This is a genomic window from Variovorax sp. J31P207 (genome assembly GCF_030316965.1).
Taxonomy (GTDB): Bacteria; Pseudomonadota; Gammaproteobacteria; order Burkholderiales; family Burkholderiaceae_C; genus Variovorax; species Variovorax ginsengisoli_B.
On sequence record NZ_JASZYN010000014.1, the window covers coordinates 111,367 to 166,964 of the forward strand.

General features: G+C 69.5%; 51 protein-coding genes (2 of these 51 only partly in view). 16 read left to right on the forward strand and 35 right to left on the reverse strand.

What is annotated here, in order from left to right:
• The 9 genes from epsC to QTI68_RS32825 form a co-directional block, all read right to left on the reverse strand.
• Positions 1–910, reverse strand: partial view of a serine O-acetyltransferase EpsC gene (gene epsC, locus QTI68_RS32785; RefSeq protein ID WP_286527704.1) — the 5' portion only. It extends 5 nt beyond the left edge of the window; 910 of the gene's 915 nt are visible here — the first part of the coding sequence; its start codon is at positions 908–910; the stop codon falls past the left edge of the window.
• 74 nt (positions 911–984) lie between these two features.
• Positions 985–1,200, reverse strand: coding sequence for a TOBE domain-containing protein (locus QTI68_RS32790; protein WP_028250350.1), 216 nt, complete (start codon positions 1,198–1,200; stop codon positions 985–987).
• Positions 1,201–1,239: 39 nt separating this feature from the next.
• On the reverse strand, positions 1,240–2,067 hold the full coding sequence (locus QTI68_RS32795) for an ATP-binding cassette domain-containing protein (protein ID WP_286527706.1): 828 nt from the start codon (positions 2,065–2,067) through the stop codon (positions 1,240–1,242).
• Positions 2,064–2,897, reverse strand: coding sequence for an aliphatic sulfonate ABC transporter permease SsuC (gene ssuC, locus QTI68_RS32800; protein WP_286527708.1), 834 nt, complete (start codon positions 2,895–2,897; stop codon positions 2,064–2,066). The genes QTI68_RS32795 and ssuC overlap by 4 nt, the downstream gene beginning before the upstream one ends.
• A gap of 9 nt (positions 2,898–2,906) precedes the next feature.
• Positions 2,907–4,076, reverse strand: coding sequence for an FMNH2-dependent alkanesulfonate monooxygenase (ssuD, locus tag QTI68_RS32805; RefSeq protein ID WP_286527709.1), 1,170 nt, complete (start codon positions 4,074–4,076; stop codon positions 2,907–2,909).
• Between the two features lie 78 nt (positions 4,077–4,154).
• Positions 4,155–5,105: a sulfonate ABC transporter substrate-binding protein gene (locus tag QTI68_RS32810; protein WP_286527711.1), complete on the reverse strand. Its 951-nt coding sequence runs from the start codon at positions 5,103–5,105 to the stop codon at positions 4,155–4,157.
• Positions 5,106–5,137: 32 nt separating this feature from the next.
• Positions 5,138–5,278 (reverse strand): hypothetical protein, encoded by a 141-nt coding sequence (locus QTI68_RS32815; protein ID WP_286527712.1) that lies wholly within the window; start codon positions 5,276–5,278, stop codon positions 5,138–5,140.
• Positions 5,279–5,369: 91 nt separating this feature from the next.
• On the reverse strand, positions 5,370–5,960 hold the full coding sequence (ssuE, locus tag QTI68_RS32820) for an NADPH-dependent FMN reductase (RefSeq protein ID WP_286527714.1): 591 nt from the start codon (positions 5,958–5,960) through the stop codon (positions 5,370–5,372).
• 7 nt (positions 5,961–5,967) lie between these two features.
• Positions 5,968–6,990, reverse strand: a complete 1,023-nt coding sequence (locus QTI68_RS32825; protein WP_286527716.1) for a sulfate ABC transporter substrate-binding protein — start codon at positions 6,988–6,990, stop codon at positions 5,968–5,970.
• Positions 6,991–7,116: 126 nt separating this feature from the next.
• Here QTI68_RS32825 and QTI68_RS32830 point away from each other — a divergent pair, with 126 nt between their 5' ends.
• Positions 7,117–7,389: an oxidative damage protection protein gene (locus QTI68_RS32830; RefSeq protein WP_286509104.1), complete on the forward strand. Its 273-nt coding sequence runs from the start codon at positions 7,117–7,119 to the stop codon at positions 7,387–7,389.
• A gap of 17 nt (positions 7,390–7,406) precedes the next feature.
• Entirely contained in the window at positions 7,407–9,278 is a 1,872-nt protein-coding gene (gene mnmC, locus QTI68_RS32835) for a bifunctional tRNA (5-methylaminomethyl-2-thiouridine)(34)-methyltransferase MnmC2/FAD-dependent 5-carboxymethylaminomethyl-2-thiouridine(34) oxidoreductase MnmC1 (RefSeq protein ID WP_286527719.1), read from the forward strand.
• 264 nt (positions 9,279–9,542) lie between these two features.
• On the opposite strand, the gene ypfJ is transcribed toward mnmC, so the two are convergent.
• From ypfJ to guaD, 4 genes are all read right to left on the reverse strand, one after another.
• Positions 9,543–10,421, reverse strand: a complete 879-nt coding sequence (ypfJ, locus tag QTI68_RS32840; protein WP_286527721.1) for a KPN_02809 family neutral zinc metallopeptidase — start codon at positions 10,419–10,421, stop codon at positions 9,543–9,545.
• Positions 10,422–10,471: 50 nt separating this feature from the next.
• The gene (locus tag QTI68_RS32845; protein ID WP_286527725.1) at positions 10,472–10,711 is read right to left on the reverse strand and encodes a hypothetical protein; all 240 of its coding nucleotides are present in this window, start codon (positions 10,709–10,711) and stop codon (positions 10,472–10,474) included.
• A 183-nt stretch (positions 10,712–10,894) separates the two neighbouring features.
• On the reverse strand, positions 10,895–11,461 hold the full coding sequence (dcd, locus tag QTI68_RS32850) for a dCTP deaminase (RefSeq protein WP_286371529.1): 567 nt from the start codon (positions 11,459–11,461) through the stop codon (positions 10,895–10,897).
• A gap of 44 nt (positions 11,462–11,505) precedes the next feature.
• A complete protein-coding gene (gene guaD, locus QTI68_RS32855) occupies positions 11,506–12,789 on the reverse strand; it encodes a guanine deaminase (RefSeq protein ID WP_286527727.1) in 1,284 nt (427 codons plus the stop codon).
• A gap of 133 nt (positions 12,790–12,922) precedes the next feature.
• Here guaD and QTI68_RS32860 point away from each other — a divergent pair, with 133 nt between their 5' ends.
• Both QTI68_RS32860 and QTI68_RS32865 read left to right on the forward strand, forming a co-directional pair.
• The gene (locus QTI68_RS32860; RefSeq protein WP_286527729.1) at positions 12,923–14,068 is read left to right on the forward strand and encodes a glycosyltransferase family 4 protein; all 1,146 of its coding nucleotides are present in this window, start codon (positions 12,923–12,925) and stop codon (positions 14,066–14,068) included.
• On the forward strand, positions 14,065–14,727 hold the full coding sequence (locus tag QTI68_RS32865) for an acyltransferase (RefSeq protein ID WP_286527732.1): 663 nt from the start codon (positions 14,065–14,067) through the stop codon (positions 14,725–14,727). The genes QTI68_RS32860 and QTI68_RS32865 overlap by 4 nt, the downstream gene beginning before the upstream one ends.
• A 27-nt stretch (positions 14,728–14,754) precedes the next feature.
• Here the strand turns inward: QTI68_RS32865 and QTI68_RS32870 are convergent, their stop codons facing one another.
• On the reverse strand, positions 14,755–15,852 hold the full coding sequence (locus QTI68_RS32870; protein WP_286527733.1) for a BMP family ABC transporter substrate-binding protein: 1,098 nt from the start codon (positions 15,850–15,852) through the stop codon (positions 14,755–14,757).
• 169 nt (positions 15,853–16,021) lie between these two features.
• On the opposite strand from QTI68_RS32870, the gene QTI68_RS32875 reads away from it, so the two are divergent.
• On the forward strand, positions 16,022–17,356 hold the full coding sequence (locus tag QTI68_RS32875; protein WP_286527734.1) for a threonine/serine exporter family protein: 1,335 nt from the start codon (positions 16,022–16,024) through the stop codon (positions 17,354–17,356).
• Between the two features lie 36 nt (positions 17,357–17,392).
• On the opposite strand, the gene QTI68_RS32880 is transcribed toward QTI68_RS32875, so the two are convergent.
• Positions 17,393–18,322: a LysR substrate-binding domain-containing protein gene (locus QTI68_RS32880; protein WP_286527736.1), complete on the reverse strand. Its 930-nt coding sequence runs from the start codon at positions 18,320–18,322 to the stop codon at positions 17,393–17,395.
• 82 nt (positions 18,323–18,404) lie between these two features.
• On the opposite strand from QTI68_RS32880, the gene QTI68_RS32885 reads away from it, so the two are divergent.
• Entirely contained in the window at positions 18,405–19,700 is a 1,296-nt protein-coding gene (locus QTI68_RS32885; protein ID WP_286527738.1) for an MFS transporter, read from the forward strand.
• Here the strand turns inward: QTI68_RS32885 and QTI68_RS32890 are convergent.
• The 12 genes from QTI68_RS32890 to QTI68_RS32945 form a co-directional block, all read right to left on the reverse strand.
• Positions 19,658–20,713, reverse strand: coding sequence for an adenosine deaminase (locus QTI68_RS32890; protein WP_286527740.1), 1,056 nt, complete (start codon positions 20,711–20,713; stop codon positions 19,658–19,660). The two genes, QTI68_RS32885 and QTI68_RS32890, sit on opposite strands and share 43 nt — an antisense overlap.
• On the reverse strand, positions 20,713–21,705 hold the full coding sequence (locus tag QTI68_RS32895; protein WP_286527742.1) for a Rieske 2Fe-2S domain-containing protein: 993 nt from the start codon (positions 21,703–21,705) through the stop codon (positions 20,713–20,715). Before QTI68_RS32895 ends, QTI68_RS32890 begins: the two co-directional genes overlap by 1 nt.
• Positions 21,706–21,771: 66 nt before the next feature.
• Complete coding sequence (locus tag QTI68_RS32900; protein WP_286527745.1) at positions 21,772–22,941, reverse strand: BMP family ABC transporter substrate-binding protein; 1,170 nt, start codon at positions 22,939–22,941, stop codon at positions 21,772–21,774.
• A 51-nt stretch (positions 22,942–22,992) separates the two neighbouring features.
• The gene (locus tag QTI68_RS32905) at positions 22,993–23,913 is read right to left on the reverse strand and encodes an ABC transporter permease (RefSeq protein WP_286527746.1); all 921 of its coding nucleotides are present in this window, start codon (positions 23,911–23,913) and stop codon (positions 22,993–22,995) included.
• Positions 23,913–25,064 carry an ABC transporter permease gene (locus QTI68_RS32910; protein WP_286527748.1) on the reverse strand — a complete coding sequence of 384 codons (1,152 nt, stop codon included), beginning with the start codon at positions 25,062–25,064 and terminating at the stop codon, positions 23,913–23,915. The genes QTI68_RS32905 and QTI68_RS32910 overlap by 1 nt, the downstream gene beginning before the upstream one ends.
• Entirely contained in the window at positions 25,057–26,598 is a 1,542-nt protein-coding gene (locus tag QTI68_RS32915; RefSeq protein WP_286527751.1) for an ABC transporter ATP-binding protein, read from the reverse strand. Before QTI68_RS32915 ends, QTI68_RS32910 begins: the two co-directional genes overlap by 8 nt.
• A 39-nt stretch (positions 26,599–26,637) precedes the next feature.
• A complete protein-coding gene (locus QTI68_RS32920; RefSeq protein ID WP_286527753.1) occupies positions 26,638–27,996 on the reverse strand; it encodes an NCS2 family permease in 1,359 nt (452 codons plus the stop codon).
• 81 nt (positions 27,997–28,077) lie between these two features.
• A complete protein-coding gene (locus QTI68_RS32925) occupies positions 28,078–29,031 on the reverse strand; it encodes a LysR family transcriptional regulator (RefSeq protein WP_286527754.1) in 954 nt (317 codons plus the stop codon).
• A gap of 65 nt (positions 29,032–29,096) precedes the next feature.
• Complete coding sequence (gene xdhB, locus QTI68_RS32930; RefSeq protein WP_286527757.1) at positions 29,097–31,520, reverse strand: xanthine dehydrogenase molybdopterin binding subunit; 2,424 nt, start codon at positions 31,518–31,520, stop codon at positions 29,097–29,099.
• A 1-nt stretch (position 31,521) separates the two neighbouring features.
• Positions 31,522–33,126 carry a xanthine dehydrogenase small subunit gene (gene xdhA / locus QTI68_RS32935; RefSeq protein ID WP_286527811.1) on the reverse strand — a complete coding sequence of 535 codons (1,605 nt, stop codon included), beginning with the start codon at positions 33,124–33,126 and terminating at the stop codon, positions 31,522–31,524.
• A gap of 166 nt (positions 33,127–33,292) precedes the next feature.
• Positions 33,293–34,069, reverse strand: coding sequence for a methyltransferase, TIGR04325 family (locus tag QTI68_RS32940; protein ID WP_286527758.1), 777 nt, complete (start codon positions 34,067–34,069; stop codon positions 33,293–33,295).
• Positions 34,070–34,204: 135 nt separating this feature from the next.
• Entirely contained in the window at positions 34,205–35,119 is a 915-nt protein-coding gene (locus QTI68_RS32945) for a LysR family transcriptional regulator (protein ID WP_286527760.1), read from the reverse strand.
• A gap of 129 nt (positions 35,120–35,248) precedes the next feature.
• Between QTI68_RS32945 and QTI68_RS32950 the strand changes: the two genes are divergently transcribed.
• The 7 genes from QTI68_RS32950 (at position 35,249) to QTI68_RS32980 (ending at position 44,035) form a co-directional block, all read left to right on the forward strand.
• Positions 35,249–37,402: a thiamine pyrophosphate-dependent enzyme gene (locus QTI68_RS32950; RefSeq protein WP_286527762.1), complete on the forward strand. Its 2,154-nt coding sequence runs from the start codon at positions 35,249–35,251 to the stop codon at positions 37,400–37,402.
• Complete coding sequence (locus QTI68_RS32955; protein WP_286527813.1) at positions 37,402–39,012, forward strand: indolepyruvate oxidoreductase subunit beta family protein; 1,611 nt, start codon at positions 37,402–37,404, stop codon at positions 39,010–39,012. Before QTI68_RS32950 ends, QTI68_RS32955 begins: the two co-directional genes overlap by 1 nt.
• A 59-nt stretch (positions 39,013–39,071) precedes the next feature.
• Positions 39,072–40,067, forward strand: coding sequence for a Bug family tripartite tricarboxylate transporter substrate binding protein (locus QTI68_RS32960; RefSeq protein ID WP_286527764.1), 996 nt, complete (start codon positions 39,072–39,074; stop codon positions 40,065–40,067).
• Positions 40,068–40,211: 144 nt separating this feature from the next.
• The gene (locus QTI68_RS32965; protein ID WP_286527814.1) at positions 40,212–41,195 is read left to right on the forward strand and encodes a TRAP transporter substrate-binding protein; all 984 of its coding nucleotides are present in this window, start codon (positions 40,212–40,214) and stop codon (positions 41,193–41,195) included.
• 16 nt (positions 41,196–41,211) lie between these two features.
• A complete protein-coding gene (locus tag QTI68_RS32970; RefSeq protein ID WP_286527768.1) occupies positions 41,212–41,754 on the forward strand; it encodes a TRAP transporter small permease in 543 nt (180 codons plus the stop codon).
• Entirely contained in the window at positions 41,751–43,052 is a 1,302-nt protein-coding gene (locus QTI68_RS32975; protein ID WP_286527771.1) for a TRAP transporter large permease, read from the forward strand. Before QTI68_RS32970 ends, QTI68_RS32975 begins: the two co-directional genes overlap by 4 nt.
• 32 nt (positions 43,053–43,084) lie before the next feature.
• A complete protein-coding gene (locus QTI68_RS32980) occupies positions 43,085–44,035 on the forward strand; it encodes a nucleoside hydrolase (protein WP_286527774.1) in 951 nt (316 codons plus the stop codon).
• Positions 44,036–44,042: 7 nt separating this feature from the next.
• Here QTI68_RS32980 and QTI68_RS32985 read toward each other — a convergent pair whose 3' ends face one another.
• The 6 genes from QTI68_RS32985 to QTI68_RS33010 are packed head-to-tail and all read right to left on the reverse strand — an operon-like array spanning position 44,043 to position 50,056.
• Positions 44,043–44,738 (reverse strand): phosphoribosyltransferase, encoded by a 696-nt coding sequence (locus QTI68_RS32985; RefSeq protein WP_286527776.1) that lies wholly within the window; start codon positions 44,736–44,738, stop codon positions 44,043–44,045.
• Positions 44,739–44,740: 2 nt separating this feature from the next.
• Positions 44,741–45,577, reverse strand: a complete 837-nt coding sequence (locus QTI68_RS32990) for an ATP-binding cassette domain-containing protein (RefSeq protein ID WP_286527779.1) — start codon at positions 45,575–45,577, stop codon at positions 44,741–44,743.
• Positions 45,574–46,590, reverse strand: coding sequence for an ABC transporter ATP-binding protein (locus QTI68_RS32995; RefSeq protein WP_286527781.1), 1,017 nt, complete (start codon positions 46,588–46,590; stop codon positions 45,574–45,576). The genes QTI68_RS32990 and QTI68_RS32995 overlap by 4 nt, the downstream gene beginning before the upstream one ends.
• Positions 46,587–47,471, reverse strand: a complete 885-nt coding sequence (locus QTI68_RS33000; protein ID WP_286527782.1) for an ABC transporter permease — start codon at positions 47,469–47,471, stop codon at positions 46,587–46,589. Before QTI68_RS33000 ends, QTI68_RS32995 begins: the two co-directional genes overlap by 4 nt.
• Complete coding sequence (locus tag QTI68_RS33005) at positions 47,468–48,445, reverse strand: ABC transporter permease (protein WP_286527784.1); 978 nt, start codon at positions 48,443–48,445, stop codon at positions 47,468–47,470. The genes QTI68_RS33000 and QTI68_RS33005 overlap by 4 nt, the downstream gene beginning before the upstream one ends.
• Positions 48,446–48,451: 6 nt before the next feature.
• Positions 48,452–50,056, reverse strand: a complete 1,605-nt coding sequence (locus QTI68_RS33010; protein ID WP_286527786.1) for an ABC transporter substrate-binding protein — start codon at positions 50,054–50,056, stop codon at positions 48,452–48,454.
• 87 nt (positions 50,057–50,143) lie between these two features.
• Between QTI68_RS33010 and QTI68_RS33015 the strand changes: the two genes are divergently transcribed.
• Together QTI68_RS33015 and QTI68_RS33020 are read left to right on the forward strand one after the other, a co-directional pair.
• Positions 50,144–51,328, forward strand: coding sequence for a M20 aminoacylase family protein (locus QTI68_RS33015; protein ID WP_286527788.1), 1,185 nt, complete (start codon positions 50,144–50,146; stop codon positions 51,326–51,328).
• A gap of 32 nt (positions 51,329–51,360) precedes the next feature.
• Positions 51,361–51,774, forward strand: coding sequence for an acyl-CoA thioesterase (locus tag QTI68_RS33020; RefSeq protein ID WP_286527789.1), 414 nt, complete (start codon positions 51,361–51,363; stop codon positions 51,772–51,774).
• Positions 51,775–51,792: 18 nt separating this feature from the next.
• Here the strand turns inward: QTI68_RS33020 and QTI68_RS33025 are convergent, their stop codons facing one another.
• Together QTI68_RS33025 and QTI68_RS33030 are read right to left on the reverse strand one after the other, a co-directional pair.
• Positions 51,793–52,314 (reverse strand): DUF3016 domain-containing protein, encoded by a 522-nt coding sequence (locus QTI68_RS33025; RefSeq protein WP_286527790.1) that lies wholly within the window; start codon positions 52,312–52,314, stop codon positions 51,793–51,795.
• A 66-nt stretch (positions 52,315–52,380) separates the two neighbouring features.
• Positions 52,381–52,896: a nucleoside deaminase gene (locus QTI68_RS33030; protein ID WP_286527791.1), complete on the reverse strand. Its 516-nt coding sequence runs from the start codon at positions 52,894–52,896 to the stop codon at positions 52,381–52,383.
• A gap of 152 nt (positions 52,897–53,048) precedes the next feature.
• On the opposite strand from QTI68_RS33030, the gene QTI68_RS33035 reads away from it, so the two are divergent.
• On the forward strand, positions 53,049–55,598 hold the 5' portion of the coding sequence (locus QTI68_RS33035; RefSeq protein WP_286527793.1) for a S8 family serine peptidase. It continues 1,008 nt past the right edge of the window; the window shows 2,550 of its 3,558 coding nt (coding positions 1–2,550); it begins with the start codon at positions 53,049–53,051; the stop codon falls past the right edge of the window.

A 55,598-nucleotide genomic window follows, 5' to 3' on the forward strand; every position in this document is an offset into this window, starting at 1 on the left:
CCGGCCGCCGCTGCGGCGCATTCTGCAGGCTGGCCTGCGTCACGCCGGCGCCTGGCGGCACGTCGTCGGTGATCCAGACGTTGCCGCCGATGGTCGCGCCCTTGCCCAGCGTCACGCGGCCCAGGATGGTCGCGCCGGCATAGATCACGACGTCGTCCTCGACCACCGGATGGCGCGGCAGGCCCTTCTGCAGGTTGCCTTCGGCATCGGTCGGAAAGCGCTTGGCGCCCAGCGTGACGGCCTGGTAGATGCGCACCCGCTTGCCGATCACCGCGGTCTCGCCGATCACCACGCCCGTGCCGTGGTCGATGAAGAAACCGGCGTCGATCTGGGCGCCCGGGTGGATGTCGATGCCGGTCTGGCCGTGCGCCAGCTCGGCGGCGATGCGTGCCAGCAGCGGCAGGCCGAGGCGATAGAGCTGGTGCGCGATCCGGTGGTGGATCATGGCCAGGATGCCCGGATAGCACAGCAGCACCTCGTCGACGCTGCGTGCCGCCGGGTCGCCCTGGAAGGCGGCCAGCACGTCGCCGTCGAGCAGGCGGCGGATGCCCGGCAGCGCGGCGGCGAACTCGCGCACCGCGGCGCCGGCCTGGGCGTCGATGTCCTCGGCCGCGCGCGGCTCGTGGCGCGCCGTGTAGCGCAGTTCGAGCCGGGCCTGGTTCAGCAGTGCGTTGAGTGCCGAGTCGAGCGTGTAGCCGACATAGAAATCCTCGCTCTCATGGCGCAGGTCGGGCGGGCCGAGGCGCATCGGGAACAGCGCGCCCTTGAGCGACTCGACGATGTCCGCCAGCGCCTCGCGCGACGGGAACTCGCGGCTGCCGGGCTCGCGCGAGCGCCGCTGCGAATCGCGCCATTCGTCGCGCGCATCGTGCAGCGCACTGACGATGGCGCCGACATCGAACAAAGACATGCGAACTCCTCCAGTCGTGGGGCCCCGACGATGCACCATCGCGCAAGACCCCACGGCGGGCGGGTTTCTCGCGCTCAGAGCTTGGCGATCGACACCTCGGTCGACTTCACCAGCGCGACGACGTCGGAGCCGGGCTTGAGTTGCAGCTCGTCGACCGAGCGGGTGGTGATCACCGAGGTCACGATTCCCCACGCGGTTTCGACGTCGACTTCGGAGACGACATCGCCGCGGATGATCTCGCGGACCTTGCCCTTGAACTGGTTGCGCACATTGATGGCCTGGATGGACATGGAAAACTCCTTCGGGTGGGTGGGTGAAAAAACGGGGGGTCAGACGGCCCAGCGCAGTACGTGCGCGGGTCCGTCGGCCCAACGGGTGTCGTTGGCGGGTTCGGCTTGGCCTTCGTCGGGCTTCTGCAGCACGCGGTCGAGGATGCGTTTCTCGATCGCCGCAAAGGCCGCATCGCCCTGCGAGCGCGGCCTGGCCAGGGCGATGTTCTCGTCCAGCGCGATGCGGCCGTCCTCGATCAGGATCACGCGGTCGGCCAGCGCCACCGCCTCCTGCACGTCGTGCGTGACCAGCAGCGCCGTGAAGCGATGGCGCAGCCACAGCCCCTCGATGAGCCGGTGCATCTCGATGCGGGTCAGCGCGTCGAGCGCGCCCAGCGGCTCGTCGAGCAGCAGCAGCCGCGGCCGGTGCACCAGCGCACGGGCCAGCGCAACCCGCTGCCGCTGGCCGCCCGACAGCCGCGCCGGCCATTCGCCGCGCCGCTCGGCCAGTCCGACCTGCGCCAGCACTTCCTCGCCGCGCGCCCGGCTCTCGGGCGGCAGTCCGAGGGTGACGTTGTCGATGACGCGGCGCCAGGGCAGCAGGCGCGCTTCCTGGAACATGATCCGCGTGTCGTCGTGCAGGCCGTCGATGGCCTTGCCGTCGACCTGCAGCGTGCCTTCGGTGGCCTCCTCCAGGCCGGCCACCAGGCGCAGCAAGGTGCTCTTGCCGCAGCCGCTGCGGCCCACGATGGCGATGAACTGGCCGGGCTCGATATGCAGCTGCGTGTTGCGCAGCACCTCGCGCTCGCCGTAGCGCTTGCGCAGGGAACGGACGTCGAGGCGCACGCCGCCGGCGCCCTCGGGGGTCTGCTGAAGCACTGCACTCATTTCGTCACTCCATAAGCCGGGTGCCAGCGCAGCCACCAGCGTTCAAGTCCGCGCGCGAACAGGTCGGCCAGCTTGCCGAGCAGCGCATACAGCAGGATTCCCACCAGCACGATGTCGGTCTGCAGGAACTCGCGCGCATTCATCGTGAGGTAGCCGATGCCCGACTGCGCCGAGATCGTCTCGGCCACGATCAGGATCACCCACATCAGGCCGAGCGAAAAGCGCAGGCCGACCAGGATCGAGGACATCGCGCCCGGCAGGATCACTTCCCTGTAGAGCTGCCAGCGGGTGAGGCCGTAGGTGCGTCCCATCTCGATCAGCTGCGGATCGACGTTGCGGATGCCGTGGAAGGTGTTGAGGTAGATCGGGAAGAACACCGACACCGCGATCAGGAACAGCTTGGCCGATTCGTCGATGCCGAACCACAGGATCACCAGCGGGATCAGCGCCAGCGCCGGGATGTTGCGCACCATCTGGATGGTCGAGTCGAGCAGCGTCTCGAAGAAGCGCACCGAGCCCGTGAGGAGGCCCAGCGCGAGCCCGAGGCCGCCGCCGATCGCGAGGCCGGCCAGCGCCCGCGCGGCGCTGACCTTCACGTGGGTCCAGAGCTCGCCCGAGGCGGTCAGCCGCCATGCGGCCTTGAGCACGTCGATCGGCGCCGGCAGCACGCGGGTCGACAGCCAGCCCAGCGACGAGGCGATCTGCCAGGCGACGATCAGCCCGACCGGCACCAGCCACGGCACCAGGCGGCGCACCACGCCGGCGGCAAAGGTCCTGGCGCTGTTGAGCGACGGCGCGGCCACCGGCAGGGCCTGTACTTGTTGGTTCATTCGATCTCCTCAGCTCTGCGCGGCGAGGCGCGAAGGCGCATCGAGATTGGCGACGACCTCGCCGAACGGCCCGCTCAGCACCTGGCCCGGCAGGCCCGGCCGCTGCTTGCGCGGCAGCAGCGGGAACACCAGCTCCGCGAAGCGGTAGGACTCCTCCAGATGCGGATAGCCCGAGAGGATGAAGTTGTCGATGCCCAGCGCCGCGTACTCCTCGATGCGCGCCGCCACGGTCTTCGGATCGCCGACCAGCGCGGTGCCCGCGCCGCCGCGCACCAGGCCGACGCCGGCCCAGAGGTTGGGACTGATCTCGAGCTCGGCGCGGCTGCGCCTGGTGCCGCCGGCATGCAGCGCCGCCATCGTGCGCTGGCCTTCGGAATCCATCCGCGCGAAGGCGGCCTGGGCCCGGACCACGGTCTCGTCGTCGACCCGGCTGATCAGCGATTCGGCCGCGCGCCAGGCCTCGTCCTCGGTCTCGCGGACGATGACATGCAGGCGGATGCCGAACTTGACCGCCCTGCCCTTGCTTTCGGCTCGGCGGCGCACATCGGCGATCTTCTTCGCGACTTCGGCCGGCGGCTCGCCCCAGGTGAGGTAGGCATCGACCTGCTCGGCCGCGAGCTCGTGCGCCGGCGCCGACGAGCCGCCGAACCACACCGGCGGATACGGCTTCTGGACCGGCGGGAACAGCAGCTTCGCGCCCTTCACGCTCAGGTGCTTGCCGTCGAAGTCGAAGCCCTGGTTGTCGTGGCTCCTGGCGATGATCTCGCGCCAGATACGGATGAACTCGGCCGATTGTTCGTAGCGCTCGGCATGGCCAAGGGACACTCCATCGCCTTCGAGCTCCGCCTGGTCGCCGCCGGTCACGAGGTTCACCAGTAGCCGCCCGCCGGAGAGCCGATCGAAGGTGGCCGCCATGCGCGCGGCCAGGCTGGGCTGGTGCAGCCCGGGCCGCACCGCGACCAGGAACTTGAGCCGCCGGGTCGTGCCGATCAGGCTCGATGCGATGACCCACGGGTCCTCGCACGAGCGGCCGGTGGGAATCAGCACGCCTTCGTAGCCGAGCGAATCCGCAGCGCCGGCGATCTGCTGCAGGTAGGCCAGGTCGACCGGGCGCGCACCCTCGGTGGTGCCGAGGTAGCGGCTGTCGCCGTGGGTGGGAAGAAACCAAAAAAATTGCATGAGGATTCTCAATCGGTTGAGGACAGAGCAAAAACTGCTACGCAGTTTCTTGATCTGTCCCGCAAGGTTTCAGGAGCCTCAGACCGCGGCGTCGAGCAGGTTGATCTTCTTGGGGATCAGCCCGAGCGCGAGGAAGGTGTCGGCGATCTGCTGCTGCTCGCCGAGGATCGCCTTGGTGATCGGCCCGGTGCCGAACGGGGTGCGCGACACCGACAGGTCGACCACCGGTTGCGGCAGGCCCCAGAGCGCCGCCAGTTCGGCCGCGAAGGCGCTCTTGTTGGCCTGCGCCCACTGGTCGACCTTGTCGAGTTCCTCGATCAGGATCTTGATCACGTCGGCGTTCTTGCCCGCATAGTCGAGCGACGAGAAATAGAAGGCCCGGTTGCCGACCACGCCGGTGGCGTCCGCGAGCAGGCGCGCATCGAGCGTCTTTTGCGCCGCGGCCAGGAACGGGTCCCAGATCACCCAGGCGTCGATCGAACCCTTCTCGAAGGCGGCGCGGGCGTCGGCCGGCGGCAGGAAGACGACGCTGACGTCGCCGTAGGCCAGGCCGTGTTTCTCGAGCAGCTTGACCAGGAAGTAGTGGACGTTGCTGCCCTTGTTGAGCGCCACTTTCTTGCCCTTGAGATCCTTCACCGACTGGATCGCCGACCCCTTCGGCACGATCACCGCCTCGGACTGCGGCCGCGGCTGCGTGGCCGCGACATAGGCCAGCGGCGCGCCGGCGGCCTGGGCGAAGATCGGCGGCGCTTCGCCGACGTCGCCGAAGTCGATCGAGCCGACGTTGAGCGCCTCCAGCTGCACCGGGCCGGCCGTGAACTCGGTCCACTTGACGGCAACCCCGAGCGGCGCGAGCCGCTTTTCCAGCGTGCCGCGGCCCTTCAGCAGGCTCAGGTTGCCCTTCTGGTTGCCGATGCGCAGCGTGCGCGCGGGCGCCTGCGCAAAGGCGCCGAGCGCGGGCAGCGCGACGGCGGCGGCGGCGCCCTGGATCAGTCGGCGGCGGGTGGGCGAATGCGAATGCGAGGTCATGGAAAGTGCTTTCGATGGGTCGGTGTTCGATGTCACAGGGAGGCCGAAGTGGCCGCGAGGAAGCCCGTGATCAGCGCGATCGCGGCCACCACGGCCACGCTGATCGCGAGGTCGGCCAGCCGTGTGCGGATGCTGCGGCGGGGCTGGAAATGGTCGGTCGGAACGGGTGGCATGGGCTTCTTTCAGGCAACAGCGCTCCCTCGCCGCCGTGCGGCGATGAACGCGAATCAAGAGGGTTGGGGTGAGGCGGCGCGGTGCGCGCCGTCAGACGCTACATCGCACCTGCGAGAAGGCGACGGGTTCGAAGCCCCAGCGCGATGGCGATTGCAGCTTGAGTCCTTCGCTGGCCAGCGTGTCGACGGCTTCATCGAGCCGCTGCGCGAGCTCGGCCTGCAGCTGGTAGGCGCCCTCGGGCTGCAGCGTGACCTGGCCGTCGGTCGCATAGACGCCCGGCAGGATCTGCCGAGCCGCCAGCGACTGCAGCACCGGGCGCAGCGCGTAGTCGAGCGCCAACATGTGGTGCGGACTGCCGCCGGTGGCCAGCGGCAGCACCGTCTTGCCCTTCAGCGCCGACTGCGGCAGCAGGTCCAGGAAGACCTTCAGCACGCCGCTGTACGCCGCCTTGTAGACCGGCGTGGCGATCACCACCACGTCGGCCCGCCGCAATTGCTCGACCGCGTGCTGCACCGACGGGTGCGAGGCCTCGCCGAGCAGCAGCGCGTGGGCCGCCAGTTCGCGGATCGCCAGCCGTTCGACCGGCACGCCGCGCTCGGCCAGCCGGGCCGCGACCGCATCGAGCAGCACCGCCGAGCGCGACGGTGCGGAAGGACTGCCGGCAATCAGGAGCACCGTCATCGCGAAATCACTTGCTCAGGTAGATCTGGTCGAACGAGCCGCCGTCGGCGAAGTGCGCCTTGTCGGCTTTGGTCCAGCCGCCGAAGGCATCGTCGATCGTGAACAGCGTGAGCTTCGGGAATTGCGACGCGTACTTGGCCTTGGCCTTCTCGGAGGTCGGGCGGTAATAGTTGCGGCCGGCCACGTCCTGGCCTTCGTCCGAGTACAGGTACTTCAGGTATTCCTCGGCCACGGCGCGCGTGCCCTTCTTGTCGACCACCTTGTCGACCACCGCGACGGTGGGCTCGGCCAGGATGCTGATCGACGGCACCACGATGTCGAACTTCTCCGGACCGAATTCCTTCAGCGCCAGGAAGGCCTCGTTCTCCCAGGCCAGCAGCACGTCGCCGACGCCGCGCTGCACGAAGGTGATGGTCGAGCCGCGGGCGCCGGTGTCGAGCACCGGCACGTTCTTGTAGAGCTTGCCGACGAATTCCTTGGCCTTGTCGTCGCCGCCGTACTTGCGCTTGGCGAACTCCCACGCCGCCAGGTAGTTCCAGCGCGCGCCGCCCGAGGTCTTCGGGTTCGGCGTGATCACCTGCACGCCGGGCTTGACCAGGTCGTCCCAGTCTTTCAGGCCCTTCGGATTGCCCTTCTTGACGAGAAAGACAATGGTCGAGGTGTAGGGTGCCGAGTTGTGCGGCAGCCGCTTCTGCCAGTCGGGCTTGACCAGGCCGCCGTGGGTGACGAGCGCGTCGGTGTCGCCGGCCAGGGCCAGCGTGGCGACATCGGCGTCGATACCGTCGATGATCGAGCGGGCCTGCTTGCCCGAGCCGCCGTGCGACTGCTTGATCGTCACGTCCTGGCCGGTCTTGGCCTTCCAGTACTTGGCGAATACCTGGTTGTAGTCCACGTACAGCTCGCGGGTCGGGTCGTACGAGACGTTGAGCAGGGTCACGCTCTGCGCGAACGACGGCATCGCGGTCAGGGCGAAGCTGGCGGCGGCGGCGGCGCCGAGGGAAAGCTTGATAAAGTCGCGGCGAAGGCTCATGGTCTTGTGCTCGTAGGGCGCATAAAGCTGAAGCCACGTATTCTGATTACGGCATATGGAATAGAGAACGACTGAGTTCTCAGTTCTAAATAGCTAAAACAACTAAGACACCCCAGAGGAATCCAAATGGCTCGCATGGTTCAGTGCATCAAGCTCGGCAAAGAAGCCGAAGGACTCGATTTCCCGCCCTATCCCGGCGAACTGGGCAAGCGTCTGTGGGAGAACGTCAGCAAGGAAGCCTGGGCCGCCTGGCTCAAGCAGCAGACCATGCTGGTCAACGAGAACCGGCTCAACCTGGCCGACGCCCGGGCCCGGCAATACCTGGCCCGCCAGATGGAAAAGCACTTCTTCGGCGACGGCGCCGACGTGGCGCAGGGCTACGTGCCGCCACCGGCCTGAGCGAAAGGCTCCCCGCCTTGGCCGAGCCCGTCGACTGGCGCGCGGACGGCATTCCGCGCAGCGCGCGCTTCGACGACATCTACCACTCTGAAAGCGGTGCGCCCGCGCAGGCCAGGCATGTGTTCCTCGGCGGCTGCGGGCTGCCCGCCGCATGGGCCGAAGCGCCGCAATGGCGGATTCTCGAAACCGGCTTCGGTTTCGGCCTCAATTTCCTGACAACCTGGCAGGCCTGGCGGCGCGACCCGCAGCGGCCTCGGCTGCTGCATTTCGTGTCGATCGAGGCCTTTCCCGTGTCGCGCGACGACCTGCTGCGGGCGGCCCAGGCCTATCCCGACCTGCTGCCGCTGGCGACGCAACTCGCGGCGCAGTGGCACGGCCTGCTGCCGGGCTTCCACCGGCTCTGGTTCGACGCCGGCCAGGTGCTGCTCACGCTGTGCATCGGCGACATCCAGCCGATGCTGCGCGCACAACGCTTCGAGGCCGACAGCCTCTTTCTCGACGGCTTCAGCCCGAAGCGCAACCCCGCCATGTGGTCGGCCGACACGCTCAAGGCGGTCTCGCGCTTCGCCCGCCGCGGCACCCGGGTCGCAACCTGGACCATCGCGCGGGCGGTTTGCGATGCGCTGGCCCAGTGCGGCTTCCAGCTGACCAAGGCGCCCGGCATGCCGCCCAAGCGCGACTGCCTGCAGGGCGTGTTCGAACCGGCCTGGGAAGTGCGCCGGCGCGACCCTGAGGCGGCGCCGCTCGCGGCCGGGCGCTGTGCCGTGGTCGGCGCCGGTCTGGCCGGCGCCGCGGTCGCCGCCAGCCTGGCGCGCCGCGGCTGGCAGGTCGAGGTGCTCGATGCCGCCCAGCGGCCGGCTTCGGGGGCTTCCAGCCTGCCGGCCGGGCTGCTGGCGCCGCATGTCTCTCCCGACGACGCCCTGCTCTCGCGCCTGACCCGCGCCGGGATCCGCGCCACCTGGCAGCAGCTCGAACAATGGCTGGTCGAGGGCTCGGACTGGCGCGCCAGCGGCGTGCTCGAGCGGCGCGCCGACGGCGACGATCGCCTGCCGCCCGGCTGGTCGGCCGCGGGGCCCAACGAAAGCTGGCGGGCGGACCCGGCTCGGCTGCTGGCCGCCGGCCTGCCGGCCGCTTCGGCCGCCCTTTGGCATGCGCGCGCCGGCTGGGTGCGGCCGGCGCGGCTGGTCGACGCCTGGCTGGCGCGGCCCGGGATAACGCTGCGGATGGGTTGCCGCGTGGCGCGGATCGAACCCGGCGGCACCGGCGCGCCGCGCTGGGTGCTGCGCGACGCCGAAGGCCGATCGCTGGCCGAGGCCGACCGGGTGGTCGTCGCCGCCGGTTTCGAAAGCCGCTCGCTGGCGCCCGAATATCCGCTGCAGCCCGTGCGCGGCCAAGTCGAATCGGGCCGCATGACGGATGGCCTGGGCCTGCCCGAAGCGCCCGTCAACGGCGATGGCCACCTGATCGCCGACGTGCCCGGCCCGGAGGGTCCGGGCTGGTTCGTCGGCGCCACTTTCGACCGCGACAGCACCGATGCCGCGCCACGCAGCGCCGACACCGCGTTCAATCGCGAGCGGCTGGCCCGGCTGCTGCCCGCAGCCGCGGCCCGGCTCGACGGGCAGTTCGCGACCGGCGCCACCCGGACCTGGACCGGCGTGCGCTGCGCCTCGGCGGACCGCCGGCCGCTGGTCGGCCCGCTCGGGCCCGGGCCGGCCGACGGCGTCTGGCTCTGCACCGCGCTCGGCTCCCGCGGCCTCAGCTTCGCCGCGCTGTGCGCCGAGCTGCTGGCCGCACAGTGGCATGGCGAGCCCCTGCCGCTGCCGGCCAAGCTCGCGGCCGCCCTGGGCACGCAGCGCGCCTGGCGCGAGAGCGGCCGGCAGGCTTTCTAGGGCCTGTTCACACTACTTCCGGGGTCGCGAAGGTATGCCAGGGCGGGCCAATCAAGGCGTGCGACGCCGCATGTGCGTTGGCACATGCAAGGAGCGCAACGCAGAGTGGCCCGCCCTGGCATACCTTCCCTTCGGGTTGCCGAGCCAAGGGGCCGTCTGCGGCGTTGCCCGCGCTTGCAAGGCGCAAGCCTTGCTGCGCACGGGCGCCTTGCATCCAGCCCCTTGGCTCGGCAACGCGATCCCCGGAAGTAGTGTGAACAGGCCCTAGAGCGATTTGGCTGCGAAAGTGTCGCAATCCTGCATGTTCCCCGACTTGAAACCGGCGCCGAACCAGCGCTGCCGCTGGGCGCTGGTGCCGTGGGTGAAGCTGTCGGGCACCACGGCGCGGCCGGCCGAGCGCTGCAGGGCGTCGTCGCCGATCTTCTGGGCCGCGTTCATGGCCGCCTCGATGTCGCCCGGGTCCAGCCACTGCTTGGACTGCTGCGAATGGTGGGCCCAGACGCCCGCCAGGCAGTCGGCCTGGAGCTCGACCCGCACGCTCAGGGCGTTGGCCTGCGCCGGGCTGACCCGGCCGCGCATCTGGTCGACCTTGGCCGTGATGCCGAGTACGTCCTGCACGTGGTGGCCGATCTCGTGCGCGATCACGTAGGCCTGCGCGAAAACGCCGGGCGCGCCGAGCTGGTTCTTGAGGGTGTCGAAGAAGCCCAGGTCGATGTAGACCTTCTGGTCGCCGGGGCAGTAGAAGGGCCCCATCGCCGACTGGCCGGTGCCGCAGGCGGTGGGCGTGGCGCCGCGGAACAGCACCAGCCGCGAGGGCGTATAGGTACCGCCGTTCTGGCGGAAGATGTCGCTCCAGACCACTTCGGTGTTCTTGAGCACGGTCGAGACGAAGGCCGCCTCGCGGTCATCGGGCGGCGGCTTGTGGGCCGGACCCTGTTGCTGCACCTGTGGCGCCGGCTCGCCGCCGCTCAACAGGCCCAGCACGGTCAGGGGGTTGATGCCAAATATCCAGCCGGCGATCAGCGCCACCGCCACCGTGCCGATGCCGATGCTGCGACCGCCAATGGGAAACCCGCCGCCGCCCCCGCCGCCGTCGCGTCGATCCTCGACGTTGTCCGATTGTTCGTTGCCTTCCCACCGCATGACTCGCTCCTCTGCCGTCCCCGGGACGGCCGTCGCAGGATGGTACGCGCTCAGCGAGCCGCCGCGTAACCGACGTTCATCACCTCGCGGGATGGCTTCTGCCGGGTCGGTGCGGCCGGCGCGGCCGCGGCCGCCGCGGCTGAGGCGGCGTAGTGGGCTTCCGCCTTTCGCACCTGCGACTGCGTGACCACGGCCATGGCGACCACCTGGACCAGCACGACCGCGGCCAGGGTCGCGATCAGCAGCAGGCGGTAGGGATGGGTCTCGCGAAGGCGCTGGAAAATCGGCATGTTCTCGTTCCTCGTGACCCCGCGGACGCCGCGTGGGATGGAAGGAGAGAATGCCGGGGCGGGCCCTCCGGCACAGGCGCCACAGCGCCCGAGACGCTGTAGGACCGCGCCGGAAGCAGACTATTCAGTGGAAGACAGAGCAAAAAACTGCTGCGCAGTTTTCTTGGTCTGTCCCGCCAGGCCTCACGCCTTGGGCAGCGTCACGCCGCGCTGGCCCTGGTACTTGCCGCCGCGGTCCTTGTAGCTGACTTCGCAGACCTCGTCGCTCTCGAAGAACAGCACCTGGGCGCAGCCTTCGCCGGCGTAGATCTTGGCCGGCAGGGGGGTGGTGTTGCTGAACTCCAGCGTCACGTAGCCTTCCCATTCGGGCTCGAAGGGCGTGACGTTGACGATGATCCCGCAGCGCGCGTAGGTGCTCTTGCCCAGGCAGATGGTCAGCACGTTGCGCGGAATGCGGAAGTATTCGACCGTGCGCGCCAGCGCGAAGCTGTTGGGCGGGATGATGCAGCTGTCGCCGTGGAAGTCGACGAAGCTCTTCTCGTCGAAGTTCTTCGGGTCGACCACGGTGCTGTGGATGTTGGTGAAGACCTTGAACTCGGGCGCGCAGCGGATGTCGTAGCCATAGCTCGAGGTGCCGTAGCTGATGATCTTGTGGCCGTCCTGCTCGCGGATCTGGCCCGGCTCGAAGGGCTCGATCATGCCGTTCTTCTCGGCCATGCGCCGGATCCACTTGTCGCTCTTGATGCTCATGTCGGGGTCCTTCCTGGGGCCGCTATTCTAGGCAGCCCGACGCGCTACCCGGCTTGCGAGATCACGGTGCGCTCGATCAGGCGGTCGTCGCCGAGCACGATCAGGGAAAAGAGCAGCTCCTCCAGGTTGTTCGCCAACCCGGTCTTGCGCGCCAGCAGGGGGGTGGCCTTGGGGTCGATCACCAGGAAGTCGGCTTCGCACCCGGGCTGCAGGTTGCCGATGACGCCGTCGAGACCGAGCGCCCGTGCCGCGCCGCCGGTATGGCGCCACCACAGCTGCGACGGCGCGATGCTCACGCCGGGCTTGGTCTGTCCCTCGCGGCCCACGTAGTAGGCCGCCAGCATGGTCGCGAAGGGGCTGAAGCTGGTGCCGCCGCCGACGTCGCTCGCCAGGCCGTAGCGATAGCCGATGCGGTCGGCGCCCTCGAAGTCGAAGAAACCGCTGCCGAGGAACAGGTTGCTGGTCGGGCTGACGGCCGAGGCGGTGCCGGTGTCACGCATCAGGCGGCGGTCGTCGTCGTCGAAATGGATGCAGTGGGCGTACACGGCGCGCTCGCGCATCAGGCCGAAGCCGGCGTAGACGTCCAGGTAGGAGCGGGCCTGCGGGAACAGTTCGCGTGCCCACTTGACCTCGTCCTTGTTCTCGGCCACGTGCGAATGGACCCAGGTGTCGGGGTACTTCGCCGCCAGTTCGCCGGCGCCGCGCAGCTGCGCATCGGTGCTGGTAGGGGCGAAGCGCGGCGTGATGGCGTAGCCCAGGCGGCCCTGGTTGTGCCAGCGGCGGATCAGCGCCTCGGTGTCGACCAGGCTCTGCTCGGTGCGGTCGCGCACGCCATCGGGCGAATGACGGTCCTGCAGCACCTTGCCGGTGATCATGCGCAGCTGCCGCCGCTCGGCGGCCTCGAAGAAGGCCTGCACCGACTGCGGGTGCGAGGTCGCGAAGGTCAGGGAGGTGGTGACGCCGTTGCGCAGCAGTTCGTCGAAGAAGACCTCGGCCACCTCGGCCGAGTGGGCCGGGTCGGCGAAGCGGCTTTCAGCCGGGAAGGTGTAGTTCTCCAGCCAGGGCAGCAGGCCGTCGGCCGGCGCCCCGATGATGTCGGTCTGCGGAAAGTGGATGTGCATGTCGACGAAGCCCGGCGCCAGGATGCGTCCCGGCCAGTGGGTGACCGCGACGCCAGGGTGGCGCGCCGCCACCTCGGCATGGGCGCCGGCGTCCTGCACCCGCTGCCGGCCCTGGGCATCGGGGCCGACCACCAGCAGGCCGTCGGTGTCGAACAGCGGTTGGCCGGCGGCGTCGAATCGCAGGAGGGAGGCTCGGTAGGCGTGCATGGCAGGGAGGGTAAGGCAGACGCGGCGGTATGCAATGTGCATGCGCATATGAAGGCTATATGTCACGAACGGGGCGCCGCCCCGCCGGCCGCCGGCCCGGCCGCCATGCACGGTCGAACATAATCCGGCACCCATGAAAGTGCTTCTCGTCGCAAACTACGAACCCGATGGCCAGAACAGCATGCTCGCCTTCCGGCGCGTGCTGGAACGCGAGCTGCCTGGCCTCGGCTGCGAGGTGCGGGTGACGGCCCCGTCGCAGCGGGTGCTGCGCTTCGCGCCCTCGGCGCGCTGGCGCAAGTGGTTCGCCTACATCGACAAGTTCGTGCTGTTCATCCCCTCGCTGGTGCGGCAGGCGCGCTGGGCCGACGTGGTGCATGTCACCGACCACTCCAACGGGATGTACATCCCCTGGGTCGACAGCCGCCCCAATGTCATCGCCTGCCACGACGTGATCGCGATCCAGGCAGCGCGCGGCATGGTCGCGGGCTGGGACGTGGGCCGCAGCGGCCGGCTGTTCCAGCGCCTCATCGTGCGGGGGCTGGCGCGCGCCGACGTGATCGCCTGCGCCTCGGACCTGACCCGGCGCGACCTGCTGGCCCTCGACGTGGCGCAGGCGTCCAAGGTGATGCTGGCGCGGCACGGCCTGAACGACGAATTCGCGCCGCTGCCGCCCGCCGAGTCACAGGCCCTGCTGGCGCGGCTGGGCCTGCGGCCGCAGGAGCCCTACCTGCTCCACGTCGGCCTCGACCTGCCGCGCAAGAACCGCCGGCGGGTGCTGGAGACCTTCATCGCGCTGCACGAGCGGGCCGCCGCGGCGTCCCGGCCGGCCCTGGTGCAGCGGCTGGTGTTCGTCGGCCCGGAGCTCGGTCCCGAGCTGGCGCAGCTGGCGCAACGGCACGGCGTCGCCGACCGGATCACCACGCTGCAGGGTCTGTCGCACGCCGAGATCCGCGCCGCCTATGCGGGCGCCACCGCCCTGCTCTTCCCCTCGCTGCAGGAAGGCTTCGGCTGGCCCGTGATCGAAGCGCAGGCCTGCGGCTGCCCGGTGTTCACGTCCGACCTCGCGCCGATGAACGAAATCGGCGGCGAGGGCGCGGTGTACGTCGACCCCGACGACCCGGTGGCCATGGCCGAGGCGATCGAGCAGGCGACGCCGCGCCTCGCCGAGCTGCGCCAGAAGGGGCTCGCCAACGCCGCCCTCTACACGCCGCGCCAGATGGCCGCCGCCAATGTGGCGGTCTACCGGATGGCGATCGAAAAGCACGAGGCGAAGCGATGAAGCGGCTGGCGGCGCTGGCGGTGGTCTTCCTGCCCTGGTCGCTCAAGCGCTGGCTGCTGCGCCGCTTCTGGGGCTACCGGATCGCGGACGGTGCGCGGATCGGGCTGTCCTACGTCTTTCCGGGCCACCTGGTGATGGAGGAAGGTGCCCGCATCGGCCACCTGAACGTCGCCATCCACCTGGAGCGGATGGAATGCGGCGCCCATTCGATCATCGAGCGCTCCAACTGGATCACCGGCCATCGGCTCGGTGGCGGGCACTTCGGCCACCGCGCCGGGCGCGACCCGGCGCTGGTGCTCGGCGCGCACGCCGCGATCACCAAGCAGCACATCATCGACTGCACCGACAAGGTCGAGATCGGCGCCTTCACGACCCTCGCCGGCTACCACTCGCAGATCATCACCCACGGCATCCACGTGGTGGACGGCCGCCAGGACTGCAAGCCGATCCGGATCGGCGCCTACTGCCTGGTCGGCACGCGCGTGATCGTGCTCGGCGGCGCCGCGCTGCCCGATCGCTCGGTGCTGGCCGCGGGTTCGGTGCTCAACAAGGCCCACGGCGAGGAGTTCGCGGTCTATGCGGGCCAGCCCGCGGTGCGGGTCAAGGGCATCGCCCCCGAGGCCGCGTACTTTCACCGGGCCCAGGGTTTCGTGGACTGAGGGCGCGGAGGCGCTTGGCCGGCCCTCTCAGGGCGCCTTGCGCGCGACCCGCCCCTGCACGCCCTCGACCAGCCAGTTCATGTGGAGGATCTGCTCGTCGTCCAGGCCCTGCCCCTTGGCGATGACGACCCGGCCCTCGTTGTCGCGCACATCGGCGGCCACGGCCTGGAAGGGCTTCAGCTTGCCTGCGGCGACATCCTGCTGGCGCGCCATGACTTCGTCCTGCACGGCCTTCGGCACCTTGGAACCGAAATCGCCGACGCGGATCATGCCTTCCTTGACGCCACCCCAGACGTTGCCGCTTTTCCAGCTGCCGTCGAGCACGGCACGGGCGCGCTGCGTGTAGTAGTCGCCCCACTGGTGCGTGACCGCGACGACCTGGGCGTCGGGCGCGACCTTGCGCATGTCGGAGTGGTAGGCGACGGCCAGCTTGCCGCGCTCCTGCGCCGCGGCCATCACGGCGGTCGAGCCGGTGTGGAAGGCGATCACGTCGACATCCTGGTTGAACAGGGCCATCGCCGCCTCGCGCTCCTTCGGCGGGTCGAACCAGACGTCCAGCCACACCACCTTGACCCGCGCCTGCGGGTTGACCGAACGCATGCCCAGCGTGAAGGCGTTGATGCCCTGCAGCACCTCGGGGATCGGGAAGCCCGCCACGTAGCCCGCGACGTTGGTCTTCGTCATGCGGCCGGCCGCGACACCGGCGAGGTAGCGGCCCTCGTAGTAGCGCGCATTGGCGGTCGCGACGTTGGGCGCCGTCTTGTAGCCGGTGATCGCTTCGAACTTCACGTCCGGAAAGTCGCGCGCCACCTTCAGCGTCGGCTCCATGTAGCCGAAGCTCGACGTGAAGATCAGCTTGTTGCCCTGCTGCGCGAGGTCGCGGATCACGCGCTCGGCATCGGCGCCTTCGGCCACGTTCTCGACGTAGCTGGTCTTGACCTTGCCGGCCAGCGCGGCCTCGACGGTCTTGCGTCCGTTCTCGTGCTGGCGCACCCAGCCGGCATCGGTGACCGGGGCGACATAGACGAAGCCGATCTTCAGCGGATCGGCCTTCGGCGCGGGTTGGGAAAAAGCTGGAAGAAAGAAACAAGCGGCCGCGAGCGCGGCTGCGAGGTTTTTATACATGGTAGTCCTCTACATGGCCCCGGAATGGAAAAGGCGCCGCGGGGCAGCGGCGCCGGTGCCCATTTTAACGGAGCCGCCGCGCCGGGCCCGGCACGGCAGAATGCAGGCACGAAGGATGGGCCCCCATGCACCGATCACCCCGATCCGCCAGCCGCCGGAAACACCTCGCATGGCGCTAGATGCAGGCCTGCCGGCCGCGGATCCGGGCGCCGAGGCCGAGCGCCAGGCGCGCGATCGCCGCCGGCTGCTGCGCTTCCTGCTGCGGCTGGGCCACCTGCTGCTCGCCACCGGGGCCGCCGCCGGCGTGGTCGAGACCAGCCTGCGGCGCGTGGCCCAGACCTACCAGGTCGAGCACTTCAACGCCCTCGCGCTGCCCACCGTGGTGTTCGTGAACTTCACCGACGAGGAGTCGCAGCAGATCGAATTCACCGCCGAGCAGGGCCTGGTGCTGCGCTTCGACCAGATCGAGGCCACCTACGAACTGGCCCGGGATGCCGAGCAGGCAGCGATCGATCCCGCCGACGGGCTCCGGCGCATCAACGACATCCTCTCGATGCGGCCGCGCCTGGGCCTGGCCTGGGGCGTGATCGGCCATGTGCTGGTGACGGTGGGCATCGCGCTGGTGCTGCGCCCCTCGATCGACGTCGTCACGGCCGCCGCCTGCTTCGGCGGCGTGGTCGGGGTGCTCAAGGTGCTGGCGCGCGACCGTGGCGTCATCACCACGCTGCTGCCCACGGTGGCCGCCTTCGTGGTGGCGCTGCTGGCGCTGCTGGCGGCGCAACACGGCTTCGCGGCCAGCCCGATCTACGTGCTGGTGGCCTCGCTGGTGACCTTCCTGCCCGGCGGCACCCTGGCCATCGCGACCATCGAACTGGCCTACGGCGACATCGTCTCGGGCGGCACCCGCTTCGTCTCCGGCCTGCTGCAGCTGGTGTTCCTGGTGCTGGGGATGCTGGCGGCGGCATCGATCGTCGGCCTGCCGCCGGACACCCTGCTCGCGCCGGTGCCCGACACCGCCGTGCGGGCCTGGGCGCCGTGGCTGGGCGTGCTGCTGTTCGGTGTCGGCCACACGCTGCACTATTCGGCCCGGCTGCGCACCCTGCCCTGGCTGCTGGCGCTGCTGTGCGTGGCCCAGGCCGGCCAGCTGGCCGGCAACGCCGTGTTCGGCGGCTACATGAGCGGGCTGTTCGCCGCGCTGCTGATCACGCCGGCCTCCTACCTGGTCCAGTACCGCCTGGGCGGGCCGCCGTCGATGGTGACCTTCACGCCGGCGCTGTGGCTGCTGGTGCCCGGCTCGCTGGGCCTCATCGGCATGGCCGAGCTGGTCGGCAACGACCGGCTCGCGGGCGTGGAGAACTTCGTCACCACGCTGCTTTCGATCGTCGCGATCGCGCTCGGCTCGGTGATCGGCACCGGGGTCTACAACGCGCTCTTCGACCCGGTGCTGCAGCGCGCCGGCACCATGGCGGACGCGATGCTGCGCTACCTGCGGCTGCGGCGCTGAGTCGTCGCCCTCAGATCAGGTCCTGGTCGTCGCTCGTCAATGCACGCCGACGTTCTCGCGCACCGCCTCGCGCATCAGGTCGGCCAGCCGGGCCACCGGCGCTTCGGGCTCGGCCTGCGCGCGGGCCATCGAGAGCGCGATCTGCGGCAGCGCCGGCAGGCCGGTGCCGGTGCGGTCGAGCACGCGCACGTGCGGCGGCAGCCCGAAGGCGGGGCGTGCCGACAGGCCGAGCCCGGCCGAGGTCGCGGCCCACAGCGCGGCCAGGCTGGCACTGGTGAAGACATGGCGCCAGGGAATGCCCGCGCGGTCAAGCACCGTGGTGACGATCTCGCGCAGTGGGCATGGCGCGTCGACCATCACCAGCGGCAGCGGCTCGCGCGACTTGCGCGGGCCGGCGCGCTGCAGCTCGGTCCACCACGTGGTGTCCAGTGCCGCGGGGGCAGCCGGTGCGATCCACTGGATCGGCAGGCGGATCAGGTGCTCGGCATGGTCCAGCGGTGCGCTGCCCGCGACTTCCCAGGTCAGGGCCAGGTCGAGCTGGCCCAGCGCCAGGCGCTCGCGCAGTTCGGCGCTGCGCGCCACGCAGGCCTCGACGCGAACCCTGGGATGCGCCCGCGCGAAACGGCCGAGCACGCCGGGCAGCAGGCTTTCGCCCAGGTCTTCCTGCAGGCCGAGCCGGACCCAGCCTTCGAGGTCGGCGCCCCGCATCGCGGCCGCGGCCTCGTCGTTGATCTCGAGCAGGCGATGGGCATAGGCCAGCAGGGTCTGGCCGGCGTCGGTCAGCTCGAGGCCGCGGCCGGCCTTGCGCAGCAGCGGCGTGCCGGCCTGGCTTTCGAGCTTCTTGAGCTGGGCACTCACCGCCGAGGTCGAGCGGCCGAGCTTGTCGGCCGCCCGGGCGTAGCTGCCGAGGGCCACGCCGGTCGAGAAGCTGCGAAGGACGTCGAGGTCGAACAACACGTGGGTCATGGTCAATCATCCCGTTTTTGTGGACGGATGGTTGATTATTTTCTGATTTTCAAAAGCTTTGCACGAGCGGACACTGCGCCGCATGATGCAAGCCCCCTCTCTCCCCGCCACCTCGTCGCACCGCTGGAAGGTGCTTGCCGCAGGCGTCGCCGCCAACGCGGCGTTCTCGGTCGCCTTCAGCGGCATCCCGATGACCGCCGTGCTGATGCGATCGGGTTACCGGCTCGACAACGCCACCCTGGGCCTGGTGCTCGGACTGATGGGCCTCGGCATCGCCGTGAGCGAACTGCCGTGGGGCCTGCTGACCGACCGCTGGGGCGACCGGCCGGTGCTGCTGACCGGCCTCGCCGCCACCGCCCTGGCGCTGCTCGCGATGGCGCTGCTGGCAGCGCCGACGCCGCAGCACGTGCCCGGTCTGGGCTGGCTCGGTGCCGGCCTGCTCGGGGTCGGCCTGCTGGGCGGCAGCGTCAACGGCGCCAGCGGCCGGGCGGTGATGGGCTGGTTCGCCGACGGCGAGCGCGGCCTGGCGATGAGCATCCGGCAGACCGCCGTGCCGCTCGGCGGCGCGGTCGGCGCCATGCTGCTGCCGGCGGTCGCATCGCGCTTCGGCTTTGCGGCGATGTACGGCGTACTGGCCGCACTGTGCGGGCTCAGCGCCCTGCTGGCCTGGGCCTGGGTGCATGAACCCGCGGCGCCGCTCGCGCCCGCTCCGGCCGCGGCGCGGGCCGCGCAGCGCCGGGACGGCCCGTTGCGCGACGCCCGCGTCTGGCGCCTCGCGGCGGGCATCGGCATCCTGTGCGCGCCGCAGTTCGCGGTGCTGTCCTTCGGCACCATCTTCCTGCACGACTTCGGCCACGCCGGGCTGGGCGTCATCGCCGCCGCGATGACGGCGATGCAGGTCGGGGCGATGGCGATGCGGGTCTGGAGCGGGCGCTGGACCGATCGCCGCCGGAACCGGCCGGCCTACCTGCGCGCCTGCAGCCTGCTAAGCATGTTGCTGTTCGCGGCACTGGCGGCGCTGGCACTGGCGGGCGACGCGGCGACCGGTGGTTCGGCTGCGCTGCGCGCGCTGCTGATCGGGCTGCTGGCCGTGAGCGGCTTGTGCGTATCGGCCTGGCACGGCGTCGCCTACACCGAGCTGGCCACCCGCGCGGGCGCGGCCCGGGCCGGCACCGCACTGGGCATGGCGAACACCAGCGTGTTCCTGGTCTGCTTCGCGACGCCTCTCTTCATCCCCCATCTGCTGGCCCTGCAGGGCTGGCCGCTGGTGTGGCTGGCGGCCGCGGCCTGCGCGGCCGCCTCCCTGCCGCTGCTCTCGGCGCCGGCGGATGCGGTTCAGGCGAAGGCGTCGAAGGCCGCGCTGAGCCGGTCGACATAGGCGCGCTTGGCCGCGGCATCGACGAAGCTGCCCTCGAAGCTGTTGGCCGCCAGCTGCCAGGCGTGCTGCGCCGTGAGCCCGGTGGCGGCGAAGGTCTCGGTGAAGTTCTGGTTCATGTAGCCGCCGAAGTAGGCCGGGTCGTCGGAGTTCACCGTGGCCACCAGGCCGCCGTCGAGCAGCGCGCGCAGGTTGTGCTGGCCGAGGTCGGGGAACACGCACAGCTTGAGGTTCGACAGCGGGCAGACGGTCAGCGGAATGCGGTCCTGGGCGAGCCGCTTCATGAGCGCGGCGTCCTTGGTGCTCTGCACGCCATGGTCGATGCGCTCGACCTTGAGCACGTCGAGCGCGCTCCAGACATAGGCCGGCGGCCCCTCCTCGCCCGCATGGGCGACCAGGTGGAAGCCGAGCTCGCGGCAGCGCGCGAACACGCGGGCGAACTTCTCGGGCGGATGGCCGAGCTCGCTCGAATCGAGGCCGACGCCGATGAAGCGGTCGCGAAACGGCAGCGCCTGCTCCAGCGTGGCGAAGGCATCCTCCTCGCTGAGGTGGCGCAGGAAGCACAGGATCAGCTCGGCATCGACGCCGAGCCTGGCCTTGGCATCGACACAGGCCCGGTGCAGGCCGTCGATCACGGTCTGCATCGCGACGCCGCGCTCGGTGTGGGTCTGCGGATCGAAGAACATCTCGGTGCGCACCACGTTGTCGGCCGCCGCCCGCTCCAGGTAGGCCCAGGCCATGTCGTAGAAGTCCTGCTCCTTCAGGAGCACGCTGGCGCCGGCGTAGTAGATGTCCAGGAAGGTCTGCAGGTTGGTGAAGGCGTAGGCGGCGCGCAGGTCCTCCACGCTGGCGTAGGGAATGGCGACGCCGTTGCGCTGCGCCAGCGCGAAGATCAGCTCGGGCTCGAGCGAGCCCTCGATGTGGATGTGCAGCTCGGCCTTCGGCATGGCGCGCAGCAGCGCGGGCAGGCGGTCGGCGGCGATGTCGCGGACGGTGCGTTTTTGGGGAATGGTCATCAGCAGACTCCGAAGGTGATGCCGCGCATTTTGAGATGGCGGCGGTAGAGGGACGAGGCCTTGTCGGCCACGGTGTGGAGTTCGGCGCGCAAGTCGAGCGGCAGCCGCTTGGGCGCCTGGGATTCGAGTACCGGCTTGTCCTGCAGGAAGATCGTGTCCTGGAAGGCGCGCACCGAGGCTGCGTCGCGCTCGAAATCGGACGTGGCGAAGCGGAACCAGACCCGGCTGCGCTCGGCATCGACCGGGCAGATCTGGAGCGCGATCGATTCGCGGTAGCCGTCGATGCCGACGCTCGAGGCCTCGGGCACCTTGGTCAGCACCGCCGCATAGGGCGCCGTGACCTCATAGCCGTATTCGACCTGCGCCGGCGCGGTCGAATGGGCCGTGGACTGAGGCTGCCAGGCCTTGCAGCCGGTCGCGCGCAGGCCGTCGGGCGTGGCTTCGACGCGGTAGTCGTCGATCACGGCCATCTCGCGCGCGCCGAGCCAGCCTTCGTGCACGAAGCCGAAGTGCGCCATGTCGAGGAAGTTCTCGACCAGGCGCGGGGCGCTGGTCTCGACGTCGTAGGGGCCGCAGCTGATCTTGCGCATGCCCGCGTCGTCCTCGGCCTCGAAGGCGGGCAGCGCTGCATCGCCCTCGCCTTCGAGCCGGACCCACACCAGGCCCTGGGCCTCGACCGCGGCATGCGTCGCGGCGCGGTGCGTGGCCGGCGGCACGAAGTCCGGCAGCGCCGGCACGTGGATGCAACGGCCGCCGGGTTCGAAGCGCCAGCCGTGGTAGGGGCACTCGAGCGCCGCTCCGCCATCGCAGGTGACGACGCGACCGAGCGAGAGCTGCGCGCCGCGATGCGGGCAGCGGTCGGCCCAGGCGTGGACGGCACCGGCGCCATCGCGCCACAGCACCAGCTTGTCGCCGAGCAGTCGCACGGCCACGGGCGCCGCTGCGACTTCATCGGCCAGCACGACCGGGTGCCAGAGTTGTCTTTCGATCATCGTGGTCTCAAATGAAAAAGGGTTGCCCGAGGACAACCCTTCCGACCGGAAATCCGGTTCGTCGCCTTACTTCTTGTCGCCGCCCGGCACCTTGCCTTCGACGCCCTTGACGTAGAAGTTGACGCCGCTCAGGAACTTGTCGTCGGCCACGGCACCGGCAGCCACCACTTCCTTGCCGTCCTGGTCGACGATCGGGCCCTTCCAGATCGAGAAGCTGCCGTCTTTCAGGCCCTTCTTGACTTCCTCGACCTTGGCCTTGGCCTCGGCCGGCACGTCCTCGGCGATCGACACCAGGTCGATCGCGCCTTCCTTGACGCCCCACCAGGTCTGGCCGGTGGTCCACTTGCCGTCCAGCATGTCCTGGGTGGCCTTGGTGTAGTACGGCGTCCAGTTGATGACGGCCGAGGCCAGGTGGGCCTTCGGGCCGTAGGCGGTCATGTCGGAGTCCCAGCCGAAGGCGCGCTTGCCCTTTTCCTGGGCGGTCTTGAGCACGGCCGGCGAGTCGGTGTTCTGGAACAGCACGTCGGCGCCGCCGTTGATCAGCGCGGTGGCGGCTTCGGTTTCCTTGGGCGGGCTGAACCATTCGTTGACCCACACCACCTTGGTCGAGATCTTCGGGTTGACCGACTGGGCGCCCAGCGTGAAGCTGTTGATGTTGCGCAGCACCTCGGGGATCGGCACCGAGCCGACCACGCCCAGCGTGTTGCTCTTGGTCATCGAGCCGGCGATCACGCCGGCCATGTAGGCGCCTTCGTAGGTGCGGCTGTCGTAGGTGCGCATGTTCTCGGCCGTCTTGTAGCCGGTGGCATGCTCGAACTTGACTTCCTTGTTGTCGGCCGCGACCTTGAGCATCGGCTCCATGTAGCCGAAGGTGGTGCCGAAGATCAGCTTGTTGCCCTGGCTCACCATGTCGCGGAACACGCGCTCGGCATCGGCGCTCTCGGGCACGCTCTCGACGAAGGTGGTCTTGATCTTGTCGCCGAATTCCTTCTCGATCGCCTTGCGGGCGTTGTCGTGCGCGAACGACCAGCCGCCGTCGCCGACCGGGCCGACATAGGCGAAAGCGATGTTCAGCGGGGCCGCCGGCGCGGGGGCCGCGGCGGTCGGTGCCGGCGCCGCGGGTGCCGCGGCGGGGGCTGCTGCTTCTTCCTTCTTGCCGCAGCCGATGAGGGCGGCCGACGCCACTGCGGTCAGAGCAGCCAGCTTGAGCAGGGAACGCTTGTTCAGATCATTCATTGTTCGAAATCCTCGAAGGACGGGTTGGCGGAGAAACAAAAGGAAACGTGATTATGAGCCGGGGTAGAAGGGTTTCCCAATCGAAGCCGGCATGTTGACGCGGATAAATGCGGGGTTGCGCGAGATCAATGCCAGCACCACGATCGGTGCGATATAGGTCAGCATGCTGAGGAACTGGCTCGGGATGTTGACCCCGGTGCTCTGCAGGTGGAAGCCCAGCATCGACACCCCGCCGAACAGGTAGGCGCCGAGCAGCACCCGCACCGGGCGCCAGGTCGCGAAGGTGGTGAGCGCGAGCGCGATCCAGCCGCGTCCGGCCACCATGCCCTCGACCCACAGCGGCGTGTAGACGGTCGACAGGTAGGCGCCCGCCAGCCCGCACAGCGCGCCGCCGGCGATCACCGCCAGGAAGCGGATGCGCCGCACCGGATAGCCCAGCGCGTGCGAGGACTCGGGCGACTCGCCGACCGAGCGCAGCACCAGTCCGGCGCGCGTGCGGTAGAGGAACCAGATCAGGCCGATGGTCAGCAGCACCGCGAAATAGACCATCGGGTGATGGCGGAACAGCGCCGGCCCCACCAGCGGGATGTCGCCCAGCACCGGCAGCGCGTAGGAAACGCTCTCGGGCAGCTTGGCCTGGACGAAGTTGATGCCCGCGAAGGCCGAGAAACCGACCCCGAACAGGCTCAGCGCCAGCCCGGTGGCGTACTGGTTGGTGTTGAGCCAGATCACCAGCACGCCGAAGAAGGCGGCCAGCAGCGCCCCGGCCACCATGCCGGCCAGGAAGCCGAGCCAGGTGTTGTGCGTGACCACCACGGTGGCGAAGCCGGCGATCGCGGCGCACAGCATCATGCCCTCGGCGCCGAGGTTGACGATGCCGGCCTTTTCGTTGATCAGCAGGCCCAGGGCGGCGATGGCCAGGACCGTGCCGGCGCTGAGCGTGGAGCCGAGGAGCAGTGCGTAGGATTCCATCATGCGGCTCCTTCGGTGGGACGGGCGACGGGGGCCGTCAGGGGTGTACTCGCTTGAAGCGAACCGGTCCCGGAGGTCGAGGCGATCACCTTGACCGCCGCCTTGCGCCGGATCCGGTAGGCGATCAGCGTGTCGCAGGCCAGCAGCGTGAACAGCAGCAGGCCCTGGAACACGCCGGTCAGCGACTTGGGCAGGCCGAGCCGCGACTGGGCCAGCTCGCCGCCGATGTAGAACATGCTCATGAGGATCGCCGAGAAGATCATGCCGACCGGGTGCAGCCGGCCGACGAAGGCCACGATGATCGCGGCGAAGCCGTAGCCGGCGGGAACGTAGGGCGTGAGCTGGCCGATCGGGCCCGCCACTTCGAGCGCGCCCGCCAGGCCGGCCGCGCCGCCCGAGGTCAGCAGCGCGATCCAGACCGCGCGCCGGGCCGAGAAGCCCGCGTAGCGCGCGGCCGCCGGCGCCAGCCCGCCGACCTGCTGGGCGAAGCCGGCCCGGGTGCGGAACAGGAACACCCACAGCGCCGCCGAGCCGGCCAGCGCGATCAGCAGGCCGATGCTGACGCGCGAGCCCTTCAGCAGCCGCGGGATCTGGGTCACGGCCTCGAAGGTCTTGGTCTGCGGGAAGTTGTAGCCCTGCGGGTCCTTCCACGGGCCATAGACCATGTAGCCCAGCAGCAGCACCGCGACGTAGACCAGCATCAGGCTCACCAGGATCTCGTTGGCGTTGAACTTGTCGCGCAGGAAGGCCACGATGCCGGCCCAGACCATGCCGCCCAGGATGCCGGCGACCAGGATCGCGGCCACGATCCACGACCCGGTCTGCTTGTCGGCCAGCAGCGCGACGCCGCCGGCGCAGATCGCGCCGAACACGAACTGCCCTTCGGCGCCGATGTTCCAGACATTGGAGCGGAAGCACACGGCCAGGCCGAGCGCGATGATCAGCAGCGGCGTCGCCTTGACCATCAGCTCGCCCAGCGCATAGCTGCTCTTGATCGGCTCCCAGAAGAAGACCGCGAGGCCCTTGACCGGGTCCTTGCCGAGCAGGGCGAACAGCACCATGCCGATCAGCACGGTGATCAGCAGCGCCAGGATCGGCGAGCCATAGCTCCAGAAACGCGAGAGCTGCGGGCGGGGTTCGAGCTTAAGCATGGGCCACCTCCGTGGCTGCCTTGGCAGCATGTGGCGAAGCGTCCCAGAGGCCGCTCATCCATTCTCCGATCTGCGGCACCGTGGCGGCGGCGCGATCGATCGAGGGCGAGAGGCGGCCCTTGGCGATGACGTGCAGGCGGTCGCAGATCTCGAACAGCTCGTCGAGCTCCTCGCTGACCACCAGCACCGCGCAGCCGGCGTCGCGCAGCGCCAGGATCTCGCCGCGGATCAGCGCCGCGGCGCCGACGTCCACGCCCCAGGTCGGCTGCGAGACGATGAAGATCTTCGGGTCGGCGTCGATCTCGCGCCCGACGATGAATTTCTGCAGGTTGCCGCCCGACAGCGAGCGTGCCGCCGCGTTCGGCCCGCCGGCCTTGACGTTGAAGCGCTGGATGATCTTGGCGGCGTGCTGCTGCAGCGCGCCGGTCCGGATCCAGCCGCCCTTGCCGACCGCGTTGCTGCGGGTGAGCAGCATGTTCTGCGCCAGCCCCAGGGTCGGCACGGCGCCGCGGCCCAGCCGCTCCTCGGGCACGAAGTGCAGCCCCAGCGCACGGCGCCGGCGCGGCCTGAAGTGGGCCGCCGGCTGACCGAAGACCTCGATCATGCGGGCCTCGGCCCGCGTGTCCTCGCCCGACAGTGCGTAGAGCAGTTCCTTCTGGCCGTTGCCCGAGACGCCGGCGATGCCCACCACCTCGCCGGCGCGGACGTCCAGCGAGATGCCGTCCAGGTCGACGCCGAACTGGTCCTCGCGCGCCAGGCTCAGGCCCTTGACCTGCATCGCCACCGCGCCCGCATGGATCGGCCGGTGCGTGAGCGGCGGCGGCTCGGCGCCGATCATCAGCCGCGACAGCGATTCGTTCGATTCGTTCTGCGGATTGCACACCCCCGTGACCTTGCCGCCGCGCAGCACGGTGCAGGCCGTGCACAGCTCGCGGATCTCGTGCAGCTTGTGGCTGATGTAGAGGATGCTGCAGCCTTCGGAGGCCAGCTTCTTGAGCACCACGAACAGCTTCTGCACCGCCTGCGGCGTCAGCACCGAGGTCGGCTCGTCGAGGATCAGCAGCTTGGGGTCGGTCAGCAGCGCGCGAATGATCTCGACCCGCTGCATCTCGCCGACCGACAGCGTGTGGACCGGCCGCGCCGGGTCGATGTCCAGCCCGTATTCGGCCGCCTTGGCCTGGACCCGACGCGCCACCTCGGCCAGCGCCAGGCTCTTGTCCAGCCCGAGCCAGACGTTCTCGGCCACGGTCAGGGTGTCGAACAGGGAGAAATGCTGGAACACCATGCTGATGCCCAGCGCCCGCGCCTCCTGCGGGTTGCGCACGTTGACCGGCTGGCCATTGAACATCACGCTGCCCTCGTCGGGCTTGACCGAGCCGTAGATGATCTTCATCAGCGTGGATTTGCCAGCGCCGTTCTCGCCGAGGACCGCGTGGGTTTCGCCGGGCGCCACCGTCAGCGAAACGTCGCTGTTGGCGACCACCGCGGGGTAGCGCTTGGTGATGTGCGCGAGCTGGAGTCTGTGGATTGTCATGCCTGTGCCTGGCCGTTGGGTTTTAGGGACGCATTGTCGTCAGTGTCCGCCGATATAGATGAACTTGAACAGGAAAACGCCGCCGATCAGCCACACCATCCAGTGGACCTTGCGGGCCTGGCCGGTGAACAGCTTCAGCACCGCGTAGGTGATGAAGCCGAACGCCAGGCCGTTGGCGATCGAATAGGTGAAGGGCATGACCAGCGCGGTGACCGCCGCCGGAATCACTTCGGTCGTGTCTTCCCAGTCGAGTTCGGTCAGTTCCCTAAGCATCAAACAGGCCACGAAGAACAGGGCCGGTGCCGTGGCATAGGCCGGCACCGCGCCGGCCAGCGGCGAAATCACCAGCGCGGCCAGGAACAGCACCGACACCGTCAGCGCCGTGAGCCCGGTGCGGCCGCCGGCCTGGACGCCGGCCGCGCTCTCCACGTAGGCGGTGGTGCTGGACGTGCCCAGGAGCGAGCCGGCGAAGATCGCGCCGCTGTCGGCCAGCAGCGCCTTGTTGAGGCGGTCCATCTTGCCCGGCACCAGCAGGCCGGCGCGGCGGGCGACGCCCATCAGGGTGCCGGTGGCGTCGAACAGCTCGACCAGGAAGAACACCAGGATCACGTTGAGGATGCCGCCCGTCAGCGCCGCCTTGATGTCCAGCTGCAGGAAGGTCGGCGCGATCGACGGCGGCGGCGCGAAGATGCCGTGGAAGACGTTGCCGCCGAAGAAGAAGGACAGCACCGTCACCGCGATGATGCCGATCAGGATCGCGCCCGGCACCTTGAGCCGGTCGAGCACCACGATCAGGAAGAAGCCCAGCGTGGCCAGCACCACCTCGGGCGTGTGCAGGTCGCCGAGCGTGACGTAGGTCGCCTTGGAGGGCGCCACGATGCCGGCGCTCTTGAGCGCGATGATCGCCAGGAACAGCCCGATGCCGACCGTGATGGCGACCCGGATCGAATGCGGGATGCCGCGGATGATCAGCTCGCGCAGCTTGAACACCGTCACCAGCAGGAACAGGCAGCCCGAGACGAACACCGCGCCCAGCGCCGCCTGCCAGGTGAAGCCCATCTGGCCGACCACCACGTAGGCGAAGTAGGCGTTCAGGCCCATACCGGGCGCCAGCGCGATCGGGTAGTTGGCGTAGAGCGCCATGATGGCGGTGCCGAGCGCCGCGATCAGGCAGGTGGCGACGAAGACCGCGTCCTTCGGCATGCCCGCGTCGCCGAGGATCGACGGGTTGACGAAGATGATGTAGGCCATCGTCAGGAAAGTCGTGAGGCCCGCCACCAGTTCGGTGCGCACCGTGGTGTTGTGCTCCCTGAGCTTGAAGAGCCTTTCGGCCCAGCCGCTGGCGGCGGGGCGTGGCGTGGTGGCGTGCCCGGTGGGCACCGTGTCTGTCCGGTTCATCGCATTTGTCTCCGTCTCGTTTCTTTGGGCTCGTGGCGTTCCTGTCCGTATCGCGACGCCGGCGCGAAATTCTTGTGCGGTCTAGTCGGGACCGGCCGCGGCGGGCGGCGGCCGCAGCGACGCCGCCACCGCCTTGGTGCGCTCGCGCAGCCAGCGCGCCGAACTCGAGGAATGGGTGCGCTCGTGCCACAGCTGGTAGTACATGAGGCGCGGCAGCGGCACCGGGCAATCGAGGATCGCGACCGGCAGCCGGCCGACGAAGCGCTCGCAGTACTGGCGGCCGGTGGTCAGCACCAGCAGGCTCGAGGCCACCATGTCGGGGATCAGCCCGAAGTGGGCGCAGCGCGCCATGATGTTGCGCTGCCGGCCCATCTCGTCGAGCATCTGGTCGATGATCCCCCGGGCACCCGGATGCGTCGGCGTCGGCGCGATGTGCTCGGCCGCGAGCCAGCTCTCCAGGTCCCAGCCGCGCCGCACCGCCGGATGGTCCTTGTTGACCATCGAGACGATCTCGTCGCCGAACAGCCGCGCCATGTGCAGGTCTTCAGGCGGCTTGAGCCAGTTGCCGACCACCACGTCGACCTGGCCGAGCGAGAGGTGCGCGTGGTAGTCCGAATCGGACGACAGCGGATGGATCTCGATGTGGCACAGGGGCGCCTGGCTCTTGATCTGCGCCACCAGCAGCGGCAGGAACTGCGGGTCCATGTAGTCGCTGGCGGCGATCCGGAAGGTGGTGGCGGCAGTCTGCGGATCGAAGCCGCGGGCGTCGCTGAACAGCACCTCGGCCGAGCGCAGGATGGCGGCCGCCGGCTCGATCATCCGCAGCCCGGCGTCGGTCGGCACCATGCCCGAGCCCGAGCGCACCAGCAGCGGATCGCCCGAGAGTTCGCGCAGCCGCTTGAGGGCGGCGGAAACGGCGGGCTGGTACATCCCCAATCGGATGGCGGCTCGCGAGACGCTGCGGTCGGTCAGCACGGTGTGTAGAACCCTGATGAGATGAAGATCGATCTTGTCGAGAAGCGCCTGGTCTCTCATGACTGCCCGCCGTGGTCTGGAATGTGCGGGCAGTTATACAGCGCGGCAATCACATGGAAAGACCCTCAGGCGCCGGCCTGAACCGCGGTGATCGCGTTCAGGATCGCCTCGCTGGTGGCGGGCGCGCGCAGCGGCGGGTCGACCTTGTGCTCGCCGGCCGCCGACACCGCATCGCGGATCGCGAAGAAGACCGAGAACGGCAGCAGCAGCGGCGGCTCGCCGACCGCCTTGCTGCGGTGGATCGAGTCCTCGCAGTTCTGGCCCTCGAACAGCCGCACGTTGAACACCGGCGGGCAGTCGTTGGCGGTCGGGATCTTGTAGGTGCTCGGCGCGTGGGTGGTCAGCAGGCCGGTCTTCGGATGCCAGACCAGCTCTTCGGTCGTGAGCCAGCCCATGCCCTGGATGAAGGCACCCTCGACCTGGCCGATGTCGACCGCCGGGTTCAGCGACTTGCCGGCATCGTGCAGGATGTCGGCGCGCAGGAGCTTCCACTCGCCGGTCAGCGTGTCGACGACCACCTCGCTCACGGCGGCGCCGTAGGCGAAGTAGAAGAACGGCCGGCCGAACATCTTGTCCTTGTCCCAGCTGAGACCCGGGGTGGCGTAGAAGCCGTCGGACCACAGCTGCACCCGGTCGAGGTAGGCCTCGCCGACCACGGTGCCGAAGGGCAAGGTGCGGCCGTTGACCTCGACCTTGTCGTTGGCGAAGCGCACCTGCGACGCCTCGCCGCCATGGCGCGCCGCGGCGCAGGCGGCCAGCCGTTCGCGGATCTGGCGGGCGGCATCCTGTGCCGCCTTGCCGTTCAGGTCGGCACCCGTCGACGCCGCGGTGGCCGAGGTGTTGGCCACCTTCTGGGTGTCGGTGGCCGTCACCCGCACGCTCTCGAAGCTGACGCCGAGTTCGTGCGCCACCACCTGCGCCACCTTGGTATTGAGGCCCTGCCCCATCTCGGTGCCGCCGTGGTTCACGAGGATCGAGCCGTCGGTGTAGACATGGACCAGCGCACCGGCCTGGTTGAAGTGCTTGACGTTGAACGAGATGCCGAACTTGAGCGGCGCCAGGGCGATGCCGCGCTTGAGCACCGGGCTCTTCGCGTTGAAGGCCGCGATCTCCTCGCGCCGCGTGCGGTAGCTGCTGGTGGCCTCGAGTTCGGCCACCAGCTCGTGGATGATGTTGTCGCTCACCAACTGGCCGTAGGGCGTGACGTTGTTCTCGCCCTTGCCGTAGAAGTTGACGCGCCGCACGTCGAGCGGATCGCGGCCGAGTTCGCGCGCCACGCTGTCGAGGATGTTCTCGATCGCGATCGCGCCCTGCGGCCCGCCGAAGCCGCGGAAGGCGGTGTTGCTCTGGGTGTTGGTCTTGCCCGAGTAGCCGTGCATGGCGACGTCGGGCAGCCAGTAGGCATTGTCGAAATGGCACAGGGCGCGGGTCATCACCGGGCCCGACAGGTCGGCCGAGTGGCCGGCGCGGGAGACCATCGAGATCTCGGCCCCGAGGATGCGGCCCTCGTCGTCGTAGCCGACCTCGTATTCATACCAGAAGCAGTGGCGCCGACCGGTGATCATGAAGTCGTCGTCGCGGTCGAGCCGCAGCTTGACCGGGCGCTGCAGCTTGCTGGCGGCAACCGAGGCCACGCAGGCGAACAGGGCCGACTGCGACTCCTTGCCGCCGAAGCCGCCACCCATGCGCCGGCACTCGACATGCACCTCGTTGGCCTGCAGGTGCAGCGCATGCGCCACCAGGTGCTGCATCTCGCTCGGATGCTGGGTCGAGCAGTAGACGTGCATCGCGCCGCCCTCCTTGGGGATCGCATAGCTGATCTGCCCTTCGAGGTAGAACTGCTCCTGCCCGCCGACGTCGAGCTCGGCCTTCAGCCGATGCGGCGCCCTGGCGATCGCGGCCTGCGCGCCGCCTTCGTTCGTGCTGCGCACCAGGTGCATCGGCGGCACCACGTACTGGCCCCTGGCATGCGCGTCCTGCGGCGTCAGCACCGGCGGCTGCGCCTCGATGTCGAGCGCGTCCTTGGCGCGGGCCGCGGCGCGGCGGGCGGCGTCGCGGGTCTCGGCGATCACCGCGAACACCGGCTGGCCCAGGTAGCGGATGTCGCCGCTGCACAGGATCGGGTCGTCATGGACGATCGAGCCGCAGTCGTTGCTGCCCGGAATGTCGGCGGCGGTGAGCACCGCGACCACGCCTGGCATCGCCCGGATGCCGTCGAGGCGGACGCCCGTGAGCCGGCCGTTGGCCACCGGCGACAGGCCCAGGGCGCAGTGCAGCGTGCCCGCGAGTTCGGGGATGTCGTCGATGTAGGTGGCCTCGCCGGCGACATGGAGCTGGGCCGACTCGTGCGGCCGGCTGATGCCGACGCGGGCGCCATCGTCATGCGCGCGGGCCTCGGCCTTGGCGTCGATGCGCGCGGCCGTGTTGGTCAGGTAGTCGGCGAAGGCCTCGGCCGACTGGAACAGGCTGGGATCGAGGGGTTTGTTCATGTCAGGCTCCTTGCACGGCGTCCAGGGCGACGGCATGCGGCATCACGCTCCAGACGCTGGTGGCTGCCACCGGCAGCGGGTCGTTGGTGCGCGTTTCCAGCCACAGGCGCTGCAGCAGGTTCTGCGCCACCTGCAGCCGGTAGTCGGCGCTCGCGCGCATGTCGGTCAGCGGCTTGAAATCCTGCGCCAGCGCCAGCTTGGCGGCGTTCACGCTGGCCTGGGTCCAGGGCTTCCCGGCCAATGCGGCCTCGGCCTGCGCGGCGCGCTTGACGGTGGCTGCCATGCCGCCGAAGGCCAGGCGGATCTCTTTCACCACCTCGCCGTCGAGCGCGATCGCGAAGCCGCCGCACAAGGCCGAGATGTCGCAGTCGAAGCGCTTGCTGATCTTGTAGGCGCGCAGCTGGCGCCCGAGCGCCGACAGCGGCACCGCCAGCCCCTGCACGAATTCGCCCGGCTCGAGCTTGTTCTTCATGTAGTCGACATAGAACTCGGGCAACGGCATGCGGCGCACGCGCTCGCCGCGACGCAGTTCGATCTCGGCGTCGAGCGCCATCAGCACCGGCGGCGAATCGCCGATCGGCGAGCCGTTGGCGACATTGCCGCCCATGGTGCCCGCGTTGCGGATCGGCGGCGAGGCGAAGCGCAGCCAGACATCGGTCAGGCTCGGCGCCCGCTGCACCAGGGCACTGAAGGCGTTCTCGAGCGAGGCACCGGCGCCGATGTAGAGCTCGGCCGCCGCGCCGCTGCCGCGCTCCTCGATCACCTTCAGCTCGGCCACGTCGCCGACCGAGATGATGTCGCCGAGGTCGCGGAACTGCTTGTTGACCCAGAGCCCGACGTCGGTCGATCCCGCGAGCAGTTGGGCAGCCGGCTTGGCTTCGCGCAGCGCGGCGAGTTCGGCCAGCGTGGTCGGCGCATGGAAATGGTCCAGCCGCTGGCCCAGGGGCGCGGCGTAGTCGAAGGTGGCGTCGTGCTTCAGGCTGGCGAGCGCCTCGACCACCGGCGCGGTGTCCAGCCGCACGCCAGGCAGGTCGAACATGCGCTGGCCGGCATCGAGGATCGGCCGGTAGCCGGTGCAGCGGCACAGGTTGCCCGACAGGTCGTCGGCCAGCTGCTGCCGGGTCGGCTGGGTGCCGCCTTCCTGGTGGTGCTCGTAGGTCGACCACAGCGACATCACGAAGCCGGGGGTGCAGAAGCCGCACTGCGAGCCATGGCAGTCGACCATCGCCTGCTGGACCGGGTGCAGCCGCTGCACCGGGTGTTTCTCGTGCCGCGTCGCATCGTGCCCGTGGCCGCACTGCGCCTTCAGGTCCTCGACCGTGAACAAGGCCTTGCCGTGCAGGGTGGGCAGGAACTGGATGCAGGCATTGACCGTCGACAGGCGCAAGCCGCCGACCGCGCCCTTCTCGCCCGGCTCGGCCAGTTCGCCGATGACCACGGTGCAGGCACCGCAGTCGCCCTCGTTGCAACCCTCTTTGGTGCCGGTGCAGCGCACGTCCTCGCGCAGCCAGTCGAGCACCGAACGGGTCGGATGGACGCCGCCGACGTCGACGATTCGGCCGCGATGGAAAAAGCGGATCGGTTGGGTGCTCGGGGTCATGCGCATCTCGTGGGTGGGTTCTGTCAACGCTCTGGAACGATCAAAAATCGGGCCATGTCGAAGTTAGTACTTTGCCGCATGCCATGCATACGGTCCCACCCATAGCGCCTATGTCGTGCCCGGTATGTGACGATAGGGAAAACCCTTGAAGTCGCCGGGCCCGGGAGGCGCCCTAACCCGGCCGGAGGTCGAAGCAGCAACCGGCGTAGTAGGCGGCGTCTCCGCCCTCGACGAAGGGCACCTCGATCAGCTTGCCCTCATTGCGCCAGGCATCGCGCCGCACGTAGCCCGCCTCGACCAGGTCGGCCATCAGTTCGTCGTATTTCTGGATTCGGTAGGGGCAGAAGCCGAACCCGAGGCTGTGCACGGTGAAGATCGTTCGCTCGGGATGCACCGTCGTGGTGTTCAGGATGATGCGCTTCGGCTTGACTGGCAGCGCGGCCAGGATCTGGGGCATGCGTTCGGGCAGGAACTGCAGGCAACCCGAAATGAACAGCACGTCGAAGCCGCTGGCTTCCTTGTAGTCGCTGGTGAAGCTCAGTTCCTCGCCGATGCCGCGCTCGGCCGCGATCTCGCGGCCGGCCTGGATGACGCCTGCGACATCGCAGGTCCTCCAGCGCATGCCCGACGGGTAGTTGAGCACGCGACGGAACGCGTAGTACTTGATGCCGGCATGGCCGCCGAGGTCGAACACGGAGCGCAAGCCGTCCTCGAACGAGCGGGCGATCCAGAACAGCCCCGGGTAGTCGTAGAAGAAGATCTTCTGGCTGAACAGCCGGCGGGCCTCCGCGGCGTTGTCGAACCCCATGGGCTTGGACGTCGGTGCCGCCGCGGCAGCCGCTTCGAAGCTCTCGTAGGAGCCCATGAACAGGTGCTCGTCGACGTTGTCGATGAACTTGCGGCGATAGGCGGCCTCGCGAAACGCTCGCGGCAGAAGGTTCTGAGCCATGCGGTCAGGCTCTCGCGCCCGCCAGGGGGGCGGGCTGGGTCGATGCGTCGATGACAGATGGATGTCGCATGCCTTCATCCTAAAAAAATATGTTCGAAATCGTAAACCATTGTCGTACTTCAAGTCAGATGATGTTCAGGCTCCCTCGCTGAACAGTTCGCGAATCACCTGCCGCAGCCAGCGGTTGGCCGCATCGCCCTCGAAGCGCTTGCTCCAGTGCAGCGAGACGCTGAAGTCGCGCAGCGGAAAGGCCGGCTCGACGATCGCGTAGCCGCCCTCCTGCGCGAAGCCGCGGGCGATGTTGCGCGGCATCACCACCGCGAGGTCGGTGGCCCGCACGATCGCCGGCAGCACCATGAAGTGTTCGGTGGTCAGCCGCACCCGGTCCTCGAGGTTGAGCAGCTGCAGGATCCGCAGGGTCTCGGCGTGGGTGCGCACGGCCACGTACTCGAGCGTCTGCAGCGCGTCGAGCAGCGCCCCGCTGTTGCGCCGGCCGCGCGTGAACGGATGGCCCGCGCGCAGCAGCACGATGTAGCGGTCGTTCAGCAGGTGCGCGCGCTGGGTGTCGCGCACCTTCGGCAGGAAGCCGAAGGCGAAGTCGATCCGGCCGTTGTCCAGCGCCGGGGCGATCTCGGCGGGCGGCAGCGGCAGCGTCTCCAGCCGCACCCCGGGCGCCAGCGCGCCCAGACGGGCCATCAGCAGCGGCAGGAAGCGGCCCTCGCCGATGTCGCTCATGTGGATGCGGAAGGTCTTCCGCGAAGCCGGGGGCTCGAAGCGATCGGGCTCGTTGAGCGCCTCCTCGAGGGTGCCCAGCGCCGCCTGCACCGCCACCGCCAGCCGGTCGGCGCGCGGCGTCGGTGCGACGCCGCCCGGCGCCCGCGTGAAGAGCGCGTCCTTGAGCAGCAGGCGCAGCCGGCCCAGCCCGTGGCTGGCGGCCGGCTGGGTGAGGCCCAGCGACTCGGCCGCCCGGCTCACGCTGCGGGCCCGGTAGACGGCGTCGAACAGCCGAAGCAGGTTCAGGTCGATCGAATCGATATGCATGGCGTTCATGTTGCTTAGTTTGATTATTTTATTGATGGCTGCTGACCGCCCCGCGACACTGGCGGCCGGCCGGCGAGCCGACCCCGGCGCCGCCCCGTCCACGCCACCCAAGCCCTCCGGCAAACAGGAATCCGTCTCTTGGAAGTCTCATTCAGCAAGGAAATCGAGGCCCTGCGCCTCGGTGCCGGCGACACCTTTCACGGCGAGGGCATCCTCGCGATCACCAAGGGACTGCTGCAGTCCGGCGTGGCCTACGTCGGCGGCTACCAGGGCGCGCCGGTGTCCCACCTGCTCGACGTCATGGTGCAGGCCAAGCCCTACATGGACGAACTCGGCGTGCATGTCGAGGCCTGCTCCAACGAAGCCTCGGCGGCGGCGATGCTCGGCGCCTCGATCCACTACCCGCTGCGCGGCGCCGTCACCTGGAAGTCGATCGTCGGCACCAACGTGGCGGCCGATGCGCTGTCCAACCTGTCGTCGCCGGGCGTCAAGGGCGGCGTGCTGATCGTGGTCGGCGAGGACTACGGCGAAGGCGCCTCGGTGATCCAGGAGCGCACGCATGCCTACGCGCTCAAGTCCAGCATGTGCCTGCTCGACCCGCGGCCCGATCTGGCCGTGATGGTGGACATGGTCGAGCACGGCTTCCGGCTGTCGGAGTTCTCCAACATGCCCTGCATGATGGAGCTGCGGATCCGCACCTGCCACGTGCGCGGCAGCTTCGAATGCAGGGACAACCTGCCGCCCGCCATCTCGACCCGTGCACTCATGGCGGAGCCCGCCGGCTTCGACTACATGCGGCTCGCGCATCCGCCCGTCACCTTCCGCCACGAGAAGCTCAAGGGCGAAGAACGGCTGCCGGCAGCGCGCCGCTACATCGCCGAGCACAAGCTCAACGAACTGATCCCGGGCACGCACGCCGACCTCGGCATCGTGGTGCAGGGCGGACTCTACAACGCGCTCATCCGCAGCCTGCAGCAACTCGGCCTGGCGGATGCCTTCGGCGCCACCGATGTCCCGCTGCTGGTGCTCAATGTCGCCTATCCGCTGGTGCCCGAGGAAGTGGCGGATTTCTGCGTCGGCAAGCGCGCGGTGCTGGTGGTCGAAGAGGGGCAGCCCGAATACATCGAGCAGGAGATCGCGACCTTGCTGCGCCGGCGCGACATCCAGACGCCGCTGCACGGCTGCGACATGCTGCCGGCCGCCGGCGAATACGGTGTCGAGGTGCTGGCCACCGGCGTCGGCCGCTTCGCCGAGCGCTACCTGCCGGACCATGCGCACGGCTCGGCCCGCACCTGGCTGGCGGGCAACATCGACCGCCGCGCCGCGGTCGCGACCCGGCTCGACGCCCCGCTGCCCATTCGGCCGCCGAGCTTCTGCATCGGCTGCCCCGAGCGGCCGGTGTTCGCAGCGCTCAAGCTGGCCCAGCAGGACAGCGGCCCGGTCCACATCGCGGCCGACATCGGCTGCCATGCCTTCGGCACCTTCGAGCCGTTCTCGATGGGGCATTCGATCCTCGGCTACGGCATGAGCCTGGCGAGCCGCGCCGGCGTGTCGCCGATGATGCAGCGGCGGGCGCTGTCGATCATGGGCGACGGCGGCTTCTGGCACAACGGCCTGCTCACGGGCGTGCAGAGCGCGCTCTTCAACGGCGACGATGCGGTGCTGCTGATCTTCAAGAACGGCTACACCTCGGCCACCGGCACGCAGGACATCATCTCCACGCCCGACGACGAGGTGAAGGAGCGCGCGGTCGACAAGCAGCAGAGCCTGGTCGACAAGAACCAGACCATCGAGGCCACGCTCAGGGGCCTGGGCGTGCAGTGGCTGCACACGGTCCACACCTACGACGTCGACAAGATGCGCAAGACGCTCAACGATGCCTTCACCAGCGACTTCAACGGCCTCAAGGTGATCGTCGCCGAGGGCGAATGCCAGCTCGAGCGGCAGCGCCGCATCAAGCCGTGGATCGCCAGCCTGCTCAAGAGAGGCGAGCGGGTGGTGCGCGTGAAGTACGGCGTCGACGAGGATGTCTGCAACGGCGACCATGCCTGCATCCGCCTGTCGGGCTGCCCGACGTTGACGATCAAGGACAACCCGGACCCGCTCAAGGTCGATCCGGTGGCGGTCGTGATCGACGGCTGCGTGGGCTGCGGCCTGTGCGGCGCCAACGCCCATGCCGCCACGCTGTGCCCGAGCTTCTACCGCGCCGAGGTGGTGCAGAACCCGAAATGGCACGAACGCCTGCTGCACGGACTGCGCGGCGCATTCGTCCGACTTCTCCAACCCGCATGATGAACCGCACCCAACCCACCACCCTGCTCATCTGCGCCCTCGGCGGCGAAGGCGGCGGCGTGCTGACCGAATGGCTGGTCGATGCCGCGCGCCATGCGGGCTACGCGGCGCAGAGCACCTCGATCCCCGGCGTGGCGCAGCGCACCGGTGCCACCACCTACTACGTCGAGGTCTTCCCGGTGCCGCTGGCCGAGCTCGGCGGCCGCCGGCCGGTGTTCAGCCTGAGTCCGGTGCCGGGCGCGCTCGACGCCATCGTCTCGTCCGAACTGCTCGAGACCACGCGCCAGATCGGCAACGGCATGAGCGCCCCCGAGCGCACCCTCGTCATCACTTCCTCGGCCCGCACCCTGACCACCGCCGAGCGCATGCAGCCCGGCGATGGCCGCGCCGATGCCGGCCGGCTGCTCGAGGTGGTCAAGGCCTTCAGCCGCGAGCACCACGTGTTCGACATGGGGGCCGCGGCGCGCGAGGCCGGCACGGTGGTCAGTGCCGTGATGCTCGGCGCGATCGCCGGCAGTGCACTGTTTCCGTTCCCGCGCGCGGCCTTCGAGCGAGCGGTGCGGGGCGGCGAAGGCGACAAGCCGAGCAAGATGGCTGCCGCCAGCCTGCGCGGCTTCGATGCTGCCTTCGACGCAGTCAACGCGCCGCGGGAGCAGGCCGCCATGGTGACTCGCCTGCTGGACAGCGCGAGCGGCGAACGCGCGCTGCCGACGCCCCTGCCGCCGTCCGTGGCCGCCCGGTTCCCGGCGCCGATGCACGACCTGCTCGCGCTCGGCCATGCGCGGGTGCTCGACTACCAGGACGCCGCCTACGCCGCGCTCTATGTCGAGCGCCTGGCCCAGGTGCTGGCCGCCGAGCGCGCGGCCGATCCGGCAGCCGCCCACGGCTACTCGACCACGCGCGAAATGGCGCGCTGGCTGGCCTTGTGGATGGCCTTCGACGACATCGTGCGGGTGGCCGAACTCAAGAGCCGCGCCAGCCGGGCGCTGCGCGTGCGCGGCGAGGTCAAGGCCGGCGACGACGACATCGTCAAGGTGTACGACCACTTCAAGCCCGGCGCCCCCGAGTTCGCGGCGCTGTTGCCGGCGCCGCTGGCGCATCGGGTGACCGCCTGGGACCGGCGCCGATCGACGCCCTGGGCGATGCCGCTGAAGGTCGGCAGCCATTCGGTGATCGGCATGGCCTCGCTGCGGCTGCTGGCCTCGCTGCGCTGGCTGCGCAAGCGCGGCAGCCGCTTCGCCGAGGAGCAAGCGCTGATCGTGCGCTGGCTCGACGCCGTCGTCGCAGGCACGCGCGCCGACTGGCGCCTGGGCCACGAGGTGGCGCTCTGCGGCCGCCTCATCAAGGGCTACGGCAGCACCAACGAGCGCGGCAAGGCCAACCTGCTGCACGTGATCGATCACCTGGCGACGGCGCCGCTGCCCGACGGCTCGCCGGCCGCGCGCGCCACGGCCATCGCGGCAGCGCGCGAAGCCGCGCTGGCGGACGAGGCCGGCAACGCGCTCGATGCGGCGCTGGTGCGCCACGGCGCGCCGCCGCGGCCGGTGGTCGCGCAGCCGATTCGCTGGATGAAGCGCAAGCCACCAGCTGCCGCCAGCCATCGCACCTGAACGCACGCGGACGCCGTCGGCGCCGTGCCAGAGACAAACAAAGAAAGAGGAGACGCCCCATGCAAGAAAAACGGACCGACCGCTTCCGGCGACGCCTGCTGCCCGTATGCGCCGCCATGGCCCTGGCCTTCGCGGTGCCGGCCACCGCGCTCGCCCAGGCCTGGCCGAATCGCCCCGTGAAGATCCTGGTCGGCTTCCCGCCCGGCGGCGTGGCCGACATCATGGCGCGCTCGATGGCGCCGCTGATGTCCGAGACGCTCGGCCAGCCGGTGGTCGTCGAGAGCCGTGCGGGTGCCAATGGCAACGTGGCGGCCGATGCGGTCGCCAAGTCGCCGGCCGACGGCTACACGCTGGCCATGACGAGCACCGGCATCGAGTCGGTGAATCCCTTCCTGTTCAGCAAGATGCCCTTCGATCCGGCGAAGGACCTGGCACCGGTCGCGGCCGCCGGCCGCATCCAGCTGTTCCTCACGGCCCGACCGGGCCTGCCGGCCAGCGACGTCGAATCGTTCGTGCGCTACGCCAAGGCCCACCCCGGCAAGCTCTCGTTCGGATCGGCCGGCTCGGGCAGCACGCCGCACCTGGTGGGCGAGCTGTTCAAGCAGAGTGCCGGCATCTACGCGGTGCACGTTCCCTATCGCGGCGCCGCGCCGGCGCTGCAGGACCTGCTGGCGAGCCAGATCGACTTCTTCTTCGATCCGGGCATCTCCTTCGCCAATGTGCGCGCCGGCAAGCTCAAGATGCTGGCGGTCGCCAGCGGCCAGCGCTCGCCCCTGTTCCCCGACGTGCCCACGCTGGCCGAGCGCGGCTACAAGAACATGGACTACGACACCTGGTTCGGGCTCTTCGCCCCCGCCGCCACTCCGCCCGAAGTGCGGCAGCGGCTCAACGAGGCCGTGAACAAGGCACTCGCCAACGAAGGCCTGCGAAGCCGGTTCCGGGACGTCGGCGGCGAAGCGACGCCGATGACGGCCGAGGCCTTCAAGGGCATCGCACGCAAGGAGACCGTCGTGTTCAGCCAGCTCATCAAGGACCGCGACATCCAGGCGGACTGACGCAGTCCCAAGGTAAACGCGAATGGCGGCACCCACACTGTTCTTATAAAACATAACCGGTTGCCTTCGTCACACACCCACCGATCAAGCCAGGAGATTTTCATGAACTCGCGCATCCGACCTCTCGCCGTGCTCGCCGCCGCGATGGTGCTTTCGTCCCTGCCGGCGCTGGCGCAGGACAAGCCGGTCAACCTCAAGATGTCGAGCTGGGTGCCGGCGCAGCATCCGCTCAATCCGTCGCTGCAGGCCTGGGCCGACGACATCAAGAAGGCCTCGAACGGCACCATCACCGCGACGCTGTTCCCGTCGGAGCAGCTCGGCAAGGCCTTCGACCACTACGACATGGCGCGCGACGGCATCGCCGACTTCGCCTACATCAACCCCGGCTACCAGCCGGGCCGGTTCCCGATCATGGCCGGCGCATCGCTGCCCTTCCTGTTCGCCAACGGCAAGGGCGGCTCGGCGGCGATCGACGAGTGGTACCGCTCCTACGCGGCCAAGGAGATGAAGGACGTGAAGTTCTGCTTCGCCTTCGTGCACGACCCGGGCACCTTCCACGCGCGCAAGAAGATCACGCTCCCGACCGACATCAAGGGCATGAAGATCCGCCCCGCGACCAGCACCATCGGCCAGATGGTCACCTCGCTGGGCGGCACCAACGTGCAGGCCTCGGCGCCCGAGTCGCGCGACATGCTGGAGCGCGGCGTGGCCGACGCGATCACGTTCCCGTGGGGCTCGATCGGCCTGTTCGGCATCGACAAGGTGGTCAGCTACCACATGGATGCGCCGCTCTACGTCACGCCCTTCGTCTGGGCCATGAACCAGAGCAAGTACGACAGCATGTCGCCGGCGCAGAAGAAGGTCATCGACGACCACTGCACCAGCGAATGGGCCGAGAAGGTCGCCACGCCGTGGGCCGACTTCGAGTTCGCGGGCCGCGCCAAGATCGCCGGCCAGCCGGGCCACGAGATCTACAAGCTCACGCCCGAGCAGTTCGACGCCTGGCGCAAGGCCACGGCGCCCGGCGAGGCGCAATGGGCCGAGGGCGTGAAGAAGGTGGGCCAGGACCCGAAGGCCGTGATGGACGCGCTCAAGGCCAGCCTGGCCAAGAACAAGTCGGCGCTCTGAGCCGGGCGGGGATCGAATGAACGACGCAGCCGCGCCGACCCAGCCCCGCGTGGGGGTCATGGACCGGATGATCAATTCCATCGAGTGGCTGGCCGCCATGTTCGTGGGGATCGTCGCGCTCAACATCTTCGTGGCGGTGGTGCTGCGCAAGTTCTTCAACACCTCGATCCCCGACTCCTACGACTTCGGCCGGATGCTGCTGGGCATCCTGATCTTCTGGGGCATCGCGGCCACCAGCTACCGCGGCGGCCACATCACGGTCGACCTGGTCTGGACCGCCGCCAGCCCGCGCATGAAGCGCTGGATCGACGTCTTCGCGACGCTGGTGCTGCTGTTCGTGGTCGCGGTGCAGACCGCCATGCTGTTCGACAAGGTGCGCGGCACCTATGTCGACAACGTGCTGACCTACGACATGAACATCCCGACCTGGCCCTTCTACGCGGTGGCCTGGCTCGGCGACGTCTCGGCCGTGGTGCTGATCGCGATCCGCACCTATCGATTGATCTTCCATCCTGAATTGCTCGAAGAGACCAAGCCTGAAATGAAAGCGGACGAATGAGCACCGATGCGATTGCAGTACTGGGATTCGTCGTCCTGTTCGCATTGATGCTGCTGCGGGTGCCGGTCGGCATGGCGATGGGCCTGGTCGGCGTCACCGGCTACGCCTGGATCGTCGGCCCCGGCCCGGCGCTCAAGCTGGTCGGCCAGACCTCGATGCGCACCGTGACCGACTACACCTTCGGCGTCATCCCGATGTTCATGCTGATGGGCGCGCTGGTGTCGGTGTCGGGGGTCAGCCGTGAACTGTTCAAGGCCGCGAACTCGATGATCGGCCATCTGCGCGGCGGGCTCGGCGTGGCCACCGTGCTGGCCTGCGGCGGCTTCGCGGCGATCTGCGGCTCGTCGGTGGCCACCGCCGCCACCTTCTCGGCCGTGGCCTATCCGGAGATGCGGCGCTTCAACTACCCGCAGTCGTTCTCGACCGGCGTGATCGCGGCCGGCGGCACGCTGGGTGCCATCTTGCCGCCGTCGACCGTGCTCGCGGTCTACGCCATCCTGACGCAGCAGGACATCGGCAAGCTCTTCATGGCCGGCATCGTGCCGGGCATCCTGGCGATGGCGATGTACGTGATGACCATCGCGATCATCGTGCGGGTGCGGCCCGACTGGCTGCCCGCCGGCCAGCTCCGGCCCTGGGCCGAGCGGCTGGCCGACCTGAAGAACGTCTGGGCGCCGCTGGTGCTCTTCATCTTCGTGATCGGCGGCCTGTACGGCGGCTTCTTCACGCCGACCGAGGCCGGCGGCGTCGGCGCCAGCGGCGCCTTCATCCTCGGCCTGCTGCGCCGCAAGCTCGACGGCCCGAAGATCCGCGAGGCGCTGCTGTCGGCCACCCGCACCGCGGCGGCGGTCTTCACGGTGCTGATCGGCGCCCTGCTGTTCGGCTATTTCCTCACCATCACGCAGAGCCCGCAGAAGCTCACCGAATTTCTCACCAGCCTGGGCATCGGCCGCTACGGCGTGCTGGCGCTGATCATGCTGATGTACCTGGTGCTCGGCTGCCTGATGGACGCCATGGCGATGATCATCCTCACCGTGCCGATCATCTTCCCGGTGATCGTCCACCTGGGCTTCGATCCGATCTGGTTCGGCGTCATCATCGTGATGACGGTCGAACTCGGGCTGATCCATCCGCCGGTGGGCATGAACGTCTTCGTCATCAAGAGCGTGGTCAAGGACGTGAGCTTCACGACCATCTTCAAGGGCGTGCTGCCCTTCATCCTCACCGACATCCTGCGGCTGGTGATCCTGATCGCGTTCCCGATCATCGCGCTCTGGCTGCCGACCAAGATGGGTTGAGAACGCCAGCCCGGCAGGCGACACAATCGCGCATGCATCCTTCAAACGCACCGACTTCCGCCTGGATCGACACCGACATGGGCTTCGACGATCTGGCGGCCGTGCTCACGGTCACGCAGACGCCGCCCTGGCGGGTCGACGGCATGTCGCTGGTGGCGGGCAATGCGCCGCTCGAAGTGGTGGTCGACAACGCCCTGCGCGCGGCCGCCTGCTTCGGCTGGGACTTTCCGATCCACGCCGGCAGCGACGGGCCGCTGGTCGGCGAACTGGTCACGGCGCAGAACATCCTCGGCGCGGACGCCATGGCCTCGGCCGGACGCAGCCTGCCGCGGGCGCGCGCCGCGCTGGCATCGAGCGACGCGGTGGCCGCCCTGATCGATCATCTCTCGGCCGCGGACCAGCCGGTCACGCTGCTCGCGCTGGGGCCGCTCACCAACATCGCGCGCGTGCTGCAGACCCGCCCCGCGCTGGCCGCGCGCATCGGCCAGCTGATGTGGATGGGCGGCAGCGCCGGTCCGGGCAACCATACCGCGGCTGCCGAATTCAACGCCGCGGTCGACCCCGAGTCGATCAATGCGGTGCTCGACGCCGGCGTGGCGCTGCACATGGTCGGCCTCGATGCCTGCCGGCAGGTGCGCGTGCACGCGGCCGACGCCGAGGCCCTGCGCGCCGCCGGCACCGACAAGGCAGAGCTGCTGGCCGACCTGCTGCTCGGCTATGTGCGCATCGCCAGCCCGGCGGGCGCCTTGCCGATGTCGCTCTACGACCCGACGGCCGCCGCTGCGCTGGTGGCGCCCAAGGGAATGAGCTTCCGGCCGGCCCACCTGGTGGCCGAATGCCAGGGCGAGCACACCCGCGGCATGACCGTGGTCGAGTGGCGGGTGCCGAGGCGCGCGGCGGCCAATGCGGAGGTGGCCAGCGTGGCCGACGAGGCCTTGCTGCGCCGCGTGGTGCTGGACGCGCTGGCGCGCGCTGCACGATGAACCCGCGCTAGTCCCGCAGCACCCAGCCGTCGGGCACCGACTTCAGCAGCGGACTCTCGAACACGCCGACCACCCGCGCGGCGCGCTCGGCCCCGAGCTTGTCGACCCAGCGGCGACCCTGCAGCATCGCGACCCCGCAGGCCACCACATCGCCGCCCAGCGACTCGATCAGCTCCCAGGCCGCGAGCAGCGTGGTGCCGGTGCTGACCGCATCGTCGACCAGCACCAGGCGCCTGCCCTCGATCAGCGGACGCAGGTGGGGGTCGAGATAGATGCGCTTGCCCGGCGTCGGCGAGGTGATCGAGTGCACCGGCGCGGACAGCGCCTCGTCGTACCAGAACTTGCGCGAGTAGCCCATCGGGAGATAGCGCGCATGGCCCAGCGCACGCGCGACCACCGGCGCCAGCGTGAGCCCCAGCGTGGGCAGGCCGATCACCAGCTCGGGCGCCTGCGGGGCCAGCCGCTGCGCCAGCATGGCGCCCAGCGTGTCGACCACCTCGAGCGAGGCGTGGTTGACCAGCAGCGATGCGACGGCATGCGACGGCTCGTGCGCGAGTGGCCGGATCGGCAGCATCAGCACGCGGCCGTCGGGCAGGCGGGCCGGATAGCCGAAGCGCCAGGGCGCCTCGGGCCGCTCGACCGAATCGGCCGCGACGATGCGCTGCCAGTGCTCGGTGGTGGCTTCGGTGAAATGTCGGGTCATCTTCAAGTCAGCTGCGGCGCCAGCTGGCGCGACGGATCGGGCACCGGCGTGGCGGCCAGCAGGCGCTGGGTATAGGGGTCGCGCGGCGCATTCAGCACCGCGTCCGCATCGCCGCTCTCCACCACCCGGCCCTGGTGCATCACCATCACGCGGTCGGCCATGGCGCGCACCACGCCGAGGTCGTGGGTGATGAAGAGATAGGCCAGTTGGCGCTCGCGCTGCAGGTCGAACATCAGCTTGAGGATCTGCGCCCGCACCGAGACGTCGAGCGCCGACACCGGCTCGTCGGCAACGATCAGCGCCGGATTCGATGCCAGCGCGCGGGCGATCCCCACCCGCTGGCGCTGGCCACCCGAAAGCTCGTGCGGCAGGCGGTGGCGAAAATGCGCGGCCGCGAGGCCGACTTGCTCGAGCAGCGCATCGACCTCGACCGCCGCCGCGCGGGCGTCCAGCCCGCGGTGCCAGGTCAGCGGCAGGGCGACGCTCTGGCCGATGGTGCGGCGCGGATTGAGCGAACCGCCGGTATCCTGGAACACCACCTGCACCTCGCGGCGAAAACTGCGCGCCGCCTCGCCGGAGCGGGTCGCGACATCCATGCCCTTGTAGAGGATGGTGCCTTCGCTCGGCGCCGTGAGGCCCAGCAGCATGCGTCCGAGCGTGGTCTTGCCGCTGCCGCTCTCGCCGACCAGGGCCAGCACCTCGCCGGCGCGGATCGACAGCGAGACGCAGTCGACCGCGCGCTGCATCTGCCGGGCGCGGAACAGCCCGCCGCTCGCGCGCACCGGGAACAGGCGGCTGAGATCGCGGGCTTCGAGCAGCATCGGGGTCGCCTCGTTCATGATGGCGCGGCCTCGTTGCGTTGCCAGGCGTCGGCGGCCAGCGCCTCGTCGCTGCGCAGGCAGCGGTCGGCACCGGGGCCTCGGGTTCGCAGCGCCGGCGTGCCGCTGTCGCAAAGGCCGGCACGGGCGATCGGACAGCGCGGATGAAAGCGGCAGCCTGCGGGCCAGTGGCCGGCGATCGGCACGCTGCCCGGAATCGAGAACAGCGAATGCGCGCGCGACCGCGGACTCAGGATGCTGGCCAGCAGGCCCTGCGTGTAGGGATGGCGCGGCGCCGCGAACAGCGGCGCGACCTCGTTGGCCTCGACCACCTGGCCGGCGTACATGACGTTGACCCGCTGGCAGGTCTCGGCCACCACCGCCAGGTCGTGCGTGATCAGCAGGATGCCGAGGTCGAGTTCCTTGCGCAGCCGCATCAGCAGCTTCAGGATCTCAGCCTGGACCGTGACGTCGAGCGCCGTGGTCGGCTCGTCGGCGATCAGCAGCGCGGGCCGCATCGCCAGCGCGCTCGCGATCAGGATGCGCTGGCGCATGCCGCCCGAGAGTTCGTGCGGATACTGGCGCGCGACCCGTGCGGCGTGCGGCAACTCCATCATGTCGAGCAATTCGAGGACGCGCGCCTCCAACCCGTCGGTGCGTCCGTGAGCGCGCAGCGGCTCGGCGATCTGGCGGCCGACCGGCATCAGCGGATCGAGGTAGCTGGTGGGGTCCTGGAACACCATGCCCACGCAGGCGCCGCGCACCGCCCGCAGTTCGGCGGCCGGCAGCCGCGCCAGGTCGCGGCCTTCGAGCAGGACCTGCCCGGCGGCCAACCGCGCCAGCGGCGACGGAAAGAGGTTCATCAACGCGAAGGCCGTCATCGACTTGCCCGAGCCCGATTCGCCGACCAGGCCCACGGCCTCGCCGCGGCGCACCGTGAGCGACAGGTCGTTGACCACGCGCAGCGCGGCCGCGCCCTGGCCGATGTCGACCGACAGCCCGCGCACGTCGAGCAGCAGATCCGCAGCGCTCATTTGGGCCCCCGCGGATTCAGGGCGTCGTTGAGCGCGTCGCCGAAGACATTGAACGACAGCACGGTGAGCGCGATCGCGAGGCCCGGGAAGGCCGACATCCACCAGGCGCTGCGCAGGTACTGCTGGGCGTCGTTGAGCATCGCGCCCCAGGACACGTGGTTCGGATCGCCGAGGCCGAAGAAGCTCAGGCTGGCCTCGATCAGGATCGCCATCGCGATGTCGAGCGAGCCCAGCACGATGATCGGCGCCGCCACGTTGGGCAGGATCTCGCGCACGATGATCGCGCCGTGGCCCATGCCCGCCACCCGCGCGGCGTCGACGAACTGCGATTGCGCCAGCGCGGCGACCGAGGCCCGCACCACCCGCGCCAGCTGCGGCCAGGAGAGCGCCGCAATCACCACGATCATCTTCAGCACGCTGGTGCCGAACAGCGCGATGACGATCAGCGCCACCACGAAGCGCGGCAGCGTCTGGAAGAACTCGGCGATGCGCATCAGCAAGGTGTCGAGCCAGCCGCCGAAGTAGCCCGCCAGCGCGCCGACGACGACGCCGACGACCACCGCGATCAGCGCGCTCAGCACGCCGACGGTCAGCGAGATGCGGCTGCCGAAGACCACCCGGGCCCAGATGTCGCGGCCCAGGTCGTCGGTGCCGAGCCAGTGGCCCGGCGACAGCGGTTCGAGCAGCGCGCTGTCGCCGCCGCCGAGCGGGTCGTGGCCGGTGGCCAGCGGCGCGAACACGGCCAGCCCGAACAGCAGCGCGAGGAAAGCCAGCGCGAGCAGCGTCGTCGGTCGCCGCAGCAAGCGCCGCCGGAAGCCGGCCTTCTGGAAGGGCGTGCCCACCGCGGGGGCCGTCATCGTCAGTGTGATCGGGTCGCTCATGCGCGTTCGATCCGGGGATCGATCCATCGGTGGATGATGTCGGTGACCAGGTTGGCGATCACCACCGTGACCGACACCATCAGCAGGATCGCCAGCATCACCGGATAGTCGCGCTTGGAGATCGATTCGTAGAGCAGCCGCCCGATGCCGGGCCAGGCGAACACGGCCTCGATCAGCGCCGAGCCGGCGAGCACGAAGCCGACGTTGTAGCCGATCACCGTGAGCACCGGCGCCGCGGCATTGCGCAGCGCGTGCACCACCACCACCGTCCACTCGGAAGCGCCGCGCGAGCGCGAGGCCAGGATGAAGTCGGCGTTCATCACCTCCAGCATCGCGGCGCGCGTGATGCGCGTGATCAGCGTGAGGTAGCGCAGCGACAGCGCAAAGGCCGGCAGCGCGAGGTAGGACAGGTGCTGCACGAAGCCGTCGAAGCCGGGCAGCGTGCCGCGCACCGGGTTGTTGCCTTGCGACGGCAGCCATCCCAGCCAGATCGCGAACACCAGGATCAGCAGTTGGCCGAGCCAGAAGTCGGGAATCGCGTAGCCCGCCGACGAGGCGCCCTGGATCGCCGAGTCGACCAGGCCGCGGCCAGGGCGGGTGGCGGAACGGGCCGCGACGACGCCGAACACGATCCCCATGACACTGGCGAAGGCAAGCGCGGTCAGGGTGAGTTCGAGCGTCGCGCCCAGCCGTTCGAGGATCAGCGTCGCCACCGGCTGCTGGTTGGCGAACGAATAGCCGAAGTCGCCCTGCGCCACCTTGGCCAGGTAGCGCAGCAGCTGGACCCACACCGGCTGGTCGAGCCCGAACTCGCGGCGCATCTGGTCGAGGTACTCGGGCGGCGCCGGGAAGTCGCCCACCAGCAAGGTGATCGGGTCGCCCGGCGTGAAGGCGATCAGCAGGAAGTTGAGCACCACCACCGCGAGCAGCAGCGGGATCGCGTGCAGCAAGCGCCGCAGGATGAAGGAGGACATCGGCGACTAGTCGATCCGCTTGACGCCGGCCCACTGGTCGCGCGCATCGAGCGCGGGGAAGACCCCCGTGAGCTTCTTGCTCGCCGTGTCGACCGTCTCCTCGTCGAACAGCACCAGGGTCGGCAGGTCTTCGTTGAGGATCACCTGCAGCTCCTTGTAGAGCTTGGCGCGGGCCTCGCGGTCGGTGGCGGTCGCGGCCCGGGCGAGCAGGTCGTCGACCTTCGGATTCGAATAGCCGCTGGCGTTGGTGTTGGGCGCGGTCCCGGTGTAGCTGTTGTACAGGCGGGTGTAGCCGATGGCCGGGTCGCCGGCCGAGAAGTACGAGCCGAGCATCATGTCGTAGTCGCGCTTGGCGAACACGCGGTCGTAATACACCGAGCGCTCGAGCGGTTCTAGCTTCACCTCGATGCCGATCTGGCGCAGGTTGTCCTGGATGATCTGCGACTGCGCGCGCATCTGCGCGCGGCTGACGTCGAAGGGCATGCGCAAGGTCGTGCCGCCCGGCTTGGCGCCGGCCTTCTCGAACAGCGCCTTGGCGCGCGCCGGGTCGAGCGGGTACTTCTTCGCGTAGCTCACCTCGTCGTTGAAGAGCCACTTGAAGCCGTCGCCGAAGGCGCCGGCGCCCGGCCGGGCGATGCCGTTCATGGCCTGCTTCACCAGCCGCTGCCGGTCGATCGCCAGCGCCGCCGCATGGCGCGCCTCGATCTTCGAGAACAGCGGCGACTGGGTGTTGAACATCAGGAAATAGATCGCCGGAATGTTCACGCCGCGGCGCGGTGCCAGGTTCTTGTCGGCCAGGATGCGCGGGACTTCGGGCTTGGGCGTGTAGAAGTCGAGCAGTTCGTCGATCTCGCCGGTCTGCAGGGCGGGCACGCGGTTGGCCGCCTGCGGAATCACCTGGAAGATGATCGATTCGAGGAAGGGCTTGTCGCCGTCCCAGTACTGGTCGTTGCGCACCAGCTTGATGCTGGCGCCGCGCTTCCATTCGCCGAACTTGAAGGGGCCGGTGCCGACCGGCTTCTGGTTCGCCGGATGGGTGCCGATGTTGCTGCCCTCGTAGAGGTGGCGCGGCAGCATCGGGGCGTCGAACACCGTCATCTGCGACAGCAGCGGCGCGTACGGCTTCTGCAGCCGCACCACGACGGTCAGAGGATCGGGCGTGTCGACCTCGACGCCCAGGCCCTTGAACACCGGCGCCGCGCGCGGATGCAGCTTGCCCACCACCTCGAGCAGCGTGAACTTGACGTCGGCGCTCGTGAAGTCCTTGCCGTCGTGCCACTTGACGCCGGGGCGCAAGGTGAAGCGGTAGGTCTTGCCGTCGGGCGAGACCGTCCAGGCCGTGGCCAGCGAGGGCTTGGGGTTGTATTGCGGGTCCAGCCACACCAGGCCTTCGAGGATCTTGGCCGAGACATCGCCGGCCGCGAAGTCGGTGGTCGTGCCGAGGTTCAGGGTCGGCGGGTCGGCGTCGATGGCCAGCACCGCCGTGCCCTTGCCGGTGGCCGCACGGCCGTAGCGCGAGGTGGCGAGGCTGCCGGCCAGGGCCAGCGCGCCCAGGCTCAACTGGCGGCGGGTCAGCGAAAGGGGCGAAGAATCGTGGGTGGAATCGGTCATCGTTCTAGGACAGCAATTTCGAGGCCAATGGGCCCGCCATTATTGGCGTGGAAAATGCGAGTCCACTGCAGCATCAAGGCGGCTTCGATGATTTCCGTTCCCATCCACCCAGGCATCCAGGCGTCGACCGAGGAAATGGTCGGCCTGCGCCGGCAGATCCATGCCAATCCCGAACTGGGCTACGAAGAGTTCCAGACCAGCGAGCTGGTGGCCCAGCGGCTGGCGCGCTGGGGCTATGCGGTGCACCGCGGCCTGGGCGGCACCGGCGTGGTCGGCAGCCTGAAGCTCGGCCAGGGCGGCAAGCGGCTGGGCCTGCGCGCCGACATGGATGCGCTGCCGATGACCGAGACCACCGGCCTGTCCTGGGCCAGCCGGAAACCGGGTGCCATGCACGCCTGCGGCCACGACGGCCACACCGCCACCCTGCTCGCGGCGGCCCAGGTTCTGGCGGCCGCGAAGGGCTTCGACGGCACGCTCAACCTGATCTTCCAGCCGGCCGAGGAAGGCCTGATGGGCGCGAAGAAGATGGTCGAGGACGGTCTCTTCGAGCGCTTCCCCTGCGATGCGGTCTATGCCTATCACAACGAGCCCGGCTTTCCGGCCGGGCAGTTCGGCTTCCTGCCGGGCGTCATCTACAGCTCGTCGGACACGGTCGTCATCACCATCGAGGGCAAGGGCGGCCATGGCGCGATGCCGCACACCACCGTCGACCCGATCATGGTCGCGGCCCACCTGATCCTGGCGCTCCAGACGCTGGTGTCGCGCGAGGTCGATCCCAACGACATGGCGGTCGTCACGGTGGGCGCGATGAACGCCGGCAAGGCGCCGAACGTGATTCCGACCAGCGCCGAACTCAAGCTGTCGGTTCGGGCGCGCAGGCCCGAGGTGCGCGCCTTCCTGCGCGAGCGCATCACCGCCATGGCACGAGGCCAGGCCGCCGTGCATGGCGCCAGCGCGGTGGTGGACTACCAATGGAAGATGCCGCCCTGCGTGAACGATGCGGCGGCCACCGACTTCGCGCGCCAGGTGGCGCTGGCCTCGATGGGCGAGAAGGCGCTGATCCCGGACATGGCGCCGTTGCAGGCCAGCGACGATTTCGCCTTCATGCTGGACGCGGTGCCGGGCAGCTATTTCATCGTCGGCAACGGCGACGGCAAGCCCGGCAGCGGTCCGGGCTGCATGGTGCACAACACCGGCTACGACTTCAACGACGAGATCCTGCCGAGCACCGCGAGCTACTGGGTGTCCCTGGTGCAGGCCTACCTGCGTTGAACGCCCTCCAGGATGCATAGACTCTCGCCACCATGAACCCTGAAGTCACCTACACCGTCCGCGTCGAATTCGGCGACTGCGACCCCGCCGGCATCGTCTGGTTTCCCAACTTCTTCCGCTGGATCGACGCCGCATCGCGTCACTTCTTCGCCGAGCGCGGCGTGCCGCGCTGGGAGGAAACGGCCCGCACGCTGGGCGTGATCGGCACGCCGCTGGTCGACACCCACACCCGCTTCGTCAAGAGCGCCAGCTACGGCGACACGCTGCAGATCGCGGCCGCGATCCGCGAGTGGCGCGAGAAGAGCTTCGTCCAGACCTACCGCGTGACGCGCGGCGAGGACCTGATCCTCGAATGCGAGGAGGTCCGCATCTTCGCCGCCGCCCGCGAAGGCGGCGGCATCCGGGCGGTGCCGATCCCGCCGGAGATCCGCCGGCTCTGCGAATAGGTTGCCCGGAGGGCGGATTCAGTCCTGGGACCCCCGGGCCACGATGCGCCGGTCGAACCAGTCGTCCATCATCGCCTTCTCGTAGCGCAGCCGATCGGCGGACGAATAGCGATTGACCGTCATGAGGTAGTTGAGGCTGGACAGCTCGTCGTCGGCGTCCGCCAGCACGCGGTCGCCGCGGGTCAGCGTGTAGTGCAGCCGCATCCGCGGCCAGGTGATGTCGCGCAGGATGCGGATGTAGGTGCCGGTCTGGAGGCGGAAGCGCCAGGGCTCGAACCAGCCGGCCAGGTCGATGTTCAGCACCTCGATGCGCAGGCTGTCGCCGGGCGGCAGGCCGCGCTCGGCCAGCTGCACCAGGTGGCGCTGGACGTCGCGCATGACTTCGAGCCGCTCGGGCTCGCTGCCGTTGGGATGCGAGTAGGCGGCATCGGTGAAGCGCTCCGGATGCACGAAGACGACCGACAACGCGGGCGCTGTGGCCTGCGCGGAGGCGCCGGCCACGAGCAGCGCGGCGAGCGTGGGAACGAGCAGTCGGGGCATGGCGCCTCCTGTCGACAACCGGCCTGGTTGGACACCGCGGCGGTCCCCCGGTTCCCGGCCGCTGCGTCAGCGGCTGGCCCAGAACGCGCGCTGCATCGCGATCGTCTCCTGCGCGATCTCTGTGACCGGGCCGATCAGCTCCACCGGCTTCTGGCCGTGGTCGAAGACATGGCGCGACGACAGGCTCATGGTCGGGTTCTCGGCATGGCTGCCGGTCTCCGCCAGCAACTCGGCCTCGGTCATCGCGAACACCACGCGCCCGATGTTGGCCCAGTAGGCCGTTCCGGCACACATGCAGCAGGGTTCGACCGCCGTGTAGAGCGTGCAGCCCCACAGGAATTCGGGCGTGAAGTTGGTCGCCGCCACCCGCGCCAGTGTGGACTCGGCGTGGTTGACGGTGTCGATGTTGCATTGCTCCAGCAGCACGGTCTCCTGGTCGGGGCCGACCAGCACGGCACCGAAGGGATGGTGCCCCAGCGCGACGGCGCGCAGCGCCACCTCGTTGGAGCGACGCAGGTGACGCAGCATCTGCGCGTGCGTCGGGCGCAGGCCCTGGGGCGGCAGCGGGGTTGTTCCGGACATGGTTTCGAATACTCCTGGATGACGACAGACAGAGGCTATTACTTTCGCACGGGCAGCGCCGTTGCGGCGCGGCGACTCACTCGACCATTTGGCAGAGGGGCGCAGCGCCCGCCAGGGAGTACAACCATCGCTCCATTCCAGCGGGAAAACCGATGGCCCAGCCGCAGCGATTTCTCGTCAAGATGCGAGCCCCCGCAGGCCAGGCCTCGGTGCAGCTGTTCGGCGCCGCCGTGCCGCTGCGCATCCGGCCCCTGTTCCAGAGCATCGGCGCCCCGGCCGGGCTGGGCCTGGCGGCCGGCGCCAGCTGGCACATCGTCGAGCCGGCGCTGGCGCTCGACGCCGGCAACCCCTGGGACGTCTGCCACGCGATGGTGACCCAGGGCCTCGGCCTGGCGGGCGCCGCCCTGCCCGAGTTCGCCGAACCGGACTTCGCCCAATCCTGGATCACCGGCTCGTCCGAGGCCGAAGCGCTGGCGCTGACCGCGTCTTGCGAGCCCGTCGCCCAGAAGACCGGAAGCAGCGGCTATCCCGGCGCGGACGACCCCCTCTGGCACCAGGACGACGGCCATTCGGAGTTCGCCCGCGCGCTCGCGGACCTGACGCTGCCGCCCGCCAACCAGCGCGTACGCATCGCCCACCTGGACACCGGCTTCGATCCCGCGCACCAGAGCCGGCCGGCCCTGCTCGAGACCGCGCTGCAGCGCAACTTCGTCGACGACCAGGCGCCCGGGGACGCCACCGACACGGCCTCGGGCGTGTTCAACAACCGCGGCCACGGCACCGGCACGCTGAGCCTGCTGGCCGGGTCACCGGCCGGCGGCCTGCCGCGCCTCGGGGCGGCACCGTTCGCCCGGGTGGTGCCGCTGCGCGTCGCCGATCGCGTGGTGCTGTTCCGCAACAGCGCGATCGCGCAGGCGCTCGATCATGTCCATGCGCTGTGCGCGACACAGGCGACCGCCGTCGATGTCGTGACGCTGAGCATGGGCGGCCTCGCGAGCAGCGCCTGGGCCGATGCGGTCAACGCGCTTTACGAGGCCGGAGTGGTGGTGGTGGCCGCGGCCGGCAACAACTTCGGCAACCTGCCCACGCACCATGTCGTCTACCCGGCGCGGTTCAACCGCGTCATCGCGGCCTGCGGCGTGATGGCCGACCACCAGCCCTACGCCGACCTGCCGGCCTCGAAGATGGCCGGCAACTACGGGCCGGCGAGCAAGATGCGCACCGCCATGGCGGCCTACACGCCGAACGTGCCGTGGGCCAAGCTCGGCTGCGGCACGGTGGTCGACCTCGACGGGGCCGGCACCTCCGCGGCCACGCCGCAGATCGCAGCCGCCGCCGCGACCTGGCTGCAGAAGAACAAGGCCGCGTGCGGCCGCTACACGCAGCCCTGGATGCGGGTCGAGGCCGTGCGCCGGGCACTGTTCGACAGCGCCGGCGACGGCGACCCGATCAGGTTCGGGCGCGGTTGCCTGCAGGTCGTGAAGGCGCTGGCCGTCGAGCCCGCGGCCGAAGCCGCACTGAAGGCAGAGGCGCCCGACAGCGCCTCCTTCCCGCTGTTCAAGGTGCTCACCGGGCTCGGCCTGCAGGCCCAGGCCACACCGGCGCAGGCGATGCTGGAGCTGGAGGCCCTGCAGCTGTCCCAGTGCTCGGCGATCGAGCGCATCCTGCCCGAGCCCGCGGTCGACCCGCTGTCGCTCACCGGGCCCGAACGCATGGCCGTGCTGGAAGCCCTGCGCAACCATCCGCGGGCCTCGCAGGCGCTGCGGGCGGCCCTGCGGTCGCATTCCGCGCCCGACCCGGGCCTGCCGATCCCGCCGCAGAGGCTGAGCCGCATCGAGGCCCTGCACCTGCAGCACGCCCTGGCGCCGCAGCCGCCGACACCGGCCGCGCGGCGGCTGCGCATCTACGCCTATGACCCCTCGCTGGGCCGCGACCTCGACACGGTCGGCCTCAACGAGACCGTGGCCGAGGTGCGCTGGGAGGCGAAACTGCAGCCCGGCCCGGTCGGCGAATACCTCGAGGTGGTCGACGTCGATCCGGCCAGCGGCTGCTGCTACGCCCCGGTCGATCTCAACGATCCGCGCCTGCTGGCAGCCGACGGCCTGCGCCCTTCGGAAGCCAATCCGCAGTTCCACCAGCAGATGGTCTACGCGGTCGCCATGCGCACCATCGACCATTTCGAGAGAGCGCTGGGCCGGGTGGCGCTGTGGGCACCGCGGGCCGGCCCGCAGTCGGAGCGCTTCGTGCGCCGGCTGCGCATCCATCCGCACGCCCTGCGGGCCGAGAACGCCTACTACAGCCCCGAGCGCAAGGCCTTGCTGCTCGGCTACTTCGCGTCGAGCGCGGCGACCAGCGGGGCACCGTCGGAATACGTCTTCACCGCCCTGTCGCACGACATCGTGGCCCACGAGACCACCCATGCGCTGCTCGACGGCCTGCACCGGCGCTTCCGGGAGGCGACCAACCCCGACGTGCTGGCCTTCCACGAGGCCTTCGCCGACATCGTCGCGCTGTTCCAGCATTTCTCGATGGGCGACTCGCTGCGCGAAGCGGTCGCCCGGGCCCGTGGCGACCTGTTCCAGCCGACCCTGCTGGCCAAGCTGGCGGTGCAGTTCGGCAATGCCACCGGACACTATGGCGCCCTGCGCCAGGCGATCGGCAAGGAGGTCCGGGACGAGGCCACCGGCCAGAACGTCTGGCAG

What these genes read in the sequence shown, in the direction of transcription:
- QTI68_RS32790 (WP_028250350.1), bottom strand. Translation starts at nt 1,200, where the DNA reads ATGTCCATCCAGGCCATCAATGTGCGCAACCAGTTCAAGGGCAAGGTC.
- QTI68_RS32795 (WP_286527706.1), bottom strand. Translation starts at nt 2,067, where the DNA reads ATGAGTGCAGTGCTTCAGCAGACCCCCGAGGGCGCCGGCGGCGTGCGC.
- ssuC (WP_286527708.1), bottom strand. Translation starts at nt 2,897, where the DNA reads ATGAACCAACAAGTACAGGCCCTGCCGGTGGCCGCGCCGTCGCTCAAC.
- ssuD (WP_286527709.1), bottom strand. Translation starts at nt 4,076, where the DNA reads ATGCAATTTTTTTGGTTTCTTCCCACCCACGGCGACAGCCGCTACCTC.
- QTI68_RS32810 (WP_286527711.1), bottom strand. Translation starts at nt 5,105, where the DNA reads ATGACCTCGCATTCGCATTCGCCCACCCGCCGCCGACTGATCCAGGGC.
- QTI68_RS32815 (WP_286527712.1), bottom strand. Translation starts at nt 5,278, where the DNA reads ATGCCACCCGTTCCGACCGACCATTTCCAGCCCCGCCGCAGCATCCGC.
- ssuE (WP_286527714.1), bottom strand. Translation starts at nt 5,960, where the DNA reads ATGACGGTGCTCCTGATTGCCGGCAGTCCTTCCGCACCGTCGCGCTCG.
- QTI68_RS32825 (WP_286527716.1), bottom strand. Translation starts at nt 6,990, where the DNA reads ATGAGCCTTCGCCGCGACTTTATCAAGCTTTCCCTCGGCGCCGCCGCC.
- QTI68_RS32830 (WP_286509104.1), top strand. Translation starts at nt 7,117, where the DNA reads ATGGCTCGCATGGTTCAGTGCATCAAGCTCGGCAAAGAAGCCGAAGGA.
- ypfJ (WP_286527721.1), bottom strand. Translation starts at nt 10,421, where the DNA reads ATGCGGTGGGAAGGCAACGAACAATCGGACAACGTCGAGGATCGACGC.
- QTI68_RS32845 (WP_286527725.1), bottom strand. Translation starts at nt 10,711, where the DNA reads ATGCCGATTTTCCAGCGCCTTCGCGAGACCCATCCCTACCGCCTGCTG.
- dcd (WP_286371529.1), bottom strand. Translation starts at nt 11,461, where the DNA reads ATGAGCATCAAGAGCGACAAGTGGATCCGGCGCATGGCCGAGAAGAAC.
- guaD (WP_286527727.1), bottom strand. Translation starts at nt 12,789, where the DNA reads ATGCACGCCTACCGAGCCTCCCTCCTGCGATTCGACGCCGCCGGCCAA.
- QTI68_RS32860 (WP_286527729.1), top strand. Translation starts at nt 12,923, where the DNA reads ATGAAAGTGCTTCTCGTCGCAAACTACGAACCCGATGGCCAGAACAGC.
- QTI68_RS32865 (WP_286527732.1), top strand. Translation starts at nt 14,065, where the DNA reads ATGAAGCGGCTGGCGGCGCTGGCGGTGGTCTTCCTGCCCTGGTCGCTC.
- QTI68_RS32870 (WP_286527733.1), bottom strand. Translation starts at nt 15,852, where the DNA reads ATGTATAAAAACCTCGCAGCCGCGCTCGCGGCCGCTTGTTTCTTTCTT.
- QTI68_RS32875 (WP_286527734.1), top strand. Translation starts at nt 16,022, where the DNA reads ATGGCGCTAGATGCAGGCCTGCCGGCCGCGGATCCGGGCGCCGAGGCC.
- QTI68_RS32880 (WP_286527736.1), bottom strand. Translation starts at nt 18,322, where the DNA reads ATGACCCACGTGTTGTTCGACCTCGACGTCCTTCGCAGCTTCTCGACC.
- QTI68_RS32885 (WP_286527738.1), top strand. Translation starts at nt 18,405, where the DNA reads ATGATGCAAGCCCCCTCTCTCCCCGCCACCTCGTCGCACCGCTGGAAG.
- QTI68_RS32890 (WP_286527740.1), bottom strand. Translation starts at nt 20,713, where the DNA reads ATGACCATTCCCCAAAAACGCACCGTCCGCGACATCGCCGCCGACCGC.
- QTI68_RS32895 (WP_286527742.1), bottom strand. Translation starts at nt 21,705, where the DNA reads ATGATCGAAAGACAACTCTGGCACCCGGTCGTGCTGGCCGATGAAGTC.
- QTI68_RS32900 (WP_286527745.1), bottom strand. Translation starts at nt 22,941, where the DNA reads ATGAATGATCTGAACAAGCGTTCCCTGCTCAAGCTGGCTGCTCTGACC.
- QTI68_RS32905 (WP_286527746.1), bottom strand. Translation starts at nt 23,913, where the DNA reads ATGGAATCCTACGCACTGCTCCTCGGCTCCACGCTCAGCGCCGGCACG.
- QTI68_RS32910 (WP_286527748.1), bottom strand. Translation starts at nt 25,064, where the DNA reads ATGCTTAAGCTCGAACCCCGCCCGCAGCTCTCGCGTTTCTGGAGCTAT.
- QTI68_RS32915 (WP_286527751.1), bottom strand. Translation starts at nt 26,598, where the DNA reads ATGACAATCCACAGACTCCAGCTCGCGCACATCACCAAGCGCTACCCC.
- QTI68_RS32920 (WP_286527753.1), bottom strand. Translation starts at nt 27,996, where the DNA reads ATGAACCGGACAGACACGGTGCCCACCGGGCACGCCACCACGCCACGC.
- QTI68_RS32925 (WP_286527754.1), bottom strand. Translation starts at nt 29,031, where the DNA reads ATGAGAGACCAGGCGCTTCTCGACAAGATCGATCTTCATCTCATCAGG.
- xdhB (WP_286527757.1), bottom strand. Translation starts at nt 31,520, where the DNA reads ATGAACAAACCCCTCGATCCCAGCCTGTTCCAGTCGGCCGAGGCCTTC.
- xdhA (WP_286527811.1), bottom strand. Translation starts at nt 33,126, where the DNA reads ATGCGCATGACCCCGAGCACCCAACCGATCCGCTTTTTCCATCGCGGC.
- QTI68_RS32940 (WP_286527758.1), bottom strand. Translation starts at nt 34,069, where the DNA reads ATGGCTCAGAACCTTCTGCCGCGAGCGTTTCGCGAGGCCGCCTATCGC.
- QTI68_RS32945 (WP_286527760.1), bottom strand. Translation starts at nt 35,119, where the DNA reads ATGAACGCCATGCATATCGATTCGATCGACCTGAACCTGCTTCGGCTG.
- QTI68_RS32955 (WP_286527813.1), top strand. Translation starts at nt 37,402, where the DNA reads ATGAACCGCACCCAACCCACCACCCTGCTCATCTGCGCCCTCGGCGGC.
- QTI68_RS32960 (WP_286527764.1), top strand. Translation starts at nt 39,072, where the DNA reads ATGCAAGAAAAACGGACCGACCGCTTCCGGCGACGCCTGCTGCCCGTA.
- QTI68_RS32965 (WP_286527814.1), top strand. Translation starts at nt 40,212, where the DNA reads ATGGTGCTTTCGTCCCTGCCGGCGCTGGCGCAGGACAAGCCGGTCAAC.
- QTI68_RS32970 (WP_286527768.1), top strand. Translation starts at nt 41,212, where the DNA reads ATGAACGACGCAGCCGCGCCGACCCAGCCCCGCGTGGGGGTCATGGAC.
- QTI68_RS32975 (WP_286527771.1), top strand. Translation starts at nt 41,751, where the DNA reads ATGAGCACCGATGCGATTGCAGTACTGGGATTCGTCGTCCTGTTCGCA.
- QTI68_RS32980 (WP_286527774.1), top strand. Translation starts at nt 43,085, where the DNA reads ATGCATCCTTCAAACGCACCGACTTCCGCCTGGATCGACACCGACATG.
- QTI68_RS32985 (WP_286527776.1), bottom strand. Translation starts at nt 44,738, where the DNA reads ATGACCCGACATTTCACCGAAGCCACCACCGAGCACTGGCAGCGCATC.
- QTI68_RS32990 (WP_286527779.1), bottom strand. Translation starts at nt 45,577, where the DNA reads ATGAACGAGGCGACCCCGATGCTGCTCGAAGCCCGCGATCTCAGCCGC.
- QTI68_RS32995 (WP_286527781.1), bottom strand. Translation starts at nt 46,590, where the DNA reads ATGAGCGCTGCGGATCTGCTGCTCGACGTGCGCGGGCTGTCGGTCGAC.
- QTI68_RS33000 (WP_286527782.1), bottom strand. Translation starts at nt 47,471, where the DNA reads ATGAGCGACCCGATCACACTGACGATGACGGCCCCCGCGGTGGGCACG.
- QTI68_RS33005 (WP_286527784.1), bottom strand. Translation starts at nt 48,445, where the DNA reads ATGTCCTCCTTCATCCTGCGGCGCTTGCTGCACGCGATCCCGCTGCTG.
- QTI68_RS33010 (WP_286527786.1), bottom strand. Translation starts at nt 50,056, where the DNA reads ATGACCGATTCCACCCACGATTCTTCGCCCCTTTCGCTGACCCGCCGC.
- QTI68_RS33015 (WP_286527788.1), top strand. Translation starts at nt 50,144, where the DNA reads ATGATTTCCGTTCCCATCCACCCAGGCATCCAGGCGTCGACCGAGGAA.
- QTI68_RS33020 (WP_286527789.1), top strand. Translation starts at nt 51,361, where the DNA reads ATGAACCCTGAAGTCACCTACACCGTCCGCGTCGAATTCGGCGACTGC.
- QTI68_RS33025 (WP_286527790.1), bottom strand. Translation starts at nt 52,314, where the DNA reads ATGCCCCGACTGCTCGTTCCCACGCTCGCCGCGCTGCTCGTGGCCGGC.
- QTI68_RS33030 (WP_286527791.1), bottom strand. Translation starts at nt 52,896, where the DNA reads ATGTCCGGAACAACCCCGCTGCCGCCCCAGGGCCTGCGCCCGACGCAC.